General features: G+C 62.7%; 56 protein-coding genes and 2 pseudogenes (1 of these 58 running past the window's edge). 23 read left to right on the forward strand and 35 right to left on the reverse strand.

Annotated elements, in window-relative coordinates:
* Together AC72UB_RS05285 and AC72UB_RS05290 are read left to right on the forward strand one after the other, a co-directional pair.
* On the forward strand, positions 1–467 hold a 467-nt coding region (locus tag AC72UB_RS05285), incomplete at its 5' end, for an IS3 family transposase (protein ID WP_505188854.1).
* A gap of 81 nt (positions 468–548) precedes the next feature.
* On the forward strand, positions 549–755 hold the full coding sequence (locus tag AC72UB_RS05290; protein WP_505188855.1) for a DDE-type integrase/transposase/recombinase: 207 nt from the start codon (positions 549–551) through the stop codon (positions 753–755).
* Positions 756–1,105: 350 nt separating this feature from the next.
* Here the strand turns inward: AC72UB_RS05290 and AC72UB_RS05295 are convergent, their stop codons facing one another.
* Complete coding sequence (locus AC72UB_RS05295; protein WP_505188856.1) at positions 1,106–1,813, reverse strand: CHAP domain-containing protein; 708 nt, start codon at positions 1,811–1,813, stop codon at positions 1,106–1,108.
* Positions 1,814–2,001: 188 nt separating this feature from the next.
* Between AC72UB_RS05295 and AC72UB_RS05300 the strand changes: the two genes are divergently transcribed.
* On the forward strand, positions 2,002–2,355 hold the full coding sequence (locus tag AC72UB_RS05300; RefSeq protein ID WP_463289361.1) for a RidA family protein: 354 nt from the start codon (positions 2,002–2,004) through the stop codon (positions 2,353–2,355).
* Between the two features lie 168 nt (positions 2,356–2,523).
* Here the strand turns inward: AC72UB_RS05300 and pgi are convergent, their stop codons facing one another.
* The 11 genes from pgi to AC72UB_RS05355 all read right to left on the reverse strand — a co-directional run bounded on the left by pgi (position 2,524) and on the right by AC72UB_RS05355 (position 15,632).
* A complete protein-coding gene (pgi, locus tag AC72UB_RS05305) occupies positions 2,524–4,131 on the reverse strand; it encodes a glucose-6-phosphate isomerase (protein ID WP_505188857.1) in 1,608 nt (535 codons plus the stop codon).
* Between the two features lie 3 nt (positions 4,132–4,134).
* Entirely contained in the window at positions 4,135–4,806 is a 672-nt protein-coding gene (pgl, locus tag AC72UB_RS05310; protein ID WP_505188858.1) for a 6-phosphogluconolactonase, read from the reverse strand.
* The gene (gene zwf / locus AC72UB_RS05315; RefSeq protein WP_505188859.1) at positions 4,803–6,260 is read right to left on the reverse strand and encodes a glucose-6-phosphate dehydrogenase; all 1,458 of its coding nucleotides are present in this window, start codon (positions 6,258–6,260) and stop codon (positions 4,803–4,805) included. Before zwf ends, pgl begins: the two co-directional genes overlap by 4 nt.
* Positions 6,261–6,454: 194 nt before the next feature.
* A complete protein-coding gene (locus AC72UB_RS05320) occupies positions 6,455–7,039 on the reverse strand; it encodes an HNH endonuclease (RefSeq protein WP_463289357.1) in 585 nt (194 codons plus the stop codon).
* Positions 7,040–7,195: 156 nt separating this feature from the next.
* Complete coding sequence (locus AC72UB_RS05325; protein ID WP_505188860.1) at positions 7,196–7,984, reverse strand: FAD binding domain-containing protein; 789 nt, start codon at positions 7,982–7,984, stop codon at positions 7,196–7,198.
* Positions 7,985–8,000: 16 nt separating this feature from the next.
* The gene (locus tag AC72UB_RS05330; protein ID WP_505188861.1) at positions 8,001–10,376 is read right to left on the reverse strand and encodes a xanthine dehydrogenase family protein molybdopterin-binding subunit; all 2,376 of its coding nucleotides are present in this window, start codon (positions 10,374–10,376) and stop codon (positions 8,001–8,003) included.
* 11 nt (positions 10,377–10,387) lie between these two features.
* Complete coding sequence (locus AC72UB_RS05335; protein ID WP_505188862.1) at positions 10,388–10,864, reverse strand: (2Fe-2S)-binding protein; 477 nt, start codon at positions 10,862–10,864, stop codon at positions 10,388–10,390.
* Between the two features lie 59 nt (positions 10,865–10,923).
* Positions 10,924–11,454 (reverse strand): SRPBCC family protein, encoded by a 531-nt coding sequence (locus AC72UB_RS05340; RefSeq protein ID WP_505188863.1) that lies wholly within the window; start codon positions 11,452–11,454, stop codon positions 10,924–10,926.
* A 51-nt stretch (positions 11,455–11,505) separates the two neighbouring features.
* Positions 11,506–13,713: a hybrid sensor histidine kinase/response regulator gene (locus AC72UB_RS05345; RefSeq protein WP_505188864.1), complete on the reverse strand. Its 2,208-nt coding sequence runs from the start codon at positions 13,711–13,713 to the stop codon at positions 11,506–11,508.
* Entirely contained in the window at positions 13,710–14,852 is a 1,143-nt protein-coding gene (locus tag AC72UB_RS05350) for an FIST N-terminal domain-containing protein (protein WP_505189130.1), read from the reverse strand. Before AC72UB_RS05350 ends, AC72UB_RS05345 begins: the two co-directional genes overlap by 4 nt.
* A gap of 99 nt (positions 14,853–14,951) precedes the next feature.
* On the reverse strand, positions 14,952–15,632 hold the full coding sequence (locus AC72UB_RS05355; RefSeq protein WP_505188865.1) for a response regulator transcription factor: 681 nt from the start codon (positions 15,630–15,632) through the stop codon (positions 14,952–14,954).
* 135 nt (positions 15,633–15,767) lie between these two features.
* Here AC72UB_RS05355 and AC72UB_RS05360 point away from each other — a divergent pair, with 135 nt between their 5' ends.
* Positions 15,768–16,259 (forward strand): transglycosylase SLT domain-containing protein, encoded by a 492-nt coding sequence (locus tag AC72UB_RS05360; protein WP_505188866.1) that lies wholly within the window; start codon positions 15,768–15,770, stop codon positions 16,257–16,259.
* A 107-nt stretch (positions 16,260–16,366) separates the two neighbouring features.
* Here AC72UB_RS05360 and AC72UB_RS05365 read toward each other — a convergent pair whose 3' ends face one another.
* Together AC72UB_RS05365 and AC72UB_RS05370 are read right to left on the reverse strand one after the other, a co-directional pair.
* Positions 16,367–17,899, reverse strand: coding sequence for a trimethylamine methyltransferase family protein (locus tag AC72UB_RS05365; protein WP_463289348.1), 1,533 nt, complete (start codon positions 17,897–17,899; stop codon positions 16,367–16,369).
* 135 nt (positions 17,900–18,034) lie between these two features.
* The gene (locus tag AC72UB_RS05370) at positions 18,035–19,663 is read right to left on the reverse strand and encodes an alpha-D-glucose phosphate-specific phosphoglucomutase (RefSeq protein ID WP_505188867.1); all 1,629 of its coding nucleotides are present in this window, start codon (positions 19,661–19,663) and stop codon (positions 18,035–18,037) included.
* A gap of 244 nt (positions 19,664–19,907) precedes the next feature.
* Between AC72UB_RS05370 and AC72UB_RS05375 the strand changes: the two genes are divergently transcribed.
* Positions 19,908–20,342, forward strand: a complete 435-nt coding sequence (locus AC72UB_RS05375) for an RrF2 family transcriptional regulator (RefSeq protein WP_505188868.1) — start codon at positions 19,908–19,910, stop codon at positions 20,340–20,342.
* A gap of 6 nt (positions 20,343–20,348) precedes the next feature.
* On the opposite strand, the gene AC72UB_RS05380 is transcribed toward AC72UB_RS05375, so the two are convergent.
* Complete coding sequence (locus AC72UB_RS05380) at positions 20,349–22,748, reverse strand: heavy metal translocating P-type ATPase (RefSeq protein WP_505188869.1); 2,400 nt, start codon at positions 22,746–22,748, stop codon at positions 20,349–20,351.
* A gap of 133 nt (positions 22,749–22,881) precedes the next feature.
* Between AC72UB_RS05380 and AC72UB_RS05385 the strand changes: the two genes are divergently transcribed.
* The 3 genes from AC72UB_RS05385 to AC72UB_RS05395 all read left to right on the forward strand — a co-directional run bounded on the left by AC72UB_RS05385 (position 22,882) and on the right by AC72UB_RS05395 (position 23,825).
* The gene (locus tag AC72UB_RS05385) at positions 22,882–23,076 is read left to right on the forward strand and encodes a cation transporter (protein ID WP_505188870.1); all 195 of its coding nucleotides are present in this window, start codon (positions 22,882–22,884) and stop codon (positions 23,074–23,076) included.
* Between the two features lie 233 nt (positions 23,077–23,309).
* Positions 23,310–23,441, forward strand: coding sequence for a hypothetical protein (locus tag AC72UB_RS05390; RefSeq protein WP_463289343.1), 132 nt, complete (start codon positions 23,310–23,312; stop codon positions 23,439–23,441).
* Positions 23,442–23,483: 42 nt separating this feature from the next.
* The gene (locus AC72UB_RS05395; RefSeq protein WP_505188871.1) at positions 23,484–23,825 is read left to right on the forward strand and encodes a TfoX/Sxy family DNA transformation protein; all 342 of its coding nucleotides are present in this window, start codon (positions 23,484–23,486) and stop codon (positions 23,823–23,825) included.
* 10 nt (positions 23,826–23,835) lie between these two features.
* On the opposite strand, the gene AC72UB_RS05400 is transcribed toward AC72UB_RS05395, so the two are convergent.
* Complete coding sequence (locus AC72UB_RS05400) at positions 23,836–24,408, reverse strand: retropepsin-like aspartic protease family protein (RefSeq protein WP_505189131.1); 573 nt, start codon at positions 24,406–24,408, stop codon at positions 23,836–23,838.
* Between the two features lie 197 nt (positions 24,409–24,605).
* Here AC72UB_RS05400 and AC72UB_RS05405 point away from each other — a divergent pair, with 197 nt between their 5' ends.
* From AC72UB_RS05405 to eno, 3 genes are all read left to right on the forward strand, one after another.
* The gene (locus AC72UB_RS05405) at positions 24,606–25,025 is read left to right on the forward strand and encodes a Fur family transcriptional regulator (protein WP_505188872.1); all 420 of its coding nucleotides are present in this window, start codon (positions 24,606–24,608) and stop codon (positions 25,023–25,025) included.
* Positions 25,022–25,906: a DMT family transporter gene (locus AC72UB_RS05410; protein WP_505188873.1), complete on the forward strand. Its 885-nt coding sequence runs from the start codon at positions 25,022–25,024 to the stop codon at positions 25,904–25,906. The genes AC72UB_RS05405 and AC72UB_RS05410 overlap by 4 nt, the downstream gene beginning before the upstream one ends.
* An 88-nt stretch (positions 25,907–25,994) precedes the next feature.
* The gene (gene eno, locus AC72UB_RS05415; RefSeq protein ID WP_505188874.1) at positions 25,995–27,269 is read left to right on the forward strand and encodes a phosphopyruvate hydratase; all 1,275 of its coding nucleotides are present in this window, start codon (positions 25,995–25,997) and stop codon (positions 27,267–27,269) included.
* Positions 27,270–27,318: 49 nt separating this feature from the next.
* Here eno and AC72UB_RS05420 read toward each other — a convergent pair whose 3' ends face one another.
* On the reverse strand, positions 27,319–28,398 hold the full coding sequence (locus AC72UB_RS05420; RefSeq protein ID WP_505188875.1) for an NAD(P)/FAD-dependent oxidoreductase: 1,080 nt from the start codon (positions 28,396–28,398) through the stop codon (positions 27,319–27,321).
* 55 nt (positions 28,399–28,453) lie between these two features.
* Here AC72UB_RS05420 and AC72UB_RS05425 point away from each other — a divergent pair, with 55 nt between their 5' ends.
* The 5 genes and pseudogenes from AC72UB_RS05425 to AC72UB_RS05445 form a co-directional block, all read left to right on the forward strand.
* Positions 28,454–28,984, forward strand: coding sequence for a pseudouridine synthase (locus AC72UB_RS05425; RefSeq protein WP_505188876.1), 531 nt, complete (start codon positions 28,454–28,456; stop codon positions 28,982–28,984).
* Positions 28,981–29,412, forward strand: a complete 432-nt coding sequence (locus AC72UB_RS05430; RefSeq protein ID WP_505188877.1) for a cupin domain-containing protein — start codon at positions 28,981–28,983, stop codon at positions 29,410–29,412. The genes AC72UB_RS05425 and AC72UB_RS05430 overlap by 4 nt, the downstream gene beginning before the upstream one ends.
* Positions 29,413–29,419: 7 nt before the next feature.
* Positions 29,420–30,319, forward strand: coding sequence for a fatty acid desaturase (locus AC72UB_RS05435; RefSeq protein WP_505188878.1), 900 nt, complete (start codon positions 29,420–29,422; stop codon positions 30,317–30,319).
* Between the two features lie 97 nt (positions 30,320–30,416).
* On the forward strand, positions 30,417–31,319 hold the full coding sequence (gene rarD, locus AC72UB_RS05440; RefSeq protein ID WP_505188879.1) for an EamA family transporter RarD: 903 nt from the start codon (positions 30,417–30,419) through the stop codon (positions 31,317–31,319).
* A 430-nt stretch (positions 31,320–31,749) separates the two neighbouring features.
* Positions 31,750–32,574: pseudogene (locus AC72UB_RS05445) on the forward strand (Hint domain-containing protein); the annotation flags it as partial.
* A gap of 222 nt (positions 32,575–32,796) precedes the next feature.
* Here AC72UB_RS05445 and phoB read toward each other — a convergent pair.
* From phoB to AC72UB_RS05520, 15 genes and pseudogenes are all read right to left on the reverse strand, one after another.
* A complete protein-coding gene (phoB, locus tag AC72UB_RS05450) occupies positions 32,797–33,486 on the reverse strand; it encodes a phosphate regulon transcriptional regulator PhoB (RefSeq protein ID WP_505188880.1) in 690 nt (229 codons plus the stop codon).
* On the reverse strand, positions 33,486–34,196 hold the full coding sequence (phoU, locus tag AC72UB_RS05455) for a phosphate signaling complex protein PhoU (protein WP_505188881.1): 711 nt from the start codon (positions 34,194–34,196) through the stop codon (positions 33,486–33,488). The genes phoB and phoU overlap by 1 nt, the downstream gene beginning before the upstream one ends.
* 10 nt (positions 34,197–34,206) lie before the next feature.
* Positions 34,207–35,001 (reverse strand): phosphate ABC transporter ATP-binding protein PstB, encoded by a 795-nt coding sequence (gene pstB, locus AC72UB_RS05460; protein WP_463289332.1) that lies wholly within the window; start codon positions 34,999–35,001, stop codon positions 34,207–34,209.
* A gap of 14 nt (positions 35,002–35,015) precedes the next feature.
* Complete coding sequence (gene pstA / locus AC72UB_RS05465; protein WP_505188882.1) at positions 35,016–36,377, reverse strand: phosphate ABC transporter permease PstA; 1,362 nt, start codon at positions 36,375–36,377, stop codon at positions 35,016–35,018.
* Positions 36,374–37,834, reverse strand: a complete 1,461-nt coding sequence (gene pstC / locus AC72UB_RS05470) for a phosphate ABC transporter permease subunit PstC (RefSeq protein WP_505188883.1) — start codon at positions 37,832–37,834, stop codon at positions 36,374–36,376. Before pstC ends, pstA begins: the two co-directional genes overlap by 4 nt.
* Positions 37,835–37,901: 67 nt before the next feature.
* Positions 37,902–38,939 carry a PstS family phosphate ABC transporter substrate-binding protein gene (locus tag AC72UB_RS05475; RefSeq protein ID WP_505188884.1) on the reverse strand — a complete coding sequence of 346 codons (1,038 nt, stop codon included), beginning with the start codon at positions 38,937–38,939 and terminating at the stop codon, positions 37,902–37,904.
* A gap of 152 nt (positions 38,940–39,091) precedes the next feature.
* Positions 39,092–40,120, reverse strand: a complete 1,029-nt coding sequence (locus AC72UB_RS05480; protein WP_505188885.1) for an ATP-binding protein — start codon at positions 40,118–40,120, stop codon at positions 39,092–39,094.
* Between the two features lie 84 nt (positions 40,121–40,204).
* Complete coding sequence (locus AC72UB_RS05485) at positions 40,205–40,708, reverse strand: holin family protein (protein ID WP_505188886.1); 504 nt, start codon at positions 40,706–40,708, stop codon at positions 40,205–40,207.
* Positions 40,699–41,311: pseudogene (locus tag AC72UB_RS05490) on the reverse strand (holin-associated N-acetylmuramidase). The gene AC72UB_RS05485 and the pseudogene AC72UB_RS05490 overlap by 10 nt, the downstream one beginning before the upstream one ends.
* 176 nt (positions 41,312–41,487) lie before the next feature.
* Positions 41,488–41,934, reverse strand: a complete 447-nt coding sequence (gene ccmE, locus AC72UB_RS05495) for a cytochrome c maturation protein CcmE (protein WP_505189132.1) — start codon at positions 41,932–41,934, stop codon at positions 41,488–41,490.
* 118 nt (positions 41,935–42,052) lie between these two features.
* On the reverse strand, positions 42,053–43,081 hold the full coding sequence (argC, locus tag AC72UB_RS05500; protein WP_505188887.1) for an N-acetyl-gamma-glutamyl-phosphate reductase: 1,029 nt from the start codon (positions 43,079–43,081) through the stop codon (positions 42,053–42,055).
* Positions 43,082–43,162: 81 nt separating this feature from the next.
* The gene (locus AC72UB_RS05505) at positions 43,163–45,367 is read right to left on the reverse strand and encodes a calcium-binding protein (protein WP_505188888.1); all 2,205 of its coding nucleotides are present in this window, start codon (positions 45,365–45,367) and stop codon (positions 43,163–43,165) included.
* Between the two features lie 164 nt (positions 45,368–45,531).
* A complete protein-coding gene (locus AC72UB_RS05510) occupies positions 45,532–46,284 on the reverse strand; it encodes a DUF1684 domain-containing protein (protein ID WP_505188889.1) in 753 nt (250 codons plus the stop codon).
* A gap of 9 nt (positions 46,285–46,293) precedes the next feature.
* Positions 46,294–47,142, reverse strand: coding sequence for a PhzF family phenazine biosynthesis protein (locus tag AC72UB_RS05515; RefSeq protein WP_505188890.1), 849 nt, complete (start codon positions 47,140–47,142; stop codon positions 46,294–46,296).
* Positions 47,139–47,951, reverse strand: a complete 813-nt coding sequence (locus tag AC72UB_RS05520; protein ID WP_505188891.1) for a glutamate racemase — start codon at positions 47,949–47,951, stop codon at positions 47,139–47,141. Before AC72UB_RS05520 ends, AC72UB_RS05515 begins: the two co-directional genes overlap by 4 nt.
* A gap of 273 nt (positions 47,952–48,224) precedes the next feature.
* Between AC72UB_RS05520 and AC72UB_RS05525 the strand changes: the two genes are divergently transcribed.
* From AC72UB_RS05525 to grxD, 6 genes are all read left to right on the forward strand, one after another.
* The gene (locus AC72UB_RS05525) at positions 48,225–49,118 is read left to right on the forward strand and encodes a LysR family transcriptional regulator (RefSeq protein ID WP_463289320.1); all 894 of its coding nucleotides are present in this window, start codon (positions 48,225–48,227) and stop codon (positions 49,116–49,118) included.
* A 436-nt stretch (positions 49,119–49,554) separates the two neighbouring features.
* The gene (gene purL, locus AC72UB_RS05530) at positions 49,555–51,714 is read left to right on the forward strand and encodes a phosphoribosylformylglycinamidine synthase subunit PurL (protein WP_505189133.1); all 2,160 of its coding nucleotides are present in this window, start codon (positions 49,555–49,557) and stop codon (positions 51,712–51,714) included.
* A complete protein-coding gene (locus AC72UB_RS05535; RefSeq protein ID WP_505188892.1) occupies positions 51,714–52,169 on the forward strand; it encodes a GNAT family N-acetyltransferase in 456 nt (151 codons plus the stop codon). The genes purL and AC72UB_RS05535 overlap by 1 nt, the downstream gene beginning before the upstream one ends.
* On the forward strand, positions 52,166–52,657 hold the full coding sequence (locus tag AC72UB_RS05540) for a GNAT family N-acetyltransferase (protein WP_505188893.1): 492 nt from the start codon (positions 52,166–52,168) through the stop codon (positions 52,655–52,657). The genes AC72UB_RS05535 and AC72UB_RS05540 overlap by 4 nt, the downstream gene beginning before the upstream one ends.
* 76 nt (positions 52,658–52,733) lie before the next feature.
* Positions 52,734–52,970, forward strand: coding sequence for a BolA/IbaG family iron-sulfur metabolism protein (locus AC72UB_RS05545; RefSeq protein ID WP_463289317.1), 237 nt, complete (start codon positions 52,734–52,736; stop codon positions 52,968–52,970).
* 94 nt (positions 52,971–53,064) lie between these two features.
* The gene (gene grxD, locus AC72UB_RS05550) at positions 53,065–53,427 is read left to right on the forward strand and encodes a Grx4 family monothiol glutaredoxin (RefSeq protein WP_463289316.1); all 363 of its coding nucleotides are present in this window, start codon (positions 53,065–53,067) and stop codon (positions 53,425–53,427) included.
* A 56-nt stretch (positions 53,428–53,483) separates the two neighbouring features.
* Here the strand turns inward: grxD and AC72UB_RS05555 are convergent, their stop codons facing one another.
* The 3 genes from AC72UB_RS05555 to AC72UB_RS05565 form a co-directional block, all read right to left on the reverse strand.
* A complete protein-coding gene (locus tag AC72UB_RS05555; protein WP_505188894.1) occupies positions 53,484–53,831 on the reverse strand; it encodes an MliC family protein in 348 nt (115 codons plus the stop codon).
* 130 nt (positions 53,832–53,961) lie between these two features.
* Positions 53,962–54,333, reverse strand: a complete 372-nt coding sequence (locus AC72UB_RS05560) for a cell division protein ZapA (RefSeq protein WP_505188895.1) — start codon at positions 54,331–54,333, stop codon at positions 53,962–53,964.
* Positions 54,326–54,775: a hypothetical protein gene (locus AC72UB_RS05565; RefSeq protein WP_505188896.1), complete on the reverse strand. Its 450-nt coding sequence runs from the start codon at positions 54,773–54,775 to the stop codon at positions 54,326–54,328. The genes AC72UB_RS05560 and AC72UB_RS05565 overlap by 8 nt, the downstream gene beginning before the upstream one ends.
* Before the next feature lie 245 nt (positions 54,776–55,020).
* Here AC72UB_RS05565 and tkt point away from each other — a divergent pair, with 245 nt between their 5' ends.
* A protein-coding gene (gene tkt / locus AC72UB_RS05570; protein ID WP_505188897.1) for a transketolase crosses the window boundary here: on the forward strand, positions 55,021–55,946 show its 5' portion. It continues 1,090 nt past the right edge of the window; only the first 926 of its 2,016 coding nucleotides appear in the window; it begins with the start codon at positions 55,021–55,023; its stop codon lies beyond the right edge, outside the window.

Raw genomic sequence — 55,946 nt, forward strand, 5'->3', positions numbered from 1 at the left:
CGATGCGCCGTGGCTTCCTCTATCTGGTCGCCATCATGGACTGGTATACCCGCAAGGTGCTGGCCTGGCGGATATCCAACACGCTGGAAGCCGACTTCTGCGTGGAGGCTTTGAACGAGGCGATCCATAAGTTCGGCCCGCCCGAGATCATGAACACGGATCAGGGCAGCCAGTTCACGTCCTTCGTCTGGACTGACAGGCTGAAACGGGTTGGCACCCGGATCTCTATGGACGGCAAAGGGCGCTGCATCGACAACATCTTCATCGAGCGCCTGTGGCGGTCCCTGAAGTATGAATGCGTCTATCTGCACGCCTGGGAAACCGGATCGCAGGCACGGGTCGGCATCGGGCGCTGGATCACCTTCTACAACCACCAACGCCCTCACACTGCCCATGGCGGCCAACCGCCCGCCGTGGTCTACTTTAACCGCATTGAAACCGATCAGCAGGTGCAGGCAGTAGCTTAAACAACCCGGAAAGCTGTCCAAGAGTTGGGGAGTAGCTCAATCCCGCTGAATGCCAACAAGACCTACCCCTATCTGCTGGGCGTGCTGCGGATCGACCGCCCTAATCAGGTCTGGTGCGCTGACGTCACATATTGGCTGATGCACAAAGACTTCATATTTCTGGTGGCCATCATGTACTGGTTCAGTCGCAAAGTGCTCTGCTGCCGCATCTCAAAAACGTTGGAGGCGGACTTCTGCCTCTACGCGCTGAACAAGGCCATCCCAAAGTTCTACCGGCCCAAATCATGAACATCGACGAGAGCAGCCAGTTCACATCCTTCGACTGGACTGACAGGTTGAAGCGGCACAAGACAATGATATCGATGGGCAGCAAAACCCGATACTTGGACATCACCTTCATGGAGCGGCTCTGGCGGTAGTGGAAGCATGAATGCCTCTATCTGCACGCATAGAAAAACGGATCATGGGCGAAAGCCGGCGTGGGGCGTTAGATTACCTGCTGCAACCACTAGCGGCCTCACGCCGCCCATGTCGGTCAACCGCCTGACGTAGTCTAATGCGACGCAAACCATAACCATCAGCGGTGCACGACCTAGCTTAACTCAATCGGAAAACTCTCCAAGACACTGAGGAGGGGCTTAGTTATAAATAAACCCATTCACTGGGTTCACACGGCCAAGCGTGCCGCCCACGCTGGCCACCTTGACGCGGCTCCAGTCGCCCTTGTCCGAGACATCAACCACCAGCGTATCAAGCGTGATCTGGTTGCGTTCCCAATTGGCCTGATCGACCAGAATCTCCCGGTCTGAAAGCACCTTGGAGACCACCGCCACATGGCCCTTGGGCATGGCGCGGCTGGCAGCAAAGGACATCACGGCGCCCACTGCGGGCTCTTGGCCGCGGGCATAGCGGCCCTTGGCTTGCTGCCACCAGGTTTTGGCATTGCCGCGAATATCAAGCCCGGTCACCGCCCGAGCGAAGGGCACACACCAGATGCGCCCCTTGGGTTTGTTGGCCACCGCCTCGGCGACTGCCGCCTTCACCTCGGCCCGCGCCGCGTCGCTGGTGGAGCTCGACTGGGCATGGCCCGATGCCTTGGCGCGCTGCCGGTCGGCACGCCGCGCCTCACGCTCTGCGTCCCGTTCGGCTTTGGCCGCCGCGCGACGCTCGGCCCGCGCTTGCTGCGCGGCCGGATCTTGGGAGAAAATACCGACAAAAAGCCCGCCGGTCTTAAGCGGCACCGCCACGGTTTCTGCCGCACCCGTCACCACTGCACCCTCTTCGGCCCCGGCGGCCAAGGCCGGGATCAACGCCAAACTGGCGGTCAGCACAAGGATACGGGGCATTCGGAACATCAGCAAACCTGCAGTTGTTAAAACATCGCAGCGTCTTGCCATGCCACGGCCCTTCGGAAAACCCCTTCGCCACGCCATCGGCAAGACCCCGCCCATTCAGCAAATGGCTTTCCTTTTTCCACCCGTCGGGCTAGCAAGCGCCATTCCTTTTCCCGCCCAGATGAACGGAGCACTACCTCATGTCGAACGAGATCAAGCGGATTGGCGTTGGCGCCCGCATGTCCGAAGCTGTTTGCTACAATGGCATTGTCTGGCTGGCCGGTCAGATCGGCAACCCCGGTGACAGCGTCGAGGCCCAGACCCGCACCTGTCTGGCCGAGGTTGACCGCATCCTCGCCGAAGCTGGCACCGATAAGACCCGCATTCTCTCGGTTCAGATCTGGCTGGCCGATATCTCGACCTTTGACGATATGAACAAGGTCTGGGACACTTGGGTGCCCGCCGGGCACACGCCCTCCCGCGCAACCGGTGAGGCCAAGCTTGCCACCCCGGATTACAAGGTTGAGATCATCGTGACGGCCGCGCTGAAGTAAGCTGTTCTCGAAGATGAATCGAAAAGTAAGGGGGGCTTTCTGCCCCCCTCGCCCGTACCAGCCCACGCCATTGGTTTCTCGGACCAATGCCGAAACCAACGGCATACCCCCCGAGGATATTTGCGCCGCATTGAAGACAACAGTGCTCGGAAAACCGTTCTGCTGGCATTAGGGCTTCAAGAACGCCACCAGCGCCGCCGTTGAGCCGTCCTTGCCCTCAGTGCCCGTCTTACCCTCCAGCACCGGTTGCAGCGCCAGCGCGAGTTCCTTGCCCAATTCCACTCCCCATTGGTCATAGGAATTGATGCCCAGAATCACGCCTTCGACAAAGACCCGATGCTCATAAAGCGCGAGGATCTGGCCCAGCGTGAAAGGCGTGAGCTTAGGATAGGCCAGCGTCGTGGAGGGTCGGTTGCCCGGAAACACCCGGTGGCGCGCCTGACGTTCCAACTCTGGCCCGCTGAGGCCCTTCTTCGCCATGATCGCCCGCGCCTCGTCCAAGGAGCGGCCCCGCATCAAGGCTTCGGACTGCGCCAGACAATTGGCGACCAGCAAGAGGTGCTGATGCGTAAGGTCTCGTTCATGCCCTTCGCGCGCCACCAGAAACTCGCACGGCACCACGCGGGTTCCCTGATGGATCAACTGGTAGAACGCATGCTGGCCATTGGTGCCCGGCTCGCCCCAGACCACGGGGCCCGATTGCACCGTCAGGTCTGAGCCATCGACCGCCACGCGCTTGCCGTTGCTCTCCATTTCCAGCTGCTGCAAATAAGCCGGCAGCCGCGACAGCCGCTGATCATAGGGCAGCAACGCGCGGCTGGCATGGCCTGCAATCTGCGCGTGCCAAATGCCGACCAAGGCCAGCATGATCGGCATATTCGCCAGCGGCGGCGCGCTTTGGAAATGGTCGTCCATCGCCCGTGCCCCGGCCAGAAACTGGTCAAACTGCTTGGCTCCGATGGCGATCATCAGGGCGAGGCCAATTGGCCCCCAAAGCGAATAGCGCCCGCCAACCCAATCCTCTAAGCCAAAAACACGGCCCGGATCAATGCCATAGGCGGCGGTCTTGTCAGCGGCGGTGGAGACAGCGGCGAATTGGCGGTTGGGCTGTGCCACCTGTCCCGCCATCCAGGCCTTGGCCGTGTCAGCATTGGTCATGGTTTCAATGGTGGTAAAGGTCTTGGAGGCGACGATCACCAGCGTCGTCTCGGGGTTCAGACCTTTCAGCGTATCCGCGATATGCGCGCCATCGACGTTCGACACAAAATGCACGCGCGGTCCGTCGTGATAGGGTGCCAGCGCCAGCACCGCCATGGCCGGACCGAGGTCCGATCCGCCGATGCCAATATTCACCACATCGGTGATCCGCCCGCCCTGCCCGCGCATACGGCCCTGCCGCACATCTTCGGCAAAGGCCGCCATCCGTGCCCGTGTCGCCCGCACGCCCGGCATCACATCGGCCCCGTCCACCGCGATAACCGCCTCGTCACCCGCCCGCAGCGCCACATGCAGCACCGCCCGGCCCTCGGTGTCGTTAATCTTTTCCCCGGCAAACATCGCCGTACGGCGCGCGGCCACGCCTGATCCTTGCGCCAAATCCAGCAAAAGCGCGCGCGCCCGCGCATCGATGCCGGTTTTCGAATAGTCGAAGAGCATGTCACCTTCGCGCACCGAGAACGAAGCAGCCCGGGTGGGATCGGCGGCGAAAAGATCCAGAATTTTGCCCTTAGCCGTCGCGGCGTGATGGTCTTTCAAGGCTTGCCATTTGTCGGCCATGGCTTACTCCGCCCAATGTACGGTTGCGTCGTCCAGAACGGCGCGGATCGGCGCCAGTTCCGGGGGTAGATCGCGCGCACGCTCAATCGCCGCGCGCTTTTCGGCCCCTGTGATGAGAATATGGATGGCCTCAGCCGCTTGCAGCACAGGTGCTGTCAGCGTCACGCGCGGCTCGCCCGCCGCCTCAGCGCGCAGGGCCATCAAGGGCGGCGCATCGGCGGCCAGCGCCTGTGTCAAGAAGTCCGCACCGGGAAAGAGGCTTGCCGTGTGCATGTCCGCACCCATGCCCAAAAGCAGCACCGAAACAGGCAGATGCGGCGCGAGGCCTTCGGCCAGCGCTGCAAGCTGGTCCTCAGGCTGGGCGGCTGGGGCATAAAGCGGCACGAGCTTGGCCTTGGCCGCCGGGCCACACAAAAGCCGCGCGCGCAAAAGCCCTGTGTTAGAGCGCGGGCTGTCTTCGTCCACCCAGCGCTCATCATTCAAGAACACCGCCACCTTGGACCAATCAAGCGGCATCTGGGACAGGATGTCGAACACCGGCCCCGGCGTCGTACCACCCGGCACCGAGAGCGAGGCATGGCCCCGCTCGGCAATCGCCGCGACCAGCCCCTCGGCCAACAGCTTGGCGAGCCCGTGATACAGCTGGTCCCGATCGGGATAGGCGATCAGCCTCATTCCCGAATGTCCCGCCAGCGCCGCCCATCGCGGTGCATCAGCATCAGCGCATCTTCTGGCCCCGAGGACCCTGCATCATAGGGCTGCGGCTTGTCGCCCCGCGCTTCCCAGCCCTGAATGATCGGGTCTGCCCAGGCCCAAGCTGCCTCGACCTCGTCGCCGCGCATAAAGAGGGTCTGGTTGCCCCGGATCACATCCATGATCAGCCGCTCATAGGCGTCGGGCACCTCATTCAGATCGGCCCCGACCGTCTCGGCAAAGCTCATGTCCAAGGGCACCTGCATCAGGCGCATGCCGCCCGGACCGGGTTCCTTGATCATCACCATCAGGTTCATGCCCTCATTGGGCTGCAACCGGATCACCAGCACATTTTCGCGCCAGCCGCGTTCGTCGTCAAAAATAGAATGCGGCGGCTCGCGGAAGGTGATCGCAATCTCGGACGAGCGCGCCCGCAGCTTTTTGCCAGTGCGCAGATAAAAAGGTGTCCCCTTCCAGCGCCAGTTTGAGATATTGGCCTTCAGCGCAATATAGCTTTCGGTGCGGCTGTCGGGGTTTTCGGCATGGTCGCGGTAGCCGTCGTTGCCCGCCGTCGTCGGCCGATACTGGCCGCGGACGATGTCTTCGGGCTTCACCGGATCCAGCGCGCGGATGACCTTCAGCTTTTCATCGCGCACGGCGTCCGGGTCAAAGTGATAGGGCGGCTCCATCGCGATCAGGCACAACAACTGCATCAGGTGGTTTTGCACCATATCGCGCATGGCACCCGACGTGTCGTAATAGGCTCCGCGCCCGGCCACATCCACCGTCTCAGCCACGGTGATTTGCACATGGTCGATGTATTCGGCCTTCCACAACGGCTCGAACAGGATATTGGCAAAGCGCACCGCCATCAGGTTCTGGACGGTTTCCTTGCCCAGATAATGGTCGATCCGGTAGATCTGCTGTTCCGAGAAATGCCGCGCCAGAACCGCGTTCAACGCCCGCGCCGTGGCCAGATCGCGGCCAAAGGGCTTTTCCACCACGATACGCGACTGTCCATCGGCAATGCCATGGGCATGCAGCCGCTCGGCCAGATCACCAAAGAGCGTGGGCGAGACTGAGAAGTAAAAGGCCTGCACCACACCGCCGCGCATCCGCGCCTTGAGTTCAGGCCAGCCTGCATCACCCTTGGCGTCAATCGCCACATAGCCCACATGGGAGAGAAAGGCAGCAAGGCTCGCCTCGTCGCGACGGCTCGGTGGCACAAATTCTTCCACCGCCTCGCGCACAAAGGCGCGAAAGCCCTCATCGGTTAGCTCGGCCCGCGCCGCACCGATAATGCGGCCCGCGTCGGTCATCTGGCCGCCTTGAAAGCGGCGATACAGACCCGGCAAGATTTTGCGGCGGGCCAGATCCCCGGTTCCGCCGAAAATCACCAGATCAAAAGGGTCAACGGGTATGACACGAGGGGCCATGGCGACATCCTGCCGGAGTTGCTTCGGTTATGTTAGCGCTAACGGGCGCTTCATACCCCCGTAGATCGGCAAAGTCTAGCACTGCTTTGCAAAGGCTTAAACCTCTTGTCGCGCCCCAAACGCAAGCCCCGGACACTTGGCGCACAAGCCCATTCACAGCGGTCGCGCGGTGAGGCTCCAACATGGGCCGTCCGTTACGCGTCGAGTTCCGCGTCCCAATACAGATAATCCATCCAGCTTTTGTGCAGATGGTTGGGCGGAAAGCGACGACCATGCGCCAGCATCTCGGCGGCTGTCGGCTGACGCGGCACCCGGTTCAATGACAGACCCGATTGGCGCAAGGTCTTGGACCCTTTGCGCAGATTGCACGGGCTGCAGGCGGCCACCACGTTTTCCCAACTGGTGATCCCCCCGCGCGAGCGTGGCACCACATGGTCAAAGGTCAGATCGCCCTTGCTGGCGCAATACTGACAGCAAAACTCGTCCCGTAGAAAAAGATTAAAGCGCGTGAAGGCCACGCGCTTTTGAGGTTTCACATAGTCTTTCAGGACGACGACCGAGGGTATGCGGAACTCTTGCCTTTGGCTGCGCACCACATGGTCATATTCGGCCACGATCTGCACCCGGTCGAGCACCGCCGCCTTGATCGCCTCTTGCCAGGGCCACAGCGACAAGGGGTAGTAACTCAGCGGTCTATAATCGGCATTCAGGACCAGCGCCGGAAAATGCTTCAGCGAAGCGGGATCGCGTACAAACTGTGTCCTGAAGTCGCCGTCCATAGTCCGAGGTATCCCCGTCAATTGACTGTCGTATCACTATATCTTGGGTTCGTTTCAAGGCAAGCCCCCGATATGCGGCAGATTAGCCCCCAAATATCACGCAAAAATGACAAAGGCCCCGGTCTCCCGGGGCCTTGGGTTGTTCTGCCCTTGCGATCAGTGCGCGGCGGTCACGGCACGCCCGGTCAGCACGCGTACCAGATTGGCGCGATAAGCCGCCGTTCCGTGCAGATCCGAGATCATGTCGTTGTCATCCACCGCCAGACCCTTGACCGCATCAGCGGTAAAGGATTTCGACAAGGCCGCCTCGCCTTCGGCCCAGCGGAACACGCCATTGTTCGACGCACCCGTCACGGCGACCCGCACGCCCGTCTTGAACTTGGCCACAAACACCCCGGTCAGGGCAAAGCGGCTGGCAGGCTGATTGAACTTCACATAGGCCGCCTTCTCCGGGATCGGGAAGGTGACGCCCGTGACGAACTCGCCTTCTTCAAGGGCGGTCGTGAACATGCCCTGAAAGTAGTCGTCCGCCGCGATCTTGCGCTTGTTGGTCACCACCGTGGCCCCACCGCCCAAAACCGCTGAAGGATAGCAGGCCGAGGGGTCATTGTTGGCAATCGACCCACCGATCGTGCCGCGAGAGCGCACCGCCGGATCGCCGATGCCGCCCGCAAGGGCCGCGAGCGCCGGGTAATGCTTGGCCGCCTCACGTGCCACCACGGCATGGGCCGTGGCCCCGCCGATGTGCAAGCCACCATCGCCCATGCAAACGCCCTGCAACTCGGCAATCCCGGTCAGGCTGACCAGAACCGACGGCGCCGCAAGCCGCTGCTTCATCGTCGGCATCAGCGTCTGACCGCCCGACAGGGGCTGCGCCCCGTCTTGGCCCAGAAGTTTCGCCGCCTCGGCAATCGAGGAGGGTTTCACGAAGTCAAAGTTGTGCATCTTTTGTCCCTCCCTGTTAGCCGTTCATCGCCTGCCACACCCGACCGGGCGAGACGGGCATATCGATATGGGCCACCTTATGGCCGCCCGAGTTCAACGCATCCAACACCGCGTTGATCACCGCCGGGGGTGAGCCGATGGCACCCGCCTCGCCGCAGCCCTTCACACCCAAGGGGTTGTGGGTGCAGGCCGTCTGGCACGAGTAGTCCACGTTGTAGAACGGCACATCATCGGCGCGCGGCATGGCGTAATCCATGTACGAACCCGTCAGAAGCTGGCCGTTCTCATCATAGGTCGTGTTTTCCAACAGCGCCTGACCGATGCCTTGACCCACACCGCCATGCACCTGACCTTCCACGATCATCGGGTTCATGATGTTGCCAAAATCGTCGGCGCAATGGAACGCCAAGACGTCCACTTTGCCGGTGCCCTCATCCACCTCGACCTCGCAGATATAGGCGCCTGCGGGATAGGTGAAGTTGGCCGGGTCGTAGAAGGCAGTTTCCTCCAGCCCCGGTTCCAGCGTTTCAAGTGGATAGTTGTGCGGGACATAGGCCGAGAAGGCGATCTCGCCAAAGGTCTTGGCCTTGTCGGTGCCCGCCACGCTGAACTTGCCATCCTCAAAGGTGATATCCCCTTCAGAGGCTTCCAGCATATGCGCGGCAATCTTCTTGCCCTTGGCGATGATCTTGTCCACCGCCTTGGTCATTGCCACACCGCAAACCGCCAAGGAGCGCGAGCCATAAGAGCCCATCCCGAACGGAATCTTCGAGGTGTCACCATGGACAATCTCGACCGAGGCCTCGGGAATGCCAAGCTTGTCCGCCACGATCTGCGCGAACACCGTCTCATGGCCCTGCCCGTGGCTGTGCGCGCCGACCATCACGCTGATATTGCCGGTCGCATTCACCCGCACTGTGGCCGCGTCATACAGACCAACCCGCGCGCCAAGGATGCCGACAAGGTGGCTCGGCGCAATGCCGCAGGCCTCGATCCAAGTCGACAGCCCCATGCCGCGCAGCTTGCCGCGCGCAGCACTTTCGGCGCGACGCTTGGCAAAGCCCGCCACGTCGGCCATCTGCATCGCACGATCCAAGGTCGCGTGATAGTTGCCGGTGTCATAAACCAGCGCCACTGGCGTGGTGTAGGGGAACATGTCGGTGGTGATAAAGTTCTTCCGACGCACTTCGAACGGATCAAGACCCAACTCGCGGCACATCTTGTCGATCACGCGTTCCAGCGAATAGGTCGCCTCCGGCCGCCCTGCCCCACGATAGGCGTCGACCGGAGCCGTGTTGGTGAACACGGTTTTCACGTTCACATAGACATGCGGCACCTTGTAGGGGCCGGCCATCAGCGTGCCGTGCAAGAAGGTCGGCGTCACGGTCGCGAAGTTCGACAGATAGGCACCGACGTTGGCCATGGTCTCGGTCCGGAAGGCAAGGAAATTGCCCTCTTTGTCGCAGGCCAACTCGATCTTCGTCACATGATCGCGGCCATGAGCATCGGACAGGAAGCTTTCCGAGCGTTCCGCCGTCCAGCGCACCGGACGACCCAATTTCTTGGATGCAGCCAGCACCAAGGCCTCTTCGCCATAGTGATAGATTTTTGAGCCAAAGCCGCCGCCCACATCAGGCGCGACAACGGTCAGCTTGTTTTCCGGAATCCCCAGAACAAAGGCCGCCACCAAAAGCCGCGTCAGGTGTGGGTTCTGGCTGGTGGTGGTCAGCTTGTAATCGCCCGTGCCGGGGAAATACTCGCCGATCGAGGCGCGCGGTTCCATCGCGTTCGGTACCAGACGGTTGTTGACCAATTCCAGCGTCGTGACATGGGGTGCGGCCTTGAAAGCGGCGTCCACGGCGGCGCGGTTGTCTTCGATCCAGCCCCAGTCATAGCACTGGTTGTCCGGAATCTCGTCATGCACGCGGTTCGACGAATCCGCCAAAGCCTTGGCCATGTCGATGATCGCGGGCAGCTCCTCGATCACGGTATCATCAGCCAGTTGCTGGGCTGCGTCTTTCGCCTGTTGATAGGTCTCGGCGACCACAGCGGCATAGGCATCGCCCACATGGCGCACTTTGCCATGGGCCAGCACCGGGCGCTTCGGCTCGCGCATCGGTTCGCCATTGCGCGACTTGATAAGCCAACCCGCCGGGTTGCCGCCCACGTCCTTGAAATCCTCGCCAGTAAAGACGGCCAGAACGCCCGGCATCGCCTCGGCCGCCTTGGCGTTGATCGACTTGATCCGGCCATGCGCCACGGTCGAGCGGACAAAGACCGCATAGGTCTGCCCGTGCAGCGCCATGTCGTCGGTGTAAACCCCGCGACCGGTCAGAAAGCGGATATCCTCGCGGCGCTTTGACGATGCGCCAATTCCATGATCCTTCGGCATCTGATCCCCCCTCATTCCGCCGCGACCGTCTGCCCCGAGGCAGACAGCACAGCTTTGACGATGTTGTGATAACCCGTGCAGCGGCAGATATTGCCCTCAAGGTAATGGCGCACCTCGGCCTCGGTCGGCTTGGGGTTTTCCGCCAAAAGGGCTGCCGAAGACATCACCATGCCCGGCGTGCAGAAACCGCACTGCAGACCGTGATGATCTTGGAACGCCTGCTGCAGCACACCCAAAGACCCGTCCGGGTTGGCCATGCCTTCAATGGTCTTGACCTGCGCACCGGCCACGTCCTGCGCAAAGACGGTGCAGGATTTCACTGGCTTGCCATCGACATGCACCACACAGGCGCCGCACTGGCTGGTGTCGCAGCCGACATGGGTGCCGGTTAGACCCAGCCCCTCACGCAAAAAGGCCGACAACAGCGTGCGGCCTTCAACCTCGCCCGCAACGGCTTTGCCGTTCACGGTCATGCTGACTTTCGTCATGGATTTCCTCCCTTGGACAGTCCTGGGTACGTCTTTTCAGTCTTTGTTACGTCTTGAGCTCAGGCGCCGATCATGCGCTTGAACCAGCCCTTCTTCGGGGCTTCTTCGCTGCCTTCGGCAATGGCCTCGGCCTCATCAGACCCCTCCTCCGGGGCCTCCAACGCGTCTTGAAAGCGGGTGAAGAACTCATCCGCCATCTTCTTGGCAAAGCCGTCGATCAAGCGGCTGCCCAATTGGGCAATCTTGCCACCGACCGAGGCATCAACCGTGTAGGACAATTCGGTCCCCTCAGGCACCGCGACCATCGTCACTTTGGCCCCGCCCTTGGCATGGCCCGCCGCCCCGCCCTTGCCTTCGCCCGAAATTGTCACGGCGCGGCCCGGATCGATATCCGACAGCTTAACCACCCCTGTAAAGGTGGCGCTGACCGGGCCGACCTTTTGCTTCACCGTGGCCTCAAATCCCTCTTCGACCGAGCCAGTCATGCTTTGGCAGCCCGGCACGCATTGCATCAAAACTTCAGGATTCAAGATCGCGGCCCAAACGGTTTCTGGGCTGGCCTTGATGGTTTTCACATCGGACAGTTGCATCACGAAAACTCCTCACTCGGCCGACAGCCTAAGGGGACCCGCCACGCGGCGCTATGGTTCCTTGGTCGTAGTCGCGGCCAGAAAGGCGTAAATCGCCTCGGGCTGTACCGGCTTAATCAACAGCCCCAACCCCGCTGCGGTTGCGGCCTCACGCAGACCCTCGCCCCGATCAGCCGAGAGCAGGCGCGCCGGCAAGTCGGGGGCACGGGCGCGCAGGGCGACCAGCGTTTCAAGCCCGCTCATCCCCGTTCCCAATTGCTGATCGGCAATCAGCGCATCGGGCAGGATGCCCAGATCTTCGATCAACGCCAAAGCCTCTTCGCCGCTGGACGCTTCGATCACCGCGACGCCCCATTTTTCCAAGAAAAGGACCATAGCGCGGCGCAGTTCCGCGTCATTTTCCACCAACAGCACAATCCGCCCTTCCACCGACCGGCCCGGCAGCGCGGCAAAGGCGGGACGCTCCTCGGGCACCATGCCATCGGCCAAGGGCACCTGCAGCATAAACACCGTGCCGCGACCTTGCCGTGACGACAGGCCCAAAGGGTGGCCCAGCAAAGCTGCCGCGCGGTCCACAATGGCCAAGCCCAGCCCCAACCCTTCCGAGGCGCTGGCCCGCCCGGCGATGCGATGGAACTCTTTGAAGATGTTTTCTTGCTCGGCCTCGGCAATCCCCGGGCCGGTGTCCCAGACCTCCAGCCGCAGCATCCCCCCGCGCACCCGCGCGGCCACCAGAACCCGCCCGGTTTCGGTGTAGCGGATCGCATTGCCGATCAGATTTTGCAGAATGCGCCGCAGATATCCGGGGTCGGACAGCACCACCGCCTCACAGGGGCGCACCGTCAATCTCAGCCCCTTGGCCGCCGCCAAAGGCTGAAACTCATCGGCCAATTGCACCAAAAGCCGCCCCATCCGGATCGGCGCCACGGTTACCGCTGCCTTGCCGCTTTCCAGCCGCGAGATATCCAAAAGGGCCGCCAGAATGCCCTCAACCGAGACCAGCGCATTTTGCGCCTTGCCCACCGCCTCGACCACCGGCGCGGGCAGATCGGTTTCGGGCACGGATGACAAAAACAGCTTGGCCGCCGAGAGGGGCTGCAACAGATCATGGCTCGCCGCCGCCACAAAGCGCGAGCGTGAGGCATTGGCCCGTTCAGCCTGCGCCAGCGCGTCCTCAAGATCGAGCGTGCGTTCGACCACGCGGGCCTCAAGTGTTTCCTTGGCGCGCGCCATATCCTCGACCGCCCGGCGCTCGGCGGTGACATCGGTAAAGCTGAACAAGAACCCCTTGTCCGGCATTTCCTGCGCAAAGACATCCAGGATCAGCCCCGGATCGCGGCGCAGCTCGAACGTCACCGGCGGTCGCCCGCCCCGGCCATCCACCCAAGCGCCCAGCCGATCCGCCGTCATCCCCTCACCAAAGCGGAACTGCCGCGCGAGCCCATCAAAGAGCGCGCCAAACTCAGCCCCCACCCGCATCCGCACCATCGGCAGCGCAAGCAAAACCCCAAGCCGCGCATTCCATCCGACCAACCGCTGCCCGGCGTCAAAAATCGCCACCCCTTGGTTGATATGGTCCAAAGTGGCGCGCACCAGCCGTTCCTGATCGTCCAACAGGCGGCCCAACTCTTGCCGCTCAAACCGGATGAGGTCGGTCACATCGGTCTGCAAAACCACGGTGCCGCCGTCATTGGTGCGATGCTCGGACACCTGCACCCAATGGTCCCAGCGCATGCGGACATTGAAGATCACATGCTGATCCATATGCCGCCGCCGCCGCTGCACGACCCAGCTTTCCGCCGTCTCGCCCTCGGGCAGTTCCAGATCCTGCGACTGGCTGACCAGATCGACATAGGCGGCAAAGGTCAGCCCCGGCTGCAAGGCTGGGCGCACATCGGTCAAATGCACGCAAAACCGGCTGTTGCACATGACCAAGACATCATCGGGGCCAAAAAGCGCGAACCCCTCCTGCACCGTCTCAATCGCATCGGCGAGGTTTTGGCGCGCGCGTTCGGTCTCGCGATTGGCATCCTCCAGCGCGGCATTGGAGGCGTTCAGCAAATCCAGCGCGCGTTCCAATTCGCGCGTGCGCTCGCGCACCTGATCTTCCAGCATGGCCGCGCGCTGAAACTGGGCATAGGCCGCGCCGCCATCATCGGCAATCTGCTCCACCCGGCGCATTAAGACCTTGGAGATCGCCAACAGCTTTTCAATTTGGCGGGCCGGTGGATCGGCGGGGTTTACAAGCGTGTCGGTCACAAGCCGCCCCCGTCAACTGCGTCCGGCGGATAAAGCGCCACGCCGGTCATGGTTTGGTTGACATGCATCGAATTGACCTGCTCGCCATAGGTGGAAAACCCCACCACGCCATGGGCGCTCAACACCGCCGAAATCTCGCCGGTCATCTGCTTTTCCAAGGCTTCCATACGCCGCAAAATGCAGTCGCAAGCCAAAATCGCCGGGGCCGCCCCCTGCCCCCGCAAATCGGCCAAGGCCCGCGACAGATGGGCAGCCATGTCCTGCGGTTCGGCCAAGGTCAGCACAACCCCCTCATCTATGGCTGAGAAAAAGATCAGATCGCCGTTGGCATCCACCTGTTGGATGGCGCGCACGTGATGCGCGCCGCCAATGCGCACGACAACCGGATGGGCGGCAAAGGTGAACGTCGTCAGTTGCGCCGGGTCCTTGCCCAGAATGCGCGCATATTCCCGCGCGGCAGGTTCGGCGTTGATCCCGCGCACAATGCGGCGCGCAGGGTCGGCTTCGGTCACCACCATGCGTGCCTCGGTCGGGCGCAGATGGTCTAGGCTGAACACCTTCACCCGCGCCGCCGTCCGCACCAGCGTGACGACAGCGGCATTTTGCAAGAACCGCCCCTCATGCAGCACAAAGGTCGCGCCAAACCGCGTGCCATCCCCTGCCGAGCCGCCAAACAAGGGCACCGGCCCCAAACCCCGCGCCAAGGTCGAGGCCAGCTCATCCTCGCGCACCGAGAGCCCGTCCACCATGAGAAAGGCAAACTCGCCCTCCCATGCGGGCCGTGCCCGCGCCATGGCTTGGCGGTCGCGGATCAACTGGCCAATCAGCGCCTGCGCCTCAATCCGCCCCAGATCGGCGATCAAGAGGGTCGAGACCATGAACAAGCCCTGCGGCAAGCCCACGGCGACAATCTCGCCCTCGGCATAGCCTGCTCCGGTGATTTCCCCCGCCGTGGTGCAGCCAATCACCGGCACCGCGCCAAAGGCAGCCGTTACCTCGGTGGCCAAGGCCGCAAGATCGGTTTCGGGCGAGACAAACAGCAAGACCGCCGCAAAGGGCCCCGCCCCCAGCGCCTGTGCCAAAGCAGCCGCCCGCCCCGGCCCCCATGCGGGCACCGAAACGCGCGGCATCAGCGCCATGATCTGCCCGCAGTCCTCCACCAAAGACCCTCCCAAGCCTGCCGAAAGGTTGGGCGATCCACCGCCCCCGCGCAAGGGGTCTTGGACGCAGCGAAGGCCTTAGCCTTCCGGCACCATGGCCGAAAACCGCGCCTCTTTCGCCATCAAGACTGCCTGCGTTCGGCTCAGAACCCCAAGCTTGCGCATAATCGCCGTGACATGCGCCTTGACCGTGGTTTCCGCAATATTGAGCTCATAGGCGATTTGTTTGTTCAGCTTGCCCTCGCAGATCAGCTGCAAAATGCGCGCCTGCTGGCGGGTGAGAAGCCCCAATCGCGCAATCGCCTCTTCGCTGGCGCTGGTGCCGCCTTCGGCCTGCACCCCATCGGGCAGATAGGTCCGCCCCGCGCGCACCGCATCTAAAGCGGCGCGGTAGGTGTCGCGGTGGGCGTGCTTGGGCACAAACCCCGCCGCCCCCGCCCGCACTGCCGCCCGCATGATGCGCGGATCAGCCAAGGAGGACACCACCAACACCGGCACATCCGGCACCACCAGACGTAGCCGCACCAGCCCGTCCAGCCCATCGACATCCGGCAGGTTCAGATCCAACAGCACCAGATCGGGCCGTGGCCCCCGGTCGAGCCGCGCCGTCGCCTCCTCCAAAGACCCCGCCGTTTCCACCACGGGCAGCCCCGCCACCATCTTCAGCGTCATCGACAGAGCATCACAAAACAAAGGATGGTCATCGACAATCAGCGCCCGTTGCGGCGCAGGGCGCAAAGAAGGGTCGGTCTGGGTCATCGGCTTGCCTCGCAGTTCATGAGACCAAGCCTATCACCCGTTGCCCCGCTCTGGCCAGCACGGCCAAAGTCGCAACTCCGCCGATCCGACGCAGGCGAAGTGCCTGCCCCCTTTCCACCTGCGCTTTGGCCCGTTATGACCCTGCGACCCAACCTTCCCGAGGCCCCCATGCTGACCCGCCGCACTGCTCTTCTTCTGTCGCTCACCGCTTTGGCCGCCTGTGGCACCCGGCCTGAGCCTGAGGTGTCGCATGCCGCGCTGCATCCCGGCGAAACCCCAGAGTTGCGCGCGCTCATCCGCAAATGGGCCGCGACCTATGAGATTCCCGAAAGCCTGCTGCATCGCCAGATTCAGCGCGAAAGTGGCTATAACCCGGCTGCACGCAACGGGCCTTACTACGGTCTGATGCAAATCCTGCCGCAGACCGCCCATGGCATGGGCTATCGCGGCACGCCTGCCGGGCTGTTGGACCCCGACACCAATCTGGAGTTTGGCGCAAAATACCTGCGCGGCGCGTGGCTCGTGTCTGGCGGCAACGAGGATAAGGCGATGAAGTGGTACGCGAAAGGCTACTATTACGAGGCCAAGCGCCTCGGCCTCTTGCGCGAAACCGGGCTGATCAGCTGATCGACACACCGCCGCAGGATCCGCGGCGTGCGCGACCAAAGTTCCGCAAGTCCCTGATCTATGAAGAAAAACGGGATGCATCCAAAAATGGACGCATCCCTTTTCTCTCAATACCAAGCGTCCGCCATACCGGTCTTGCGGCCTTCGATAAAGTCACGCAGCCCCTCGCGGATGCCCTCATCCAAAGCCGGGGCCTGATATTCGGCCAGCCGCTTTTTCCAAAGCGCATTGGCCCGCGTCGCCGCATCAGTTGATCCGGCAGCTTCCCACTTTTCAAAAGGCTCGTTGTCCGACAACTCGCTGTCCCAAAACGCGGTCTCATAATGCGCCATGGTGTGCGAACAGCCAAAGAAATGGTTGCCCGGCCCCACTTCGGCAAAGGCATCGACGGCCAGCTGATCGTCGTCGATCTTGATCCCATCCAGATAGGAATGCAGCGCCCCACACAGATCAGCATCCAGCATGAACTTCTCGTAAGACATGCTCAAAAGCCCATCCAAGAAGCCCGCCGAATGCAGGATGAAATTCGCCCCGCAATGAATGGCGGACAGCATCGACATGGTGCCTTCCATCATCGCCTGGGCGTCGGGCAGCTTTGAGGTCGTGAAATTGCCCGAGCAGCGCAGCGGCAAGTTCAAGCGCCGCGCCAGCTGGCCAATCACCATCGAGCCAATCGCAGGCTCCGGCGTGCCGAAGGTCGGGCTGCCCGACCGCAAGGACATCGAGGACAGGAAGTTGCCAAAGATCACCGGCGCGCCCTTGCGCTCCAACTGGGTCAGCGCACAGCCCGCCATGGTTTCCGCCAAAGACTGCGCGATTGCGCCCGCATTGGTCACCGGCCCCATCGCCCCGCCCAAGATAAACGGCACGATCACCGCAGCCTGATTGGCCCGCGCATAGGCCCGCAGCGATTTGGTCATGGTGCCGTCCCACACAAGCGGTGAGTTAACGTTCACATTGCCAAGGATCACGCAGTTCTGGTCGACGAAATCGCGGCCAAAAAGGATACGGCACATCTCAATGCTGTCTTCTGACCGTTCTTCCGCGGTGACCGACCCCATGAAGGGCCGATCGGAATACTCGATATGGGCCATCACCATATCCAGATGCCGCTTGTTCACCGGAATATCGGTCGGCTCACAAATCGTGCCGCCTGAATGGTGGAAATTCGGAGAGGATTGCGCCAGCTTGATGAAATTCTGGAAATCGTCCAGCGTGCCAAAGCGCCGACCCCGGTCCAGATCCATCACGAAGGGGCTGCCATAGGCTGGCGAGAAGACCACGTTCTTGCCGCCAATCCGCACCGAATTGGCCGGGTTGCGGGCGTGTTGGGTAAACTCTGCCGGGGCCGAGCGCAGGATCTCGCGCAGCATGCCCGGCTCAAACTTGACCAAAAGCCCATCCACCTTGGCCCCGGCCTTGCGCCACATCTCCAGCACTTCGGGGTCATCGCGGAACTCGATGCCGGTCTCAGCCAAAATCCGGTCAGCCGCCGCTTCGACCCGGATCAAGTTCTCCTCAGACAGCACGTCATAGGTCGGGATATTGCGCTGGATATAGGGCCGCCCCACGCCGGCACCCTTTTGCGCGCGCTCTGCCTGCCGCGCCTGCCGCCCTGATCTTGCCCGCGTCTCGCTCATGCCCGTCTCCTTCTCGACACATGTGTCAAGTTTCAACAAAGCCGCCCCCGCTGCTTGGCTTTTCCCGACAGATCAAATGTCGCAAACGCACGAAGTTTTGCGCCTTTCCAAATACTCACCCTTGGCCCGGCCCGCTCAGGTCACCACGTCCGGCGCCGTGCGGCCGGTCTGCCCGGCAATCACCGCAATCGCCTCGGCGGCTGCAATCACGGGGGCCAATGCCTCTTGCGGATGCAAATCCAGCCCCTCCGGCCCCGGCGCATAGCGCTCCAGATACAGCCGCAGCGTCGCCCCTTCCGTGCCGGTGCCAGAAAGCCGCATCACAAACCGCGCGCCCCCCTCGAACATCACCCGCACGCCCTGCCCTTTGGCGACCGCGCCATCCACCGGATCTTCACAGGAAAAATCATCCGCCGCTGTCACCGTCAGCCCCGCCATCTTCCGCCCCGGCAGGCTGGGCAGGCTGGAGCGCAACGCCGCCATCATCGCATCTGCCCGCGAGGTCTCAATCGCCTCATAATCGTGGCGGCTGTAATAGTTGCGGCCAAAGCGCGCCCAGTGATCGGCCATGATCTCGGCCACCGACAGGCCCCGCACCGCCAGAATGTTCAACCACAACAGAACCGCCCAAAGCCCGTCCTTCTCGCGCACATGGTCGCTGCCGGTGCCAAAGCTTTCCTCGCCGCACAGCGTCACCTTGCCCGCATCCAAAAGGTTGCCAAAGAACTTCCAGCCCGTCGGCGTCTCATGGCACGCAATCCCCAAAGCCGCCGCCACCCGGTCCAGCGCCGCCGAGGTGGGCATGGACCGCGCCACGCCCGCCAAGCCCTTGGCATAGGCCGGGGCCAGATGTGCGTTCGCAGCCAAGACGGCGAGACTGTCCGAGGGCGAGACATAGATCCCCCGCCCCACCACCATGTTGCGATCGCCATCTCCATCGCTCGCTGCGCCGAAATCAGGGGCGTTTTCTCCCATCATCTCCGCCATCAACCCATGGGCCCATGTCGGATTGGGGTCGGGATGCAGCCCGCCAAAATCGGGCAAGGGGGTGGCGTTGACCACGGTGCCCTTGGCAGCACCCAGACGGTTTTCAAGAATTTCAACGGCATAGGGCCCGGTGACCGCATTCATCGCATCCATCCGCATGCGAAACCCACGTTGAAAGAGGGCGCGAATGGCGGGGAAGTCGAAAAGCCCTTCCATCAAGGCGGCGTAATCCGCTACAGGGTCGACCACATCGACGGCCATGTCGCCGATGTGCTGGGGTCCGATCCGGGTAAGATCGATGTCCTGCCCCTCCCAGATGCGATACTCAGCCATGGTCGTGGTGCGCGAATAGATCGCCTCGGTCACACTTTCGGGCGCGGGGCCGCCATTGGGCATATTGAATTTAACCCCGAAATCCTCCTCCGGCCCGCCCGGGTTGTGGCTGGCGGACAGGATGATCCCGCCATCCGCTTTGTTCAGCCTTATCAGATGGCTGGCCGCCGGAGTTGACAAAATCGCTCCATGCCCAACGATCACCCCCGCCACCCCATTGGCCGCAGCCATCGCCAAGATCACCTGCGCGGCGCGGTCGTTGAAATAGCGCCCGTCGCCGCCCAGAACAAAGGTTTTACCAAGCGCCCCCACCACATCGAAGGTCGCTTGGACAAAGTTCTCCAGATACTGCGGTGCCATGAAGACCTTGGTCTTTTTGCGCAACCCGCTGGTGCCGGGCTTTTGGCCCGAAATCGGCCGGGTCGGAATTCTCCGCAGGGTCATGAAATGCCTCAAGAAAAAGATCACTGAAAAGACGGCTGCGAGGCCCTTTCACGGGATGCCTGCCTTCGGCCAATGTTTCGCGCCGGGGCGGGGACTGTCAAGCGATCTGGCCGGATAGCCGCGCTATCTCCTTGCGCCGCGGCCGAGGCCGCGAGCTGAAACGTCCCGCGAATGATCTGTATCAAATACAGGTTCGACACGCTGGGCTAATGTCGCCCTGACAATCCAATGCGGGGGTAACGCCATGCGACTGACAACACGCACCAATCTGGCGATGCGCACCTTGATGTTTTGCGCCGTGAACCCCGGCCAGATCGTGCGCAAGCACGAGGTGGCCACGGCCTGCGGCGCCTCGGAAAACCATCTGGCGCAGGTGATCCACCTTTTGGCGCGCAAGGGCTATATCAAAACCCAGCGCGGTAGATCGGGCGGGCTGATGCTGGCGCGCGCGCCGGAAGAGATCGGCGTGGGCGAGGTGTTTCGCGCCTTTGAGGCGGTTTTGCCCTTTACAGAATGCACCGAGGAACGGCAGGCGAGCTGCCCGCTTGCGGGCTGTTGCCGGTTGAAATGCGTGCTGGAAGAGGCTTTGGGCGCCTTTTATGGGCGGCTTGACCAATCAACGCTGGCGGATCTGGTCACCGACAATACAGCCCTGAAAACGCTGCTGAAAGTGGCCTGACGCGCGCTATCCCCGCCAGCCGCGCAGCCGCAGCGCATTGCCCAAGACAAAGACCGACGACAAGGCCATCGCCCCGGCACCCAGCATGGGCGAGAGTTGCGGACCGCCAAACGGCACCAGAACCCCCGCGGCCACCGGAACCAGAACAGCGTTATAGCCAAAGGCCCAAAAGAGGTTCTGCCGAATGTTGCGCATCACCGCGCGTGACAGGCCAATGGCCTGCACCACGCCTTGGGGATCGCCGCGCATCAACACCACATCACCCGCCTCAATCGCCACATCGGTGCCGGTGCCCATGGCAATGCCCACATCGGCCAAGGCCAGCGCTGGGGCATCGTTTAACCCATCGCCCACAAAGGCCGTGCCCGCCCCAAGACTGCGGATCACTTCGGCTTTTTGTGCAGGCATAATCTCGCTATGCACAGTCTTAATTCCGATAAGCGCAGCTATGGCCTGCGCCGTCGCGCCTGCGTCCCCGGTGATCATCACCGAAGTTATGCCCATCTTTTCAAGCTGATCCACGGTGCCGGCCGCGTTTGGCTTGACCGGGTCGGACACCACAATCGCCGCTTCGGCCCGGCCTTCGCGGCCGACCAAAAGCACGCCTTGGCCCTGCGCCTGAGCAGCGCTGCACATCTGTGCAAGATCAAGGTCCAGCGGTTGGAACAGCCGCGCCGAGCCGACCTGCACCCGCGCACCCGCCACCTCTGCCTCGGCCCCCAAGCCGGGATGGGCCTGAAAGCCGGTCGCCTGTGGGACGGCCAACCCAAGGCGCGCCACCTCAGCCAGCACCGCCGCCGCCAGCGGATGTTCCGAGCCTTGCTCTACCGCCGCGGCCAACGCCAAAAGCTGGTGGGCGTCCAAGCCAGGCAAAGCCTGCACCCGTTGCACCAAGGGTTTGCCCATGGTCAGCGTGCCGGTCTTGTCAAAGGCCACGCGCTGAACCGTCTCTAACCGCTGCAAAGCCTCGCCCTTGCGAAAGAGAATGCCCATCTCTGCCGCCCGTCCGGTGCCCACAAGGATCGACACCGGCGTCGCAAGACCCATGGCGCAGGGACAGGCGATGATCAGCACCGACACCCCCGCCACCATCGCCTCGGCCAGCCCCGGACCCAGCACAAGCCAGACGGCAAAGGCCAGACCCGCCAGCCCCATCACCACCGGCACGAACCACAGCGTGATGCGGTCCACAAGCGCCTGCACCGGCAGCTTGCCGCCCTGCGCCTCGGCCACCATGGCGATGATGCGTGCCAGAACCGTGGCCGCCCCCACGGCGCGCACCTCCATCACCAGACCCCCGGTGCCGTTCACTGTGCCACCCGTCAGAGTGTCGCCAACGAGCTTGGCCACCGGAATCGGCTCACCTGTGAGCATGGATTCATCGACGGTGGAGGCACCCTCCAGCACCACACCATCCACCGCAATCCGCTCACCCGGGCGCAGTTGCACGCGGTCACCGACCAAAAGGGCGGCAATCGGCACCTCCTCGGGCTGGGGCGACAGGCGCAAGGCGGTGCGCGGCTGCAAGGCCACAAGCCGCGCAATCGCAGCCCCCGCGCGCCCGCGTGCCCGCGCCTCAAGACTGCGACCAAAGAGGATCAGCGTCACGATCACCGCCGCCGCCTCAAAATACACCGCACGGCTGTCCGCCGGGATCAGCCCCGGCGCAAAGGTGACCAAAACCGAATAGGCCCAAGCCGCCCCCGCCCCCAACGAAACAAGGCTGTTCATATCGGGCGAGGCGCGCAGAAGCGCTGGCACACCTTTGCGGAAGAACCGCGCTCCGGGCCAGACCAGCACCAGCGTCACCAGCAGGAATTGCATCAGCCACAGGCTCTGCGTCCCCACCAGCCCATGCAGCCAATGGTGAAAGCCCGGCACCAGATGCCCGCCCATTTCCACCACAAAGACCGGCAAAGTCAGTGCCCCGGCAATGGCCGTCTCGCGCCACAAGGCGGCCTCTTCCGCCTTGGGATCCTTGGCCCCGCTTTCCGCCATCGGCGCGGCCTGAAACCCTGCGCGCGAGACGGCGGCGGCCAGCGTGCTCGCGTCCACCTGCCCCCAGAGCGTCACCGTCGCCGCCCGCGTGGCCAGATTGGCCGTCGCCCCCGCAACTCCGGGCTGAGCGCGCAACACGCGCTCCACCCGGCCCGTGCAGGCCGCACAGGTCATGCCTTCGACCGCAAGCACCACCTGCCGCTGCCGCGCAGGATATCCCGCCTGCGCGAGCGCAGCCGCCAGCGTTTCCGCCGTGGCAGGGGCGTCATAGGCGACCTCTGCGGTTTCAGTGCCAAGGTTCACGCTGGCATGCGTCACCCCGGCCTCGGCGGTCAGCGCCCGCTCGGCCCGCGCGACGCAAGAGGCGCAGCTCATGCCCTCCAGCTCAAATCGGATGGTGGTGCTCATAGGATCATAAGGGCGCGCCGATGCGGCAAAGGTCAAGGGCGGGCAGGATCAAAACCCCGCGACTGGGAAGCCAGACCCCTTGCATGGACCCACCATCACGCGCCATATCATCAGAGCAACCAAGGAGATCGCCATGACCCTGCTTTCCGTTCCAGACATGAGCTGCGGGCATTGCAAAGCCTCGGTCGAGGCGGCCCTGACCCCGCTTGCCGGCATGGCCCCGATCACCGTTGATCTGGCTCAGCGCCAAGTCAGCGTGGCCGGTCCCGCCGCCGAGGCCGTCAAGGCGCTGGCCGCGATTGGCTTTCCCGCGACAGCGGTTGCCTAGCGCCTGCACCCGATCTTCCCGCGCCGCCAACCGCGTCCTTGCAGCCACAGTCACGAAAAGCTGACGGGTCACGGCACCCCTGCAACCATTCTTTGCGTTGCAGATGGCGAAAATTAGCATTAAATGGTCGAATTCTGAACGAAGTTCGGGCGCGGTCTTGCCCGCATCCCTGTTCAGGATGGTCATCGGCAGAACGCCGAGACCTTCAACAATGTCGTGAGCGGAGCAGTCCCATGTCGAATACACCGAGCCCCCAGCAAGGCGGCAGCACCAGCCCAAGCCAGCAACAAGGCCAATCGGGCGGCGCCCCGGCCCAGCAGCAGGGCGGCCAGCAGCCGATCTTCCGCGATTGGGCTTCGATCTAAGGGGAACGGGCCAGCCACGCGCTGGCCTTTTTTCTGCACGCCATGCCGGATCCTGTCTCCTCTATCCTTAATCTTGGGCCCGCGACCGAGGCCGCCTTTGCCCGCGCCGAGATTCATTCGGCCGATGAGATCCGCGACATGGGGGCCGATGCCGCCTATCTGCGGCTGATCGAGGCGGGCACCCAGCCGCATTTCATTGGCTATTATGTCTTGGTGATGGGCCTGCAGGGCCGACCTTGGAACGATTGCCAAGGGGAAGAAAAACGCGCGCTTCGGGTCAGGTTTGATGCCCTGAAGGCCCGCGCCCGGGCCGATCTTGGGGCCGATCACGCGCTGGATGCCGCCCTTGCGGCCATCGGGGTTATTCGATCCCCCAAAGCGTGACGGCGCTCTCTTAACGGCGCAAGATCATCTGATCGCCTGTGATTTCAATCGCATAGCGGCCAAGGTACTCCATCCCCAGCAATGAGCCGTCCATATCGCCTTCATTCACAAAGGCACCGATGCTTTCATCGTAAAACGGGCCAAGGGTGACCTCGGCCAGCCGCACCCGCGCGGTGCGCACAATGCCATTGGCGGTTTGGCTTTGCCCGGCATAGACCAGATCGGCCAGATTGATCCCCAAGCGCTCTGCATCGGCCTTACTGAGGACCACGCCGCTCGCCCCGGTATCGGCCATGAACTCCATCGGCTGGCCGTCGATCATCAGGGTGATGTAGTAATGCCCGTCTGCGGCACGGGGAATTTCCACCGCGTCTGCATGGGCCACTTGCGACGGCATCACGTCATGGCGGATGTCCTGCCACAGCCCATAGCCCGCCATCAGCCCGACCACGATCAGGCCCCAAGCCAGAAAGGCGCGCAAGCCCTGCCCCATGCGGCCGCGATATTCCGACAGACCCCATCCGGCCACCGCCGCCAGAAGAAGCCCCAGATAGATCAGCCGCCCATAGTCATCGCCGTCCAAGGCCAACCCCTTCAACTCATTCCGGTGCCGTGCTGGCAACATCCGAAAGCTAGGCACTCCTTGCCCCCCGTGCAAGCGAAGCACGGCCGATGCGCCCAAAATCGCGGGCCTCGTCGGAATTCCCCTTGGCTTCAAATCCGTCTGGCCCTGTGGTCCAACATCGCGTAAAGCCCATCCCCAGCAAAAGGACTGCACCGATGCGCGACATCATCGCCCGCTGCGAGGCCAAGGGCCTGCGCATGACAGACCAGCGCCGGGTCCTGGCGCGTGTCATTGGTGCAGCCGAAGATCACCCCGATGTCGAAGAGCTGCACGCCCGCGCCGCCGCCATTGATGCGCGCATCTCGTTGGCCACGGTTTACCGCACGGTCAAACTGCTGGAAGAGGCCGGGATTCTGGACAAGCTGGAATTCGGCGACGGGCGCGCGCGCTATGAAGACGCCGAACGCGACCATCATGACCACCTGATCGACGTCGTGTCGGGCGAGGTGATCGAATTCGTCGATCCTGACATCGAGGCGCTGCAGGAAAAGATCGCGGCCCGGCTGGGATATCGGCTGATCGGGCATCGTCTGGAATTGCTGGCGGTTCCCCTCAAGAAAAGCAGCACCCCGTGAGACAAACCGACAACGCGACCGCCACCCTTTTGATGGTGGGGGCGATGGCGGCCTTTGCGGTCGAGGATCTGTTTTTGAAACGCGCCGCCATGGCGCTGCCACCCGGTCAGGTTATCGCCATGATGGGCGTGGGCGGGGCCATAGTGTTTTGGGCGCTGGCCGCGATAAAGCGCCAGCCGATCCTGACCCGCCGTGCGCTTCAAGGCGCGCCCTTGATCCGCGCTCTGTCCGAGGCAGCGGCGACGATGCTTTACATCACCGCCCTCGCGCTGATCCCTTTGTCCATCAACTCGGCCCTTTTGCAAGCCTCCCCGCTGGTGGTGACCATGGGAGCCGCGCTGTTCTTGGGGGAAAAGGTCGGCTGGCGGCGTTGGACGGCGATTGGCGTCGGCTTTCTGGGCGTGCTCATCGTCTTGCAGCCGTGGAATGACGGCTTTCAGGCGGCTGGTATTCTGACGGTGCTTTGCGTGATCGTTCTGGCCTCTCGCGATCTGGCCACGCGCGCCATGCCAGAGGATATTGGCACCTTCCAGCTTGTCACTTGGGCCTATATCGCGCTGATCCCGGCGGGGCTGATCCTGATGGCGCTGGGTGGCGACGGTCCCGGCGCGATTGACCCGACACGCAGCTTTGATCTGATGATGGCGCTGATATCGGGCCTTTTCGGCTATTACGCGGTCACCGCCGCGACCCGCATGGGCGAAGCGGCCGTCATTGCCCCCTTCCGCTATACGCGCCTCGTCTTTGCGCTGATCCTTGCGATGCTGGTCTTGGGCGAACGGCCCGGCCCGGCCATGCTGATCGGTGCGGCGCTGATTATTGGATCAGGGCTTTACACCTTTACCCGCGAGCGGATGCGTGCGCGGGCCGCGCAAAGCTAAACCCGCCTTCGCCGCGCCGCAGAGACTTTCCATGTCGGTTCTGACCGTGTAAGAGGCGCAAAAGCTTTGCAGCCCCCAGGAGCGCCCCATGAGCACGATCATCGACATCCACGCCCGCGAGATCCTCGACAGCCGGGGCAACCCGACGGTTGAGGTCGACGTCTATCTTGAAAGCGGTGCCATGGGCCGCGCCGCGGTGCCATCGGGCGCCTCCACCGGCGCGCATGAGGCCAATGAAAAGCGCGACGGCGACAAGTCGCGTTTTATGGGCAAGGGCGTGCTCGAAGCAGTCGCGGCGGTGAACGGCGAGATTGCCGAGGAACTCGTCGGCTATGACGCCACCGAACAGGTCGGCATTGACCGCACCATGATTGAAATGGACGGCACGCCGAACAAATCGCGCCTTGGGGCCAATGCCATTCTCGGCGTGTCCTTGGCCGTGGCCAAGGCGGCCGCCGAATTCACCGGCCAGCCTTTGTTCCGCTATGTCGGCGGCACCTCGGCCCGCGTTTTGCCGGTGCCGATGATGAACATCATCAACGGCGGCGAACACGCTGACAACCCGATCGACATTCAGGAATTCATGATCATGCCGGTCGGCGCGGACAACATCCGCGACGCCATCCGCATGGGCGCCGAAGTGTTCCACACGCTGAAGAAAGAGCTGCAGAAGGCAGGTCACAACACCGGGATTGGTGACGAAGGCGGCTTTGCACCGAACTTGAAGTCTGCCCGTGAAGCGCTTGATTTCATTTTGCAATCCATTGAGAAGGCAGGCTACAAGGCCGGGCAGGATATGTTCCTTGCCCTCGACTGCGCCGCGACCGAATACTTCAAGGGCGGCAAGTATGAGATGAAGGGCGAAGGCAAATCGCTGACCATCGCGCAGAACGTCGATTTCCTGGCCGGTCTGGCCAAGGATTACCCGATCATCAGCATTGAAGACGGCTGTTCGGAAGATGACTGGGAGGGCTGGAAGCTCTTGACCGACACGCTGGGCGACAAGGTGCAATTGGTGGGCGACGATCTCTTCGTCACCAATCCGCGCCGTCTGGCCGAGGGGATTTCCAAGGGCGTTGCGAACTCCATGCTGGTCAAGGTCAACCAGATCGGCACCCTGACCGAAACGCTGCAGGCCGTCGATATGGCCCACCGCGCGCGCTATACCAATGTGATGAGCCACCGCTCGGGCGAAACCGAGGATGCCACGATCGCCGATCTCGCGGTCGCCACCAACTGCGGACAGATCAAGACCGGCTCGCTGTCGCGCTCGGACCGGTTGGCCAAGTATAACCAACTGATCCGGATCGAGGAAATTTTGGGCGAGACGGCAGAATATGCCGGGCGTTCGATCCTGAAGTAAGAGATCATCATCGAAAACAAAGGCGCGGCGGGCAACTGCCGCGCCTTTGTCATGTGCTGTGCAAGAGGCGAACGGGTTGGAATGGGCGCAGAACCGGCAAGACCCCTCGCCCCGCCATCTCGCCCGCCAATCCTTCCGCCGCAATCGCGGCCAACGTCACGCCGGAATGCATGACCGACAGCCAAAGCCCCGCCACCCCCGGCACTGCCCCCACGACTGGCAGCCCGTCGCCCGGCACCGGGCGTTCGGCCTGCACCACGCGCTCAGCCCGCAATCCCGACAGGCCCAAAAGCCCTCCGATCCGCGCCATGGCCGCCTCCGCCTGCCCCAAGGGATCTGCGAGATTCCCACCTTCATCTGATTGGTGAAAGGCCGCCGCCGGGGCCAACAGCCGCCCCGCATCGTCTTGGCGGATTTCTTGTTCTGGCGCGGCCAGAATATGGGCCAGACGCAAGGCCACAGGGGCGGTGCGCAGCATCAGCCCCGGGCGGTGCAGCATGGGCAAGTTCAGCCCCAAGGGGGCCAGCAGCGCAGGCGCGCCAAGGCCCGCCGCGATCACCACCTGATTGGCCATGATCGGGCCAAGGAGCGTGTCCACCCCTGAGGCCCGACCGTTTGCCACCAGAATCCGCGCCGAAACCCCCGCCAGCACCCGAGCACCTGACGCGGCCAACAATGCGCGCGTCAGCGCGGCGGGGTCCACCCAGCCCTCGCTTGGGAAAAACAGCGCCTCCTCCGGTGGAGTTTTCAGCGCGGGTTCGCGCGCCAAAACGCCCGCCCGCGTCAACCGCTCCACCGGATAACCCGCCGCCTGGAGCCGGTCCGCCGTGGCGGCAAAGGCCTCCCCCGCCTCTTCCCACCACAGGCACCCGCTGGCCCGGTGATGGCCGGGCACGGCCCGCGCCAACCGCTCATGCGCCGCCATTCCAGCCACGCGCAGGGCAAAATGGGCTTCTGACAACGCAAAACTGGCGTTGATCCAGCCAAAACTGCGACCAGAGGCGGCTTGGGCGGGCAACCCCGCCTCCACCACCGTCACAGCGCGGCCCGAGCGCGCCAGTTGAAAGGCCAGCGTCGCCCCGATCAACCCGGCCCCGATGATGACGATCTTTTCCATTGGCTTTTGCATCACAAAAGGCTGGCATGCCGTGGCGCAAGCTTCAAGGCCCGTGCTATCAGGGGTCATGCTGATCCTTCTGAACAAACCCTATGACATGCTGTGCCAGTTCACTGATGGTGAGGGTCGCGCGACCTTGGCCGATGTGGTGCCGGTCAAGGGGGTCTATCCCGCCGGGCGGCTCGACCGTGACAGCGAGGGGCTTGTGATCCTGACCGACGATGGCCGCTTGCAGGCGCGCATTGCAGACCCCCGGCACAAGATGGAAAAGACCTACTACGCCCAAGTCGAAGGCGTGGTGAGCGAGAACGCGATCGAAGCCCTGTCCAAGGGCGTCACGCTGAAAGACGGCCCCACTCTGCCCGCCCGCGCCCACGCCGTGGCGCCGCCTGACTGGCTCTGGCCCCGCACCCCGCCGATCCGCGAGCGCAAGACCGTGCCCGATGGCTGGATCGAACTCACCCTCCGCGAAGGCCGCAACCGCCAGGTGCGGCGCATGTGCGCCGCCGTGGGCCTGCCCTGCCTGCGGCTGATCCGCTGGCGGGTGGGCGATTGGACCTTGCAGGGGCTTACCCCCGGAGACTGGAGAGAGGCATGACCGAAGCCGACCAGATCATTGCAAAGCTGGGCCTGCACCCCCACCCCGAAGGCGGCTGGTATCGCCAAACCTGGGTCGGCCCCGATTTGCACATCGGTACAGGCACCCGCGCCAGTGGCACGGCGATCCTTTTCTTGCTCAAGGCGGGCGAGCGCAGCCATTGGCACCGCGTGGATGCTGATGAAATCTGGATTTGGAACGCAGGTGCGCCCTTGCTGCTGTCACTGGGCGAGACGGTGGCGCGCGACATCCGCATGGGGCCCGATGTTCTGGGCGACGATCAGGCGCAGGCCGTGGTCCCCGTCGGGCATTGGCAAGCCGCGCGCAGCCTTGGCGCGTGGAGCCTTGTGACATGCACCGTCAGCCCGGGGTTCCGGTTTGAAGGCTTTGAGCTCGCCGATCCCGGCTTTGACCTGCCACGGGGATAGGCCGCGCATGGACCACAAACAGTTTGTCGCCGCCCTGCCGCCCGAGGACAAAGCCCGCCTCACCGCGCTGTCGAACCGTGCGGGGCTGTGGCATCTGGCCGGGCATCTGGGGCTGATTGCCGCCCTCGGCGCGGCCATTGCGCTGGGGCTGCCGAGCTGGTGGGCGCTGTTGCCGTTGCAAGGCGTTGCGCTGATCTTCCTCTTTACGCTGGAACATGAATGCACCCACCGTACCCCCTTTGCCACGCCCGCTCTAAACGACTGGGTCGGCCGGGCCTGCGGGGTTGTGCTGCTTTTGCCCTTCGAGTGGTTTCGCTACTTCCACCTTGCCCATCACCGCTGGACCAATATCCCCGGCCGCGACCCCGAGCTGGAGGGTGCCAAGCCCGAAACCCGCGCCCAGTGGCTGTGGCACGTCTCGGGCCTGCCCTATTGGCTGGGCATGGCGCGGATCACCTTGGCGCTGGCCTTTGGGCGCGGTGTGGCGGCGTATCTGCCAAGCCCCGCCCTGCCGCGCATCCGGGCCGAGGCGCGCTGGATGCTGGTGGGCTATGCAACCCTTGCCATCACGTTCGTTTGGACGCCGATCCTGCTCTGGGTTTGGCTCGTGCCCGTGCTTCTGGGACAGCCCTTCCTCAGGCTTTACCTTTTGGCCGAACATGGCGATTGCCCGCAGGTGGCCAATATGTTCGAGAACACCCGCACCACATTCACCACGCGGGCCGTGCGCTTTCTGGCGTGGAACATGCCCTTTCACGTCGAACACCACGTCTACCCCAACGTGCCATTTCACCGCCTGCCCGCCTTGCATGACCTGATGCAGGACCAGTTGCAGGTGACGTCGCAAGGCTATGCCGCCTTCACCCGCGATTATCTGGCCCGCCGCCATACCTCGGCACGGCGCTGAAACCAGCGGACGGCAGGCAAAAACCATAAGTCCTGCTTATTGCACCTCTCACAAGATAGCATTGGCGGCCCCGCGCGCCCTAGGTTAGTCAGGCCGCATGACCATCGCACCCCGCCCCAATATCGACACCCCGCGCGGCTTTGCCTTTGCGCTGACCGCTTATCTCTTGTGGGGGTTCCTGCCGCTGTACATGAAGGCGCTGTCGCATATCCCGACGCTGGAAGTGCTGGCGCATCGGGTGATTTGGTCGGTGCCGATTGCCTTGGTGATCCTCGCCTTCCTCGGGCGCACAGCCGAGCTGAAGACCGCCCTACGCACCCCGCGCATGTTGGCGATGGGGGCGGTCACAGCGGGGCTGATCTCGATCAACTGGGGGATCTATGTCTGGTCGATCCAGACCGGCCATGCGCTTGAGGCGGCCTTGGGCTATTACATCAATCCGCTGTTTTCGGTGTTCCTGGGCGCGGTGCTGATCAAGGAACGCCTAAACCTTGCGCAAAAGCTGGCCATCGCGCTGGCCGCCTTGGCGGTGGCCTACCTGACATGGCAGGTCGGCCGCGTGCCACTGGTGGCGCTGAGCCTGACTGTGACATGGGGGTTCTACGCTTATTTCAAAAAGATGCTGCCGATTGGGCCCAATCAGGGTTTCGCGCTGGAAGTGATCCTACTTTTGCCCTTTGCCTTGGGCTATGCGATCTGGCTTTCGGCACGCGGTGAGGCGGTGTTTTTGGCCTCGGACCCCGCGGACAGCCTTCTCTTGTTGGGCTGCGGCGTCGTCACGGCGGTGCCTTTGATGATCTACGCCAACGGGGCGAAGCTTTTGAAGCTTTCGACCATCGGCATCCTGCAATACATCGCGCCGACGATGATCTTCCTGACAGCGGTGTTCTGGTTTGGCGAGCCCTTTGATTCAGCGCGGCTGGTGGCCTTTGTGCTGATCTGGACGGCGCTGGTGATCTACACGAGCGCCCTCTTCCGACAATCGCGCAACAAGGGCTAGGGTGCAATGGGCCTGAGTTCTTGCAAAGGAATCACACTCTTGCACAAACTGCAGGCCGTCCGCCGCCACAGCCCGGTTTTGCTTGACCGCGCCCCGCGCCAGATTCAAACATACGCCATTATTTGATCCATTTTTCGAAGAATACGCCGAAATCCGGACCAAAGACATGAAAAGCGCCACTCAAAGAGCGCGATTGTTGAGGTGACATATGGCGACGGTCGGGTATTACGACATGTCCTTGGGCCAAGGCGGCTCGTATCAGGTCAATGAATTGACCGGCAACGGCCATACGGCCGTGAACATCACCGTGCCCAATGCCGCGCAACTGGCCGGGATTGACACGCTTTACGTCACCAACCCCTCGAACACGAATTTCGGGGCAGAGTATCTGGCCAATCAGGCGGCGATTGCGACAGCGGTTCAAAACGGCATGAACCTTGTGATCTTTGACCGCAATGTGACCAATGCCCAAACCATCCTGCCGGGCGGCAGCGCGATTTCGGTGGTGCGCAATGTCACCTCTGGGGCGACGGATGTGAACATCGCCGCAGGCGCGCCCGCAGCCTTTACCGCCGGGATCACTAACGCCACCTTCGATGGCGGCAACCTGTCGTCGCATCGCTATGTGACGCTTGCCTCTTTGCCGCCGGGCGCGGTGCCGTTGCTGACGCGGGCCAATCCCAACCAAGTGGTGGCCTTCACCTATCCCTACGGGTCGGGGACGGTGTTTTATTCGACCATCCCGCTGGATTTTTACTCCAACAGCACAAACGCCGCCATCACCCCGGCCGAGATCTTAACGCTGTTTGGCAATGTGGTGGATGTCTTGTGCTTTGCCGCAGGTACGCGGATCATGACGGTGCTGGGCGCGAAACCGGTTGAGGATCTGCGGCCCGGCGATTTGGTGCGCGTGCTGGACGGCTCGCACCAACCCCTGCGCTGGGTCGGGCAGCGGCGGCTTGGCAAGGATGATCTTCGGCGCAACCCAATGCTTCATCCGGTCAAAGTTGCCGCCGGAGCCTTGGGGCTGGGCCTGCCGCAGCGCGAGATTCGGGTGTCACGCCAACACCGGATGCTGATCGCCTCGGCCCCCCTGCGCGCGCTGACGGGCCACAGCGCAGCTTTGGTTGCGGCGTGCAAACTGGTTGGCCTGCCGGGTATTGTCTTGGACGACAGCGTCGCGGAGGTGACCTACATCCACCTGCTCTTTGATCGTCATCAAGTGATCTGGGCCGAGGGGGCGCCGTCGGAATCGCTTTTGCTGGGTCCGGAGGCAGACAAGATGCTCACCCGCGCACAAGTTCAAGACATCGCGGTACGCCTGCCGTCTTTGGCTGAGGCCAGCACACCTGCCCTGCCCGTTCTGACGGGCCGCATCCGCAAAAGCCTGATCCAGCGGCACCAAAGGTCGGGACGCGCCTTGATCGAAACCCTGCCAGCCCCTCGCCCGGCAAGCCCGCTCAGCACCTTGGGCGCCTCAGCCCAAGGAATAGCCCGCGCCGCGCACCGTACGCAGCGGATCCTCGCCGCCAGTCGCCATCAGCGCTTTGCGCAGCCGGCCCACATGCACGTCTACCGTGCGGCTGTCGACGTAAACATCCCGGCCCCACACGCGATCCAACAGTTGCTCGCGGCTGAACACCCGGCCCGGACGTTCCATCAGGCATGACAACAGGCGAAACTCGGTCGGGCCAAGCTTTAGCCCTGCCCCCGCCCGGGTCACGCGGTGGGTTTCCGGATCAAGCCGGATATCCTGCCATTCCAGCACTTCGCCAGCCTGCGCCGGGCGCACGCGGCGCAGATGCGCGCGCAGGCGCGCCATCAATTCGGCCACGGAATAGGGCTTGATGATGTAATCATCCGCGCCCGTCTCAAGGCCGCGCACCTTGTCGACCTCTTCCGAACGCGCCGAGAGCATCAGAACCGGGATCCCCCGCGTCTCGGGCCGCGCCCGGATGCGGCGGCACACCTCAATTCCCGAGACATGCGGCATCATCCAGTCCAGAAGGATCAGGTCCGGCAAGCCCTCGGCCAACCGCTCCATCGCCTCTTCACCGTCTGCCGCGCAGACCACGGCAAAGCCGTCGGCCTCAAGGTTATAGCGCAGGATCTCGCGCTGCGCCGGTTCGTCCTCGACCAAAAGGACAACTGGCTTTGGGGCGGCCATCAGACCTGGCCCCCCAGCCCCGCAACCGCATCCACCTTGGGCCGCGCATCGGCGGGCAGGCTGCCGGTCGTCATGTAAATCACCTGTTCGGCGATGGTTGTGGCATGGTCCCCCACCCGTTCGACGTTCTTCGCGATGAAATGCAGCTGCATCGCCGGCGTGATGGTGCGGCTGTCCTCGAGCATATGGGTCAAAAGCTCGCGAAAGAGCGCGTTGTACATCTGGTCAATCTCATGGTCGCGCAGCCGCACTTCGGCTGCCAGCCCGCCATCGCGCGCGATGAAGGCATCGAGCGAATCCTTCAGCAACAGCCCCACCGCCTTGGCCATCCGCTTGAGCGAGCCTGTGGCCCCCGGCAAAGGCTGCAACCCCGCCAGCACCTTTGAGCGTTTGGCCAAGTTCTTGGCATAATCGCCGCAGCGTTCAAGGTTCGAAGCGATCTTCATCACCGACAGCACCATCCGCAGATCGGTACCCATCGGTGCACGAAGCGCAATCAGCCGGGCACATTCAGCATTGACCTGCTCTTCCAGCGCGTCAATCGCGGCATCGCCCGCGCGCACCTGATCGGCCAAAACCTCGTCCAGCGTGTCCACCGCGCGCGCGGCGTCGGCCAGCGCGGTTTCCACCAGCCCGCCCATCTTCATGATCATGGCCTGAACCGCCTCAAGATCACGGTCAAAGGCCCGCAGGATATGTTCGTTGCTCATGGCGGTCCCCTTAGCCGATCCGGCCGGTGATATAGGATTCGGTGCGCGGATCCTTCGGGTTGGTGAAAATCTGGCCCGTCTCGCCAAACTCCACCAGATTGCCCATATGGAAGAACGCGGTGCGCTGGCTGACACGGGCAGCCTGCTGCATGGAATGGGTCACGATCACCACAGAAAACTGGTGGCGCAACTCGTCGATCAACTCTTCGACCTGCGCGGTGGCGATGGGGTCGAGTGCCGAACAGGGTTCGTCCATCAGCAAGACCTCGGGGCTGGTGGCGATGGCGCGGGCGATGCACAGGCGCTGCTGCTGGCCGCCCGACAACCCAGTGCCGGGTGCTTGAAGGCGGTCCTTCACCTCGTTCCAGAGCGCGGCTTTGCGCAGGCAATCTTCGACGATCTGATCCAGTTCGGCCTTGCCTGCGGCAAGTCCGTGGATACGCGGGCCATAGGCCACGTTGTCATAGATCGACTTCGGAAAGGGGTTGGGCTTTTGAAACACCATGCCCACCTTGGCGCGCAGCTGCACCGGGTCCACCCGGCGGTCATAGATGTCTTCGCCTTCCAACAGGATCGACCCTTCGACCCGGCAGATCGAGATGGTGTCGTTCATCCGGTTCAGGCAACGCAGGAAGGTCGACTTCCCGCAGCCCGATGGGCCGATAAAGGCCGTCACCGACTTGTCGGCGATATCAACATCCACATCCTTGATGGCGTGTGTTGCCCCGTAATAGACCTGCACCTTGCGGGCCTCGATCTTGTTGACTGTGCTGTCCACACGGCTCTCCATTCGCATATCTTTCATGGGGGCTTCCCGGGTTACCAGCGGCGTTCAAAGCGGCGGCGCAGCCAGATGGCGCCGACGTTCATCACCACAAGAAAGACCAACAGCACGATGATCGCACCGTTCGACCGTTCGATAAAGGCAGGGTCAGACCGGCTGGCCCAAGAATAGACCTGCACCGGCAGCGCAGTGGCCGGGTCCATCATGCCCGACATCGGCAGGCCGGGGTAATTGTCGACGAAGGCCACCATGCCGATCAACAACAGCGGCGCGGTTTCCCCCAGCGCCGTGGCCAGGCCCAGAATGGTGCCGGTCAGGATGCCGGGCATCGCCAAGGGCAGCACATGGTGAAACACCGTTTGCATCTTTGACGCCCCCACCCCCAGCGCCGCATCGCGGATCGACGGCGGCACGGCCCGGATCGAGGCCCGGGTGGCGATGATGATGGTGGGCAGGGTCATCAGGCTGATCACCAGCGCGCCGACAAAGGAAGACGACTGCGCGAAGCCCGCGAAGTTGATAAAGATCGCCAGACCCAAGATCCCGAATACAATCGAGGGCACGGCGGCAAGGTTCGAGATGTTCACCTCAATCGCATCGGTCCAGCGATTCTTGGGCGCGAACTCTTCGAGATAGATCGAGGCCGCAACGCCCACGGGCAGGCACATCAGCGCGACCAGCGCCATCAGATAGGCAGACCCGATCAGCGCCACACCCAGACCCGCCGCCTCGGGCCGCTGGTCAGAGGCGTCAGGATTGGTGAAAAAGCCCCAGTTCCAGCCGGTTGACAAGATCCCTGCCCCGCGCAGCCGGTCGGCCAGCTCCAGCTGTTCGGGGGTAATGTTGCTGTCCAGCTTGGCGCTTTCCATGGTGACGCGACCCTTGAGGTAGCCGTCAATCCGGCCCCCCGCCAAGACAGTCGAGTCAATCGTGGTACCGATCAGTGCGGGATCAGCCAGCACCATGGCACGCAATCCGCCCGCCGCATCTTTCGAAATGAACTCGGCCACCTCTTTGTCGGTCAGCGTGCCAAGGTCGATCTTCTGGCGTTCCAGCTCGACCATCAACGATTGCGCCAGCACCTTGGTATAGCCAATGGTGGTAACTTTACCCATTTCGGCGGCGTCGCGGTTGCCCTTGGGGTCCAGCACTTTTTCGGTCAATTCGACCGGAAAGCTGAGCTTGGCCTGAAAGAAGGCCGAGCTGCCATCGCGCACGATTGTGAAAAGCATGATGGTCAGCATGGTCAACGAAATGGCAATCGCCACCAGACCATAGAGCCGGAACCGACGTTCGGCAGCATTGCGGCGCTTCATCTCGGGGCTGGTGACATAGATCGACTGCGCGGGCTTCGCCCCCGGCATCGGCGCGGCATCCAAGGCGGCAAGATCGGTCATTCGTATTGCTCCTTGTACTTGCGCACGATGTAGAGCGCAAAGACGTTCAGGCCGAGCGTGATGATGAACAGCGTCATCCCCAGTGCAAAGGCCACCAGCGTCTCGGGCGAGGCAAAGTCGGTGTCCCCGGTCAACTGGCCGACGATCTTCACCGTCATTGTGGTCATCGCATCAAACGGGTTGAGCGACAGCTGCGCCGCAGCCCCTGCCCCCATCACCACAATCATCGTCTCGCCAATCGCGCGGCTCGCGGCCATCAGCACCGCCCCAACAATGCCCGGAAGGGCTGCGGGCAAGATCACCTGCCGCACGGTTTCGGACCGGGTGGCACCCAGACCATAGCTGCCATCGCGCAAAGATTGCGGCACGGCGTTGATGATGTCGTCCGACAGGGAGGAAATGAACGGGACGTTGAGAATCCCAATCACGATCCCGGCCGTCATCACAGATGAGCCGGAATTGCCTAGACCCAAAGGCTCGGCGAACCAGTCGCGCAGCGCAGGACCCACGGTCACTAGCGCAAAGATACCAAAGACCACGGTCGGGATGCCCGCGATGATTTCGATCAGCGGCTTGACCCAGTTGCGCACCGGACGCGAGGCGTATTCGGCCAGATAAATCGCGGTGAAAAGCCCAATCGGCACCGCGACCAACAGCGACACCACGCTGATGTAAAGCGTCCCCCACAACAGCGGGATCATCCCCAGATCGGAATTGCCGCGAAAGTTCGGCGACCAAGTCAGCGAAAAGAAGAAATCCTGTATCGGGTATTTTGTAAAGAAATCATAGGTTTCTGACGCCATCGACCAGATGATGCCAAAGGTGGTCAACACGGCGATGGACGAGGCCAGCGCCAAAAGACCCAAGACGACACGCTCGACCGCGTTGCGGGCACGAAAGCTTTTATGGGCGCGGCTGACACCCCAAAACAGGCCCACAACCGCGACAACCAAGAGAAGGATCGTCCGCGCTGCCGCACCCCAGGCCGTCATCGCGCGATAATCCTGCGCGGCGGACAGAACCTCTGGCGTCACGGTGCTGCCAAGCGCCACACCGACCTCGGCCAGCCGCGCGCGCACATCGCTTTCGCCGGTCGTCAGCAGCCCGGCCTCATCTTCCGTCATCGCGCCCACGGCGACGGCCTGATCCAGACCCCCGGCCACACGGCGCACATCGGCCATCACCAGCGCGCGGGCGCTGTCATCGGCCACCATCTCGGTAGGAAGATTAGCGGAAATGCGGTTTTCCACCACCATCGGCTGCACGATCAGCCACAGGGCAAAGGTTGCCAGCGCGGGTATCAAAACCCAGATCGCACCATGCCATCCATAGGCATTCGGCAAGGAATGCAACTCTCTCGGGTTGCCCCCGGCCGAGGCGAGCGCCTTTTGCCGCGACAGGACAAACCCTGCAAGCGCCAGCACCCCAATGACCGCAAGAAGCATCGCGACAGACATCTTTAAGCCTTATCTCGGAGGAGAAACAAAAATGGGCGGGGCCGTTAGGCCCCGCCCAAAGATCAGCTTATTCCAGCGGACCCATCGGGGTTTCAGCAGCCACCATCGCTTGGGTGTCTGCCAAGGCCGGGTCGGAGACCAGGCCATAGGCCGCCAGCGGGCCATCGGGGCCAGCCATGTCGTTGGACACGAAGAACTCGATGTATTCCTTCAGGCCGGGGATCACACCGATGTGCGCCTTCTTGACGTAGAAGTACAAGGGACGCGACACCGGGTAGTCACCCGAAGCAACCGTTTCGGCCGACGGCACGACGCCGCCCATGGTGGCCACGCGCAGCTTGTCGGTGTTGTTCTGATAGAACGACAGACCGAACACGCCGATGGCGTTCTTGTCAGCATCCAGACGCGCCAGCGTCTCGGTGTAGTCGCCGTCGATGTCCACGTTGCGGCCATCGGTGCGCAGCTTCATGCAAGCTTCTTCGGTGGCATCTTCGTCCATGCCGCTGGCGGTGAAGGCGGCCATAGCGCCGGTGTCTTCACAGCCCTGGACGATGACCTTTTCGTCAAACACTTCACGCGTGCCGTGCTTGGTGCCGGGCGACAGAACCAAGATGTCCTGCGCGGGAAGGGCCGCATTGAATTCCGACCACTGAGCGTGGGTGTTGGCAACCAGGGCGCCATCCTTCACAACGGTCTCAGCGATGGCGTTGTAGAGATCCGACGGGGTCAGCGCGAATTCGGCGCCATTGACGTCCGAGGCAAACACGATGCCGTCATAGCCAAAGCGCACTTCCATGATCTCGGTCACGCCATTGGTGGCGCACAGGTCGATGTCCGACTGCTTGATGCGCGAGGACGAGTTGGCGATGTCGACGGTGTTTTCGCCAACGCCTTCGCACAGCTTCTTGCGACCAGCACCCGAACCGCCGCCTTCAACCACCGGCGAGGGGAAATCAAAGTTTTCACCAAAGGCTTCAGCCACGATGGTAGCATAAGGCAGAACCGTGGACGAACCGGTCACCTGGACCTGATCACGGGCCGAGGCGATAACGGTCGACGCGGCAAGGATTGCCACGGTCGATGCGGTCAGTTTCATGAAAGACATCTGTCACTCCATCAGAATCGCGAGGGGCCGGATGCCCGTCGTCTGACCCTCGTCTAGGGGGCTTACGCAAGGCTTTTGCGACAGTTGTGTAACAGTTCTATGACGGCCCGCACCATCCCGCCAAATGGCAGGGGCAACCCGACAGAAGGACGTTAAGCCATAGGAAGCAAGATACTGAATTTACTTCCATTTCCAATTTCGCTTTCAATCACCAACCGCCCGCGATGACGCTGAACAATGTGCTTCACAATGGCCAAACCCAGCCCAGTTCCGCCCATTGCGCGGCTTCTGTGACTGTCGACGCGGTAGAATCGTTCGGTCAGGCGCGGAATGTGACGGGCATCGATTCCCGCGCCCTGATCAACCACGTCCACCCGCAAGACCGGCCCACGCGGCCCGCTCTCCCGCGAGAGGGCCAAAGTCACAGTCGTCCCGGCAGGGCTGCCGTATTTGATGGCATTCTCGGTCAGGTTGGTTAGCACCTGCACCATCTGATCGGCATCCGCCCGCACCAAAGCCTCGTCTTGCGCGCCGATCAGAGCCAGCTGCACATCGCTTCCCCGCGCCAAGGGTTGCAGACTGTCGGCCACGCTGCGGGCCACGGCGGCCAGATCGACGCGGGTTTCGGGGCGGATACGCTCTTCGGCCTCCACCCGGCTTAGGTGCAAGAGATCCCGCACAAGGCGGTTCATCCGTTCCGCCTCGGCGGCCATGATCGCCAAGAACCGCTCACGCGCATCGGGGTCATCCTTGGCCGCCGCGCGCAGGGTTTCGATAAAGCCCGAAATCGCGGTCAGGGGCGTGCGCAACTCATGGCTGACATTGGCCACGAAATCGCGCCGCATGCGGTCCATCTGCACCGCCTCGGTCAAATCGGCAAAGGCCAGAAGCACACCTTCATGAAGCGGCGTCACCGTCACCTCATAGACTTGGTCATGGCTGACTTGCGCGGTGACCAAACGCACCACCGCCCCTTGACCCTGCCTCAAGGCGCGCTCGATGGCGGCCAACACCTCCGGCGCGCGGATCAACAGACCATGATGCCGCCCAACCAACCCTTCGCCCGACACCGCAAAGAGCGCCTGCGCGGCCGTATTGGCCTCGGCCACCAGAAGATCGGGGCCGATGACGATCAAGGGCATGGGCACCCCGCCGACAAGGCGGGCAATCGGATTTGGCATGGGTCACATCCTGTCACGGCGGCGTCTTGCCAACAGCTAGCGTCCGCATGTGACAATTGCCAGACATTCGGCCTTTTGCCCGTGCTAGCGGTCGCCCGCCTGCCATTCGCGCAGCGCGGCGTTCGAGTCGTGCGCCGCAGGAAGATCGGGCACATCGGCGGCCGCCTGCGGCAGCGGCACGCCCGGCGCGGGCCTGTTGCGAAAGTAAAACGTCTCGCGCGCACCAAAGTAAAACGCCACCACCGCCCCCAAAAGCCACCACAACGGCTCTGGCACCGCGTTCAACCCGACCATACGGGCGGCAAAGCCCTGCGGGTCCATCATGGCAAAGATGAACAGACCAATCGTACCAAAGGCCAGAAACGGCCGCGGAAGGCGGTTCAACCCGTTCACCAGCCGGTCGAACCAGCTCAAGCTTGGCATCTGATACTCATGCCCCAATTGCGACAGCGCCGCCATCTGCGCCTCAACCGAAAGCTCCATCCGCCGCGTGGCTGAAGGGGTCAGCACCTCGGCCACCCCTTTGGCGGCTGTGCCAAGCGAGGCAATGGCGGCTGGGCCGCCCAAAAGCTGTCGCATCATGCCCATGTGGCCACCCTTGCGCGATGTTCGGCCTCGCTCAGGTGATAGCGTGGCGCGATGAACTCCTCGGCGCGGACAATCCAGCCCCCCTTCCCGCCATCCCGGCGGCGGGCAAACTTGCGACTGGCGGGCCGGGCATCGGCCAAAGCGTAATAGTAATTGCGCCGGGCAATCCCATAGGCATCGGCGATATGGGCCGGGGCCGCCTCGTAGGACCGCTGGGCCGCACGGATCGTTTGCGGCCCGATCACCCCATCATCAATACAAGCAAACCCCATCTGGCTGCACAGCCGCTGCAGGATTTTCACGGCATTGGCGCCTGCATTGACATACATGTCAAAAACCGAAGGCTGTAGCACCTCGGGCAAGGCCCCGATGCCCGGTCTACGAAAATAGTGATCGACGTAAATCTCAATCGCACGCGCGCGGCTTAAGCTTCGCACATCCGACACATCCACCCGCCCATCGCCTGTGATATCGATCCCAAGCCGCCGCAAACTGTGGATCGTCACCCCGTGATTGGTCGCCCCCCCCCGGATCGTCCGGATCGTCGACAAAGCCCCCTTCACGCGCGACAATCTCTGCCGCCAACTCTCGAACCGTCTTCATCTTGCCCCCCACTCGCCGCGCTCGCGGGCCTCAGGATCAAGGGGTTGGGTTAAGGGGCCATCATCGTGGCGCGCGCCCTTTCATCTTGGCGAAAATACTCCCGCCGGAGGCACCCGGCATCTGCCCGTCGGAGCCTCCGGCGGGAGTATTTGGACCAAGATGAAAACCGGGAGGTGTCAGTTGGTCTGGGGGTCTTTATAGACGCCTTGCGCCTTGAGGCTGTCGATCACCTCTTGTGGCATATAGGTTTCGTCATGCTTGGCGAGGATCTCGCTGGCGACGAACACACCATTTTGCATCTCGCCGGTGCCGACCATGCCTTGGCCTTCTTCAAAAAGGTCAGGCAGGATGCCGGTAAAGGTCACAGGCACCGTGGCATTGGTGTCGGTTACGCGGAAGGACACAGTTTCGCTTTGGCCGCGCAGGATGCTGCCCTCTTCCACCAGACCACCGATGCGAAACACCTCACCGGGTGCCGGCGGCTCTTCCAGAACCTGCGTGGGCGAGCGGAAGAAGTTGATGCCGTCGCGCATGGCATAGCCGATGAGCACGGTTGAAATCGCCAGCGCCAGAATGGCCAACAAGATCACCTGAATCCGGCGCTGTTTTTTCAGGCCTTTCATGCCGCGAAAGCCGGGTTTTCCGGTGGCGTCCATCGTCTCGTCTCCTGCAAACTTGCGCATGACATGCCGCAAGAACATGGGGCCTGCTTTGACCTCAATCAACCTCTGCGGCGCAAGGTCACGGGAAAACCGGGGCGAGCATCAGCCCGGCGGTCTCGTCAATCCCGAGCATCAGGTTCGCGTTCTGGATCGCTTGGCCGGACGAGCCCTTTGTCAGATTGTCCAACACCGCCACCACCACCGCGCGCCCGGCGATGCGGTCGCCGATCACGCCCAGATGGCAATAGTTCGATCCCGCGATGTCGCGGGTCGAGGGCAGCGACCCGAACGGCAGCACGTGCAGGAAGGGTTCCTTGGCATAGGCCGCACTCAGCGTCTCATGCAGGGTCTTGGCATCGCCCTTGACATAAACCGTCGCCAGAATGCCCCGGTTCATCGGCAAAAGATGCGGGGTGAACTGGACCTGAACAGGACGGCCTGCGATGGCGGAAAACTCTTGGTCAAACTCACCCAAATGGCGGTGCTTGCCGCCCGCCGAATAGGTATGGGTGCCGCCCGAAAGCTCGGCATGCAAGAGGTTTTCCTTCAGCGACCGCCCCGCCCCCGACACGCCTGCCTTCAGATCGATCAGGATATCGTCAAGGTCAATCACCCCTGCAGCGATCAGCGGGCGCAGCGCATATTGGCCCGTGGCCGCATTGCAGCCGGTGCCCGCCACCAGCCGCCCCTTGGCAATCTTGGCGCGGTAAAACTCGGTCAGGCCGTAAACTGCCTCGGCCTGCAGATCGACGGCGGCATGGGGATTGCCATACCACTTTTCATATTCAGCCGGGTCGCGCAGACGGAAATCCGCCGACAGATCGACGATCTTCAGATTGCGTGGCAGTTGGGAAATCACCGCTTGGCTGGTGGCATGGGGCAGCGCACAAAAGCACAGATCGACGCCAGAAAAGTCGATCTCGTCGATCTTGACCAAAGTCGGCAGAACCAGATGGCGCAGGAAAGGAAACACCTGATCCATCGACATGCCCGCCTTGCGGTCAGCCGACAGCGCCACGATCTTCATCGACGGGTGCGTGGCGATCAGGCGCACCAGTTCGGCCCCCGTATAGCCCGAAGCGCCCAAGATTGCGATGCGATGGGTCATGTGATCCCCCTATGGCTTGATGCGCCCCTCTTTGGTCCGAAGCGGGGCACCATGCAAGAGGGCAAAACGCCGATCAGCGGGTCAGAGGATCGAGATATCGTCGCGCAGCGCCGCCAGCGTGATGTTCTCGACCACCAGCACATCGCCTGCGCCGAGGTCAAAGACCACATGCGCCCCGGATTGCCGGGCATGGCCAAGCGCCGTGCTGGCGCTGGTCACACCGGCAAAGCCGCCAAGCAGGATGGTGTCCACATTGTCCTGAAAGTCGCGGATGCGGTCCGTGTCATCGCCGCGCTGGAACACAAACCGATCCGCCCCGGTGCCGCCCAAGAGAGTGTCATTCCCAGCCCGGCCCGCCAGCATGTCATCGCCGCCCAGCCCCCAGATCACATTGGCCAAGGCATTGCCCGACAGCCAATCGCGGTGCGCAGAGCCGATCAGGTTTTCAACCGAGACAAACCGGTCGCCAGACGCCTCGCCCATGGCGGTGCCGGTCATCACGCGGGTCAAATCGGCGCGAACGCCACTGCTCGCCGATTGATAGGAGGCAGTGTCACGCCCCTCCCCGCCAAAAAGCTGATCCGCCCCCGTGCCGCCAATCAGCCGATCATTGCCCGCCCCGCCAATCAACGTGTCATCGCCCTGACGGCCTGACAGGATGTCAGCCATGGTGCCGCCCTGCAGCCGATTGGCCGCTACCGTGCCGGTTCCGGCGAAACTGGCAGTGCCGGTGTAGGTTAGATTTTCGACATTTGCGCCAAGGACATAGCGCGCCAAGGTCGTCTGCACCACGTCACGGCCCTCGCCCAGATGTTCGACCACAGTATCAAGGCTGCTGTCCACGACAAAGGTGTCGTTGTGACGACCGCCAGCCATGTAATCTTGGCCGGACCCGCCATCCAGCGAGTCATTGCCCCAGCCGCCGAAGAGCTGATCCTTGCCAGTGCTGCCCAAGAGCCGGTCATTCCCGTACTGGCCGTAAAGGAAATCATCGGCCCCATAGCCCGCCAAGACGTCATTCCCCTGCCCGCCATAAAGGAAATCATTGCTGCCCGAGGTTCCGCGCAACGTGTCATTGCCGCCAAAGCCAAAGCCCGCCTGCGACACGGCATCAAAGGTCGCCTCGCCCGCCGCAGTTTCATAGGCCTGATTGCGCAGCCGCGCGGTGACCAATGACGCGGTCACCGCCTCGCCCGCAGCCTCGGAGGCCGGGGCTTGGCCCAGCGAAAAGGCGTTCATCGCATGGGCCAGCGAATGCTGGTTGCGATAGGTCTCGGTGCCGTTGGTTTCCAGATAGATCAGATGCGACGCCCCGGTCTGCACGCCCGGATACCAGCCAAAGCCCATGCCTTGGCCGACAAACAATTCATAGGCTGCGGCGAAAAGATCATCAAATCCTTGGGGTTGCGCGGGGTTGTTGACCTGCCCATCAGCGTTAATCTCGGTAATCACCACCCGGTCCACGGCCACCGGCGCATAGATCGCCTCAAGCCGGGCAATCAGCTCGGCCGGGGTGTCGACAAGGTTGGTGCCCATCCAGCCGGGATAAAGATGCGCCGACCAGACCAGATCTTGTCCGACGCCCGCGCGCAGATAATCCAGCGCGCTTTGGCCGTTGATCTGGGTATTGGCCAGCGTCAGAAAATCGCCGTTATAGCCCCAGCCACCGACCAGAATATTGCCCTCGGCCGCTGCGCTGATCTGGTCGGCCAATTCGATCGCATGATCGGCGTACAGCTTGACAAAATCCGCCGCCGACAGCCCATCTGCCGTGCCGTTGAAGCGCACTGAATGGCGGTAGGCGGCACTCTCGTTCATCAACTCCCAGCCCCAGACCCCTGCGGCAACGCTGGGATTGGCGGCCATCCAAGCCAGCATATCGGCCCCTGCGCCCGACACATCGGTCAGGTTCTCTTGCAGCGCGAGAACGGCCTCGGGGTTGCTCAGCGCGGGCCAGCGGTCGGTGCCGATGCCGATGTTTTGCGCATCACCCCCGCCATAGCAGATCGTCAGTTCAAACCCCTGGGTAACGGCGGCCCGCAAGAACCGCTCCATCTCGGGGTGCAAAGAGCCATCGGGGTTGAAGCTGTGTTCGTTGAACAAAACCCGCAGGTTGTTCACCAACGGCAGCCCCTCACGAATGCGGGCAACAAAGCCTTCGGGATCGCCGTTCATGCCATGGGGGATCAGTTGCACCGGGTCTTGCCAGACCCCGCCACTGCCGTCGGCGGCCAGCATGACAAGGTTGATCATAGCCACATTGGTCGTGCTTGACGCTTGAGACATCGTTCACTCACTGCAACAAGGGGCGTACTGCCCCATACCCAGACACTCCGCAGCCAAGGGGCGCGGTCGAAATCCTGTCCTCGCCCAGACCGGTGGCAGAACTGTGGCCGAGTTCGGAGGGTCTTGGGTTGATTTTATGACGAGTGCCGGGCGCGGCGGGCGCCTTACCCCCAGATTTCGCCTGCGGTCACCGCGAAAGCCAAGATGTTCTGGCGCGGCGGCAAGGGGCAGATCGCGTGGGGGGTAAAGGCGCAAGGCGGGGTAAAGGCGCGGTTGAAATCCAGTGTGATGGCGTCGTCCGTCATCTCCTCGCCCATCAAGAACCGCGCGGCGGCGTAGGTTTCGCGCCCCGATGTGGCATCACGAAACACGAACATCGGCTGGCCACCCTTCCAATGGGTCGGCGCCAAGGCCACATCATGACCCGCAAAGGTGAACCGCGCGACATGGGTCAGCGTCACCTGCATATCCGCCCCGCCGCGTTGGCCGATCATAGCGGTGTCGGGGGTTTCCAGCCGCTCCCAACGGGCGCGGATCACCAAGGCGGGGTTTTCTGGGAAATAGTGCAAATCAGCCAAGCGTTGGGCTGTTAGATCGCGCACCCGCAGCGCAGGCACCCCATCAACTGTATGAATTTCCAACAAAAGCGGTGGCACCCGCAGTTGCGGAAATCCCCCCGGCGCGGGTGCAAAGTCGTGCGGCACACCCTGTGATGTGGTAAACTGCGCGCCGCCGTCGATCAGCGTCAGCACGCCCAAATGACCCGGCCCCACCGACAACACCAGATCATTGCCCGGCCCCTGCCCCACGCGCTGAGGCCCCGGCGCAATCTCCACCCGGTCGGTCAGGTTGACCCAGCCATCCTCGGCCGTCAGCGCTGCCAGCCGCGCCGCTTTCCAATCTTCAAGGCTTTGCATCATGCCCCCTCACAAAAAGAGCCGCCCCGCCATGGTCTTCACGGCTTGGCCCGTCACCGTGACACCGCCCGCCCCGACCAAGACGCCAATCTGCGAGGGGCGCCCCATATCCACCCCTTGGGAAATCTCCAACCGCTGCGGCCCGCCCGGAAGCTGCGCAAGGTAGGCCCCCAACGTGGCCGAGGCGCTGCCGGTTGCAGGGTCCTCGGGCATATTGTCCAAAGGCGCGAACATCCGCGCCTCGACCGCCTCACCATGGCGGACATAGGCGAAAATCGCGAAGTCGAGTCCCGCTGGATGCAGCATTGCCCCCCGGCGGCAGGCCTCAATCACCGGCTGTGCCGCGGCAAGTGCTGCACGGTCAGCCAATTCCACCAGCACAAAGGCCAGCCCCAAGGACGCCTGCACTGGCGCGTGGCGATCCGTACGAACGGCCGCCGCTGGCAGCCCCAGCGCTTCGGCCACCAAAGACGGCGCAGGATGGGCAATCACCTCCAACGGCACGGGCGTAGTAAAGGACGCGCCCGTTTCCCCGACGCGACACGGGATCGGCCCGACACCCAATTCCAGCACCATCTCCGACCCAGCCCCCAGATCATGCAGCGCAATCGCGGTGCCAATGGTCGGGTGACCCGCGAAAGGCACCTCACGCGTCGGCGTGAAAATCCGTACCCTTGCGGTATGGGCGGGGTCTTGGGGCGGATAAACGAAGGTCACTTCCGAAAAGTTGAACTCGCGCGTGATGGCCTGCAACCGGTCCTCGGGCAGGCCCTGCGCATCGGGAAACACGGCCAATTGGTTGCCGCCAAAGGCCGTGGCGGTGAAGACGTCATAGACGAGATAATCGGCCCCGCTCATGCCGCTTCAAACACCACTTGGTGGCGCAAAAACTGCGTCGCCTTGGACGAGACATTGACCGGGTCCCCAGTGGTCAGGAACTTTGATTGCGTGCCCGCACCCATGAACTCAGGCCGCCGCTGCAGGTAATCCGCAAGGCTTTCGGCCACCAGATTGGCTTGTGAATAGACCTTCACATCAGGCCCCAGCGCATCCTGAAATGCCTTTTGCATCAAAGGGTAATGCGTGCAGCCCAAGATCGCGGCCTGCGGATGCGGCATCCGCCGCTTGAGGCTTTCGACATGGCTGCGCACCAGCGCCTCGGCCAAGATCTCATCGCCGAGCTCAATCGCATCCACCACGCCCGCGCAGGGTTGCGCCTCGACATCCACACCAATCGCGCGGAACGCCAACTCGCGCTGAAAAGCGCGGCTCGCCACCGTGGCCGGGGTGGCGAACAGCGCCACATGCTTCACATCCACCTCACGCGGGGGAGAATTGTCGCCCCACTGCCGTTCAGTCAAAGCCTCGATCAGGGGCACGAAGACCCCAAGCACCCGCTTGTCTGCGGGCACCCATGTTTCCTGCATCCGCTTCAACGCCGCCGCACTGGCCGTGTTGCAGGCCAAGATCACCAGATCGCAGCCCTCGGCCCAAAGCCGCTCGGTCGCGGCACAGGTCAGGTTGAAGATGTCCTCATGGGTCCGCACCCCATAGGGCGCATGGGCATTGTCACCAAAATAGACAAAGGGCACATCCGGCAACCTGCGCACCACAGCATCCAGAACCGTGAGGCCGCCAAGACCCGAATCAAAGATGCCAACCGCCATACTGCCCCCCGCCGTGTCCGGCTCAATCGACCTGCTCTAATCTTGCCCCCGATCATAGGGGCGCAGCCAGCCAGTGGAAAGATCGGAAGTGCCCGCCACCGCGCGACAAAACCCCATCCTGCGCAGGCCAAAGACCTATGCGCGCCGCACCAGATGCGGGCAAAAACCGACGAATCAACGGAAATTTCTGCGACTTGGGCCATTTAAAGCCAAGTTCAGATACCTACATGGAGCGGTGTATGGTAACGATTGACCGATCAGCAGGGAAACATGATGGACTGGGATAAGCTGCGCATTTTCCACTCGGTGGCCGAAAAAGGCAGCCTGACCCATGCGGGTGAGGTGCTTCACCTGTCGCAATCGGCGGTCAGCCGCCAGATCCGCGCGCTGGAAGAGTCGCTGAATGTCACCCTGTTTCACCGCCACGCCCGCGGTCTGATCTTGACCGAGCAGGGCGAACTGCTGTTCGACGCCACCCAAGCCATGGTCAAACGGCTTGATGCCACCTCGGCCCGCATCCGCGACAGCGAGGATGAGGTGTTCGGCGAATTGCGGGTCACCACCACCACGGGGTTTGGCACGCTCTGGCTCGCCCCGCGCCTGCCCGCGCTTTTCAAGCAATACCCCAGCCTGAAGATCGACCTGATGCTGGAAGAACGTGTGCTGGACCTTCCGATGCGGGAGGCTGATGTGGCCATCCGCATGAAGGAACCCTCGCAGGCCGATCTGATCCGTAAGCGTCTGATGAACATCAAGATGCGGCTTTACGCGACGCCGGAATACCTTGACCAACACGGCACCCCGTTGACGATGGAAGACTTCAACCAGCACCGTCTGATCTGCCAGCACGCCGGCACCGCACAGGTCTCTGCGGGCGCGATGCTGGTGGCCGAGTTGATGAGCCATGACATCCCCTCAACCTTTACCGTCAACAACTATTTCGGCGTCTTGCAGGGGGTGCTGAACCATCTCGGCATCGGGGTTCTGCCCGACTATATCACCGAGGATTTCCCCCACCTCGTGCGTGTCCTGCCCGAAACCGAAAGCAGCGAAGTGCCGGTGTTCCTCGCCTATCCCGAAGAGCTGCGCCATTCCAAACGCGTCGCCGCCTTCCGCGAGTTTGTCACCGAAGAGATCTTCAACTACCGCAAACGCCAGCAAGCCTAGCCCAACGCGGCGCAGGATCAGTCTTTACCCAACATTCTTTTCTTGTGCGTTTTCCTGTAGATAGATCCAGAAGCGGCACAGCATTCACATCCAACGACACAGCCATGCAAAACGCGCATAGCGGCAATGCTGCATCCGCAGCATGATAGTTCTTGAGTTGCCCAATAGGTCAGCATATCTACCGCAGTGAGCCGGTAATTGAGGCAACTCTTGCCGTCTCACCTCCCTGTTGGACTAGGCCGGGCGAAAGCCCGGTCTTTTTTTGGCCACACTTGCGCCAAGTGGCGCTTTGGCATCCGCCAAACCGCACCAACGGCAAAATTTTTCGCCCTTACGCCGCCGCAGGCGCTTTTCCTTTCCCGCCCCTTGGCCTAAACGGCAGCCAAAGCCGCCGCCCGTTGCGCCCCCAAGGGAGACTGCCGTGTCTGAGACTGCCATGTTCGAGCCCCAAATCACCGAAGATCTTGTGGCAAAGCACGGGATCAAACCGGATGAGTGGGAGCGGCTCTTGTCGATCCTTGGCCGCATGCCGACCTTCACCGAACTCGGCATCTTTTCGGCTATGTGGAACGAGCATTGCTCGTACAAATCTTCGAAGAAATGGCTGCGCACCCTGCCCACCACCGGCCCGCAAGTGATCTGCGGCCCCGGCGAAAATGCAGGCGTGGTTGATATTGGCGACGGACAAGCCGTCATCTTCAAGATGGAGAGCCACAACCACCCCTCCTATATCGAACCCCATCAGGGCGCGGCCACCGGCGTTGGCGGCATCCTGCGCGATGTGTTCACCATGGGTGCGCGCCCAATCGCTGCGATGAATTCGCTCTCGTTCGGCCTGCCGTCGCATCCGAAAACCGCTCACCTTGTGAAAGGCGTGGTGGAAGGCGTGGGCAGCTATGGCAACGCCTTTGGCGTGCCCACAGTGGGCGGCGAAGTGCGTTTCCACAAATCCTACAACGGCAACTGCCTGGTCAACGCCTTTGCCGCAGGCTTGGCCGATGCCGACAAGATCTTCTACTCGGTCGCCTCGGGTGTGGGCATGCCCGTGGTTTACCTTGGCGCCAAAACCGGGCGCGACGGGGTTGGCGGGGCCACCATGGCCTCGGCAGAGTTTGACGACACCATCGAAGAAAAACGCCCCACTGTGCAGGTTGGCGACCCCTTCACCGAAAAGCGCCTGTTGGAAGCCTGCCTTGAGCTGATGGCATCGGGTGCCGTGATTTCCATTCAGGACATGGGGGCCGCGGGCCTGACCTGCTCGGCGGTGGAAATGGGCGACAAGGGTGGTCTCGGCATCAAGCTGCAACTTGATGACGTGCCTCAGCGCGAGGCGGCGATGACCGCTTATGAGATGATGCTGTCGGAATCCCAAGAACGCATGCTCATGGTCCTGAAGCCCGAGTTGGAGGATGTCGCCCGCGCCATCTTTGCCAAATGGGATCTGGATTTCGCCATCGTCGGCGAAACCATCCCTGAGGATCGCTTCCTGATCCTGCACGGCAATGAGATCAAGGCCGATCTGCCGCTCTCCAAGCTCTCCTCTTCTGCGCCCGAATATGACCGCCCATGGCTCGAGACGCCCGCACCGGCGCCCTTGGGCGCGGTGCCGGAAATTGCGCCAATTTCCGCCCTGCGCGCGCTGATCGGCAGCCCGTCCTATGCCCACAAGGCTTGGGTCTATGAACAATATGACAGCCAAGTCGGTGCCGATACCGTCGTCGCCCCCGGTCTAGGTGCTGGCGTGGTGCGGGTGCATGGCACGGGAAAGGCGCTCGCCTTCACAAGCGATGTGACCCCGCGTTATGTAAAAGCCAACCCGTTCGAAGGCGGCAAACAGGCCGTGGCCGAAGCCTACCGCAACCTCACCGCGGTGGGGGCAACGCCCTTGGCCACCACGGACAACCTCAATTTCGGTAACCCCGAAAAGCCCGAAATCATGGGCCAATTCGTGGGGGCCATCAAAGGCATCGGCGCGGCAGTGGCCGCCCTTGATATGCCCATCGTGTCGGGCAACGTCTCGCTTTACAACGAAACCGACGGCTCGGCCATTCTGCCCACCCCCACCATCGGCGCAGTCGGCATCTTGGCCAGCCTGGATGATCTGATCCACGGTCGCCCCTCGGCGGGTGATCTGGCGGTGGTGATCGGCGCAACGCATGGCCACCTTGGCCAATCCGCCCTTCTGGCTGAAGCCTTCGGGATCGAGGCGGGCGATGCGCCTCCTGTCGATCTGGCAGCCGAAAAGCGCCACGGCGATTTCATTCGCGCCCAAGCCAAGACCTTTGCCGCCTGCACCGATCTTGGCGATGGCGGCCTGGCTTTGGCGGCCTTTGAGATGGCCGAAGGGGCCGGGCTGGGCGTCAGCCTGACCAGCGCCGACATTGCCACCCTCTTTGGCGAAGATCAGGCGCGTTATCTTGTGGCGGTCCCGGCAAGTCGCCTGCCCGCGCTGCAAACGGCCGCGCAGGCGGCAGGCGTGCCCTTGGCCCAAGTCGGCCAGTTTGGCGGGTCTAGCGTGACGCTGGGCACCGATGCCGCCTCCTTGGCGGATCTGTCCGCGCTTTACCGCTCGGCCTTTGCCAAGGCGGTTGGCTGATGCTGGTCCAAGCCACGCCCGCCGATCATGACCTGATCGCGCAGATGTGGCTTGCCCCCAGTACCGCCAATTGGATCGAACCCCCTGACGACGGCGAAATAGCCAGCGCGATTGATGCAGGCTTTGCATTCCTTTGGCAGAAGAACGGCCAAGCCGTTGGTTTTGCTATCCTCATGACATGGGTGCCGCGCGTGATGGGCCTGTCAGCGTTTGTGAGCGACCAACCCGGGCAAGGCCAACCCTTCCTGCGCGCGGTGCTTGCTCATATCTTTGGCCCGCTCAACGCACATCGTGTCGGACTTGACTGCACCACTGACAACGCCCGCGCGATCCGGCTTTATGAAAACATTGGCTTTCAGAACGAAGGCCGGGTTCGTGAATGCTGGCAGCGCCCTGCAGGCGACTGGACCGATTGCGAGCTTTACGGCCTTTTGGCGCGTGAGTGGCGGCCATGATGACCCCACGCGCCGCCACGCCGGACGACTTTGCTTTTATCCGGGGCCTTGCGGGCCATCCCGATTATGCCCCTTTCATCACCGATGAAGACGAGACGGCGCTCGCGCTCTATCTTGCTGACCCCAGCGCGCGATTGCAGATCTGGCAGGAAAACGGCCAGCCCGCGGGCTTTGCCCTGTTTTGCGAGATCGGCCATCCCTCCGGCCGGGTTGAACTGCGCCGCCTTGCACTGGCGCGCACCGGTGGTGGCCGAGGCTTGGCCTTTGTCACCGCCCTGACCGATCATGCCTTTGAAACGCTGGAGGCCGCCCGCGTCTGGCTGGATGCCAGCGGCGAGAATGCCCGCGCGGCGCGGGTTTACGATCAGGCGGGCTATCGTCTGGAAGGCGTGCAGCGCGGCCATTGGTGGCGCCCTGCCTTGGGCCGCTCGGTCGATCTGCTGCTCTATGGCCTGATGCGCGCCGAATGGCAGACCCTTCGGCGCTGATTGCCGCGCTCGCGCCTCTTGCTCCTGCGCGCCCTCGGGCTTACATCTGGGCCAAGACCAAGAAGGAACCTAGCCCATGCCCGTCGAAGCCAAGGATATCGAAGCGCTGATCCGCGCCGCCTTCCCAAAGGCCCGCATCTCGGTTCAGGGTGACGATGGCCAGCATTTTTCCGCCGAGGTGGTGGACGAAAGCTTTCGCGGCCTGAACCGCGTGCAACAGCAACGCGCCGTCTACGCCAGTCTGAAGGGCAAGATGGACGGTCCCAACGGTGCGTTGCACGCGCTCGCGCTGACCACCCGCGCCCCGGAATGATACGCGCGCTGGCCCCGAAACCGGGCAAGACACCTGACCAACACAAGACTTTGCACCGAGCCAAAGCGGTGCCCCCAGCCAAGGAAACGCGACCATGACCGCAGTCGACCAAATCCGCGAAACGATCCAGAAGAACGACGTGGTGCTTTACATGAAAGGCACCAAGACCATGCCGCAATGTGGGTTCTCGTCCCGCGTGGCCGGAGTTTTGAACTACATGGGCGTTGAATTTGCCGATGTGAACGTGCTGGCGGATGCTGAAGTTCGCCAAGGCATCAAGGACTTCTCCGATTGGCCGACCATCCCGCAGCTTTATGTGAAGGGCGAGTTCGTCGGCGGCTGCGACATCGTCACCGAAATGGCGCTCTCGGGCGAGTTGGACACACTCTTTGACCAAAGCGGCGTCAGCTACTCCAAAGAGGCCGCTGATCGCATCCGCGAAGCGAACAAGGGCTAAGCCAGTCGACCCTGATCGAATGGATAGGGGCCCGTCGGGCCCCTATTTCTTTGGCCCTACCCCTGCAGGGCGTGGCACTCGACCAAAAGCTGCTCTTCGGCCGCGGGGTCGGGATCCAGCTTCAAGAGCATCACCTGATCGCCCTTGCCCTGCAGCCGATACCCAGTCTGCGCATTCACATCGACATAGCGCACACCCGAGGCGGCGACGTCCCGCACCAAGGCATGCACCACCCCGCCGATCTGCACGGCGGCAAAACTGGTGGCGTCGGGCGCGGTGAAATAGGCGACCGAAAGCGAATCCATCGCGCTGTCGTAGGTATAGATCACGGTCTCAACCCGACTGCCGTCTCGGCTCCAACTCCCTTGGGCATCGGCGGCGATAGGCAGACTGGACAGCAACATCACAAAGGGGCGAAACATATCAAGGGCCTGCGGGATAAGGGACGACGCCCCCCTCATGGCCTATTCCAACCGGACACCATAAGGGGAAGAACGACGCAGCCTTCCCTGCTGTCAGCCCCGGGCCACAGCCTCAGCCGTGACGCTCTTCCAGACGATCAGCCAAAGCCTCGGCCCGCGCGGCCAGTTCGGCCAGCGTCTCGGTCACCTGCGCCGGGATCACCGGCACCTCAAGCTTTTGGCGCTCGGGCACGGGGCGACCTTCCATCTCGGCCAGTTTGGCCTTCAAGTGGCGATTCTCATCCTCAATCGCGGCCGCTTTGTCGGCCAGCATCAGACCCGACATCAACAGCAACCGCGCCTCGGGCAACCGCCCCATGGAGGCCAGCAAGGGCTGCGCCTCGCTGTCCAGCATCGCGGCGGCGGCGCGCAGGAAATGTTCTTCGCCCGGTTGGCAGGTCACCTGAAAGCTGCGCCCGCCGATGATGATGTCGATATCAGGCATGCGGAGCCTCCGAGCTGGCGGCTGTGACCAACGGGTCCAGCGCGGTGACGATTTCGGCCAGTTCCTCGGCCTCGGCGGCGCGGGCGGCGCGCAAGGACGCAATTTCGCGCCCGGCTTCGGCCAGCACCCGGCGCAAGGTGGCCAGCTCGTCAGCCTGCGTTGCAAGCTTGGCCTGCAAATCGGCCACCACCTCGTCCGAGCCCTGCCCTGCTTTCTCGCGCAGAACCCGCAGACGTTCGTTCAATTGGGCGTTGGTCATGCGCTCTTCATCGAGCGCCTCGGTCAGATGCGCGATCCGCGCGGCGGCGTCGCCCGAGGCGGCCTCGGCACCGGCCGCGCGAGGGCTGGCCCCAGCACTGCCCTTGGCCAACTGCTCCACCCCATAGGTGATCCGCTCCATCGCGGCTGTTATCCGCCGCTCCAGCTCGAGGATGTCCTGCATGAGACGCTGCGCCCTTTCTTCTTCTCTGCCCCAGTTTCGGCAAAAATCCCTGCAACCGGGTTCCGGCCCAAGGCCAAATCTTCACCAGCGTTGCGAATCGCAAAGCCAGCGTCAAGCCCGATCATAGCCGCTTGCCCGCCTGCGGTCTTGTGTTTCCCACCAAAGCCTTGCGGGCCGCGCTTGATCTTGCCGCCCATGCTGCTATGCACCCTCAAAGCCCGCAACCAGATAACAGGACTGCCGCCTTGGATATCGAAACCCTCCGCGCCCGCCACCCCGACCAATGGATGCGCGCCGCCGCGATCCGCACGCTGACGCTTGATGCGGTGGCGGCAGCAAATTCGGGCCATTCCGGCATGCCAATGGGCATGGCCGATGTGGCGACGGTGCTCTTTGAAAAACACCTGAAGTTTGATCCCAAGGCTCCACGTTGGCCGGACCGGGACCGCTTCATCCTCTCGGCCGGTCACGGCTCGATGCTGATCTATGCGCTTTTGCATCTGACCGGCTATGAGGACATGACGCTGGAGGAGATCAAGAACTTCCGCCAGTGGGGCGCCATCACCGCAGGTCACCCGGAATACGGCCATGTGGCCGGGGTTGAGACCACCACCGGCCCCTTGGGCCAAGGCATTGCCAACTCAGTCGGTTTTGCCATGGCCGAGGCGCATCTGCGCGCCCGCTGGGGTGCCAAGGTGCAGGACCATTACACTTGGGTCATCGCTGGCGACGGCTGCCTGATGGAAGGTGTGTCCCAAGAGGCCATCGGTATTGCAGGCAAGCACAAGCTGAACCGGCTGATCGTTCTGTGGGATGACAACGGCATCACCATTGACGGCAAAGTGTCGCTCTCGGACGCCACTGACCAAAAGGCGCGCTTTGCCGCCAGCGGTTGGAATGTGCTCGAATGTGACGGCCATGACCCGGTGGCGATTGATGCCGCCATGACAGCGGCGAAAAAGTCGGACCGCCCGACGATGATCGCCTGCAAGACCCACATCGCCTTGGGCCATGCGGCGCAAGACACCTCCAAAGGCCATGGCGCCTTGACCGACAAGGCCCAGCTTCAGGCGGCGAAAGACGCTTATGGCTGGACAGGTGGCCCCTTCGAAATCCCGGCCAAGATCAAGGCCGAATGGGAAGCCATGGGCACCCGGGGTGCCAAGTCCCA

Source organism: Allotabrizicola aquatica (SeqCode) (assembly GCF_965194375.1).
Classification (GTDB): domain Bacteria; phylum Pseudomonadota; class Alphaproteobacteria; order Rhodobacterales; family Rhodobacteraceae; genus Tabrizicola_A; species Tabrizicola_A aquatica.

Excerpts from the sequence above, each read along its gene's own strand:
- AC72UB_RS05510 (WP_505188889.1), bottom strand. The coding sequence starts at position 46,284 with ATGCAAAGCCTTGAAGATTGGAAAGCGGCGCGGCTGGCAGCGCTGACG.
- AC72UB_RS05385 (WP_505188870.1), top strand. The coding sequence starts at position 22,882 with ATGACCCTGCTTTCCGTTCCAGACATGAGCTGCGGGCATTGCAAAGCC.
- AC72UB_RS05390 (WP_463289343.1), top strand. The coding sequence starts at position 23,310 with ATGTCGAATACACCGAGCCCCCAGCAAGGCGGCAGCACCAGCCCAAGC.
- AC72UB_RS05560 (WP_505188895.1), bottom strand. The coding sequence starts at position 54,333 with ATGCCTGATATCGACATCATCATCGGCGGGCGCAGCTTTCAGGTGACC.
- AC72UB_RS05425 (WP_505188876.1), top strand. The coding sequence starts at position 28,454 with ATGCTGATCCTTCTGAACAAACCCTATGACATGCTGTGCCAGTTCACT.
- pstA (WP_505188882.1), bottom strand. The coding sequence starts at position 36,377 with ATGACCGATCTTGCCGCCTTGGATGCCGCGCCGATGCCGGGGGCGAAG.
- argC (WP_505188887.1), bottom strand. The coding sequence starts at position 43,081 with ATGACCCATCGCATCGCAATCTTGGGCGCTTCGGGCTATACGGGGGCC.
- AC72UB_RS05515 (WP_505188890.1), bottom strand. The coding sequence starts at position 47,142 with ATGAGCGGGGCCGATTATCTCGTCTATGACGTCTTCACCGCCACGGCC.
- AC72UB_RS05545 (WP_463289317.1), top strand. The coding sequence starts at position 52,734 with ATGCCCGTCGAAGCCAAGGATATCGAAGCGCTGATCCGCGCCGCCTTC.
- rarD (WP_505188879.1), top strand. The coding sequence starts at position 30,417 with ATGACCATCGCACCCCGCCCCAATATCGACACCCCGCGCGGCTTTGCC.
- AC72UB_RS05350 (WP_505189130.1), bottom strand. The coding sequence starts at position 14,852 with ATGGCGCTGATGCCGCGCGTTTCGGTGCCCGCATGGGGGCCGGGGCGG.
- AC72UB_RS05520 (WP_505188891.1), bottom strand. The coding sequence starts at position 47,951 with ATGGCGGTTGGCATCTTTGATTCGGGTCTTGGCGGCCTCACGGTTCTG.
- AC72UB_RS05480 (WP_505188885.1), bottom strand. The coding sequence starts at position 40,120 with ATGCCAAATCCGATTGCCCGCCTTGTCGGCGGGGTGCCCATGCCCTTG.
- eno (WP_505188874.1), top strand. The coding sequence starts at position 25,995 with ATGAGCACGATCATCGACATCCACGCCCGCGAGATCCTCGACAGCCGG.
- AC72UB_RS05295 (WP_505188856.1), bottom strand. The coding sequence starts at position 1,813 with ATGCCCCGTATCCTTGTGCTGACCGCCAGTTTGGCGTTGATCCCGGCC.
- pstB (WP_463289332.1), bottom strand. The coding sequence starts at position 35,001 with ATGAAAGATATGCGAATGGAGAGCCGTGTGGACAGCACAGTCAACAAG.
- AC72UB_RS05325 (WP_505188860.1), bottom strand. The coding sequence starts at position 7,984 with ATGCACAACTTTGACTTCGTGAAACCCTCCTCGATTGCCGAGGCGGCG.
- grxD (WP_463289316.1), top strand. The coding sequence starts at position 53,065 with ATGACCGCAGTCGACCAAATCCGCGAAACGATCCAGAAGAACGACGTG.
- AC72UB_RS05340 (WP_505188863.1), bottom strand. The coding sequence starts at position 11,454 with ATGCAACTGTCCGATGTGAAAACCATCAAGGCCAGCCCAGAAACCGTT.
- AC72UB_RS05300 (WP_463289361.1), top strand. The coding sequence starts at position 2,002 with ATGTCGAACGAGATCAAGCGGATTGGCGTTGGCGCCCGCATGTCCGAA.
- AC72UB_RS05555 (WP_505188894.1), bottom strand. The coding sequence starts at position 53,831 with ATGTTGCTGTCCAGTCTGCCTATCGCCGCCGATGCCCAAGGGAGTTGG.
- AC72UB_RS05540 (WP_505188893.1), top strand. The coding sequence starts at position 52,166 with ATGATGACCCCACGCGCCGCCACGCCGGACGACTTTGCTTTTATCCGG.
- AC72UB_RS05420 (WP_505188875.1), bottom strand. The coding sequence starts at position 28,398 with ATGCAAAAGCCAATGGAAAAGATCGTCATCATCGGGGCCGGGTTGATC.
- pstC (WP_505188883.1), bottom strand. The coding sequence starts at position 37,834 with ATGTCTGTCGCGATGCTTCTTGCGGTCATTGGGGTGCTGGCGCTTGCA.
- purL (WP_505189133.1), top strand. The coding sequence starts at position 49,555 with ATGTTCGAGCCCCAAATCACCGAAGATCTTGTGGCAAAGCACGGGATC.
- ccmE (WP_505189132.1), bottom strand. The coding sequence starts at position 41,934 with ATGAAAGGCCTGAAAAAACAGCGCCGGATTCAGGTGATCTTGTTGGCC.
- AC72UB_RS05320 (WP_463289357.1), bottom strand. The coding sequence starts at position 7,039 with ATGGACGGCGACTTCAGGACACAGTTTGTACGCGATCCCGCTTCGCTG.
- AC72UB_RS05375 (WP_505188868.1), top strand. The coding sequence starts at position 19,908 with ATGCGACTGACAACACGCACCAATCTGGCGATGCGCACCTTGATGTTT.
- AC72UB_RS05435 (WP_505188878.1), top strand. The coding sequence starts at position 29,420 with ATGGACCACAAACAGTTTGTCGCCGCCCTGCCGCCCGAGGACAAAGCC.
- phoU (WP_505188881.1), bottom strand. The coding sequence starts at position 34,196 with ATGAGCAACGAACATATCCTGCGGGCCTTTGACCGTGATCTTGAGGCG.
- zwf (WP_505188859.1), bottom strand. The coding sequence starts at position 6,260 with ATGGCCCCTCGTGTCATACCCGTTGACCCTTTTGATCTGGTGATTTTC.
- AC72UB_RS05380 (WP_505188869.1), bottom strand. The coding sequence starts at position 22,748 with ATGAGCACCACCATCCGATTTGAGCTGGAGGGCATGAGCTGCGCCTCT.
- AC72UB_RS05355 (WP_505188865.1), bottom strand. The coding sequence starts at position 15,632 with ATGACCCAGACCGACCCTTCTTTGCGCCCTGCGCCGCAACGGGCGCTG.
- AC72UB_RS05475 (WP_505188884.1), bottom strand. The coding sequence starts at position 38,939 with ATGTCTTTCATGAAACTGACCGCATCGACCGTGGCAATCCTTGCCGCG.
- AC72UB_RS05525 (WP_463289320.1), top strand. The coding sequence starts at position 48,225 with ATGGACTGGGATAAGCTGCGCATTTTCCACTCGGTGGCCGAAAAAGGC.
- AC72UB_RS05395 (WP_505188871.1), top strand. The coding sequence starts at position 23,484 with ATGCCGGATCCTGTCTCCTCTATCCTTAATCTTGGGCCCGCGACCGAG.
- AC72UB_RS05330 (WP_505188861.1), bottom strand. The coding sequence starts at position 10,376 with ATGCCGAAGGATCATGGAATTGGCGCATCGTCAAAGCGCCGCGAGGAT.
- pgi (WP_505188857.1), bottom strand. The coding sequence starts at position 4,131 with ATGGCCGACAAATGGCAAGCCTTGAAAGACCATCACGCCGCGACGGCT.
- AC72UB_RS05505 (WP_505188888.1), bottom strand. The coding sequence starts at position 45,367 with ATGTCTCAAGCGTCAAGCACGACCAATGTGGCTATGATCAACCTTGTC.
- AC72UB_RS05370 (WP_505188867.1), bottom strand. The coding sequence starts at position 19,663 with ATGACCCTGCGGAGAATTCCGACCCGGCCGATTTCGGGCCAAAAGCCC.
- AC72UB_RS05360 (WP_505188866.1), top strand. The coding sequence starts at position 15,768 with ATGACCCTGCGACCCAACCTTCCCGAGGCCCCCATGCTGACCCGCCGC.
- pgl (WP_505188858.1), bottom strand. The coding sequence starts at position 4,806 with ATGAGGCTGATCGCCTATCCCGATCGGGACCAGCTGTATCACGGGCTC.
- AC72UB_RS05365 (WP_463289348.1), bottom strand. The coding sequence starts at position 17,899 with ATGAGCGAGACGCGGGCAAGATCAGGGCGGCAGGCGCGGCAGGCAGAG.
- AC72UB_RS05405 (WP_505188872.1), top strand. The coding sequence starts at position 24,606 with ATGCGCGACATCATCGCCCGCTGCGAGGCCAAGGGCCTGCGCATGACA.
- AC72UB_RS05335 (WP_505188862.1), bottom strand. The coding sequence starts at position 10,864 with ATGACGAAAGTCAGCATGACCGTGAACGGCAAAGCCGTTGCGGGCGAG.
- AC72UB_RS05430 (WP_505188877.1), top strand. The coding sequence starts at position 28,981 with ATGACCGAAGCCGACCAGATCATTGCAAAGCTGGGCCTGCACCCCCAC.
- AC72UB_RS05565 (WP_505188896.1), bottom strand. The coding sequence starts at position 54,775 with ATGCAGGACATCCTCGAGCTGGAGCGGCGGATAACAGCCGCGATGGAG.
- phoB (WP_505188880.1), bottom strand. The coding sequence starts at position 33,486 with ATGGCCGCCCCAAAGCCAGTTGTCCTTTTGGTCGAGGACGAACCGGCG.
- AC72UB_RS05535 (WP_505188892.1), top strand. The coding sequence starts at position 51,714 with ATGCTGGTCCAAGCCACGCCCGCCGATCATGACCTGATCGCGCAGATG.
- AC72UB_RS05485 (WP_505188886.1), bottom strand. The coding sequence starts at position 40,708 with ATGGGCATGATGCGACAGCTTTTGGGCGGCCCAGCCGCCATTGCCTCG.